A 57,671-nucleotide genomic window follows, 5' to 3' on the forward strand; every position below is an offset into this window, starting at 1 on the left:
GGCAGTTTCAGTTATATCGTCGGGGTCGGTATGTGGAATTTAACTTGGTCTATGACCGGGGCACTATTTTCGGTTTGCAAACTAATGGCCGCACGGAGTCCATTTTGATGTCCTTACCCCCTTTGGTGCGCTGGGAATATTGCTACAGCCCGGAAGCTGGTAGCCCGGAAGCGGAATTGACAGAAAAATTCTTAGTTCCCCAGGACTGGGTCAATAGTTAGTTCTCTCCATGCACTTCTGCCTTAGGTTAGGAATTGATCCCGGTCTTGGGCAGAGGAACCATAATGGGAATTAGCCATATTGCGAGGAAAAAGAGCCATGTTGCTAGCCCTAGACCGCATCAGTGTGCTTCTCGGCCAGACCTTGGTTTTGCGGGATGTGGACTGGGATGAATTTGAAGCTTTACTGGAAGAACTCGGTGAACATCGCAGTTCCCGCATTGCTTACCATGGTCAGCAACTGGAAATTATGGCTCCCCTGCCCGGACACGAAATTGATAAAGAATTAGTCGGTGACTTAGTCAAAGCATTGTTAGAGGAACTGGACACTGAATTTTATCCCTTGGGTTCAACAACTTTTAAAAATAAGTTGCTTGGATTGGGCTTAGAGCCGGATAGCTGTTTTTATATTACAAACGAAGCAAAAGTTCGGAGTTTAAAACGTTGGGATGCAGCTATTGACCTCCCGCCGGATTTAGCTCTCGAAGTGGATCTAACTTCCCGCACCCATTTGGATATTTATGCCCAATTAGGAGTGCCAGAGGTGTGGCATTTTAAACGTAGAGAATTGGAAATTCACTGGCTAGAACAAGGGGAATACCGCCAAAAGGAAGCTAGCACAATTTTTCCTGGTTTTCTTTCCTCTCAAAGAAATTATTCCTGCCTATCTGCAACGCATTGACCAGGAGGGCCGCAACAAAACCATCAAAGCTTTTCGTATTTGGGTAAAATTCCACATTGATGCTAAGAATTAGGGGTTGGCGATCGCCACAAGGAAGTTAATGATTGAGCAAATGTTTTTAGGACAATTTCAGTCCCCCGGGCCGGTGATGTTCCAGGTGGGGGGCTTTGCCCTGCGCTGGTACGGATTTTTGATTGCCAGTGCGGTCATTATTGGCTTGAACCTATGCCAATGGTTGGGCCAAAAAAGGGGCATTAATCCCGATCTATTCAACGATTTAGTTATTTGGTTGGTGGTGGCGGCTATTCCTTCCGCTCGTTTGTATTATGTTTTGTTTGAGTGGCCCCGCTACGCCCAAGATTGGCTGAATATTTTTGCCATTTGGCAGGGAGGCATTGCCATCCACGGTGCCCTTATTGGTGGCACCTTAGCCATTCTTCTTTTTACCCGTCGCCACCATTTGTCTTTTTGGAATCTACTTGATGTGCTCACCCCAGCAGTTATTCTCGGCCAGGCGATCGGGCGCTGGGGTAATTTTTTCAACTCGGAAGCTTTTGGTGCCCCCACTAATTTGCCTTGGAAGTTGTATATTCCTTTTGGTAATCGTCCCTCAGATTTAACCAGCTATGCCTATTTTCACCCTACTTTCCTATACGAATCCCTCTGGAATTTAGGTGTTTTTGCCATGTTAATGACTTTATTTTTTTATGGTTTGCGACATCCTGAAAAAATCAAAACTGGTACCGTCGCTTGTATCTATTTAATTGGCTATAGTCTTGGTCGAGTTTGGATAGAAGGTTTAAGATTAGACAGTTTAATGTTCGGTCCACTAAGGGTAGCCCAAGTAGTCAGCCTCACGTTAGTTTTATTAGGTTCCATTGGTCTTTTTTGGTTATATAGTCTGGGGAAAAATTTACCCGATTGGTCGGAGCGGAAGTTAGCAAAAAACTAATTTAGCTCCCTTAAGTAAATCAAATTAATCAAAAAATCTAGGACTAATTTCATGAAAAAAGCAATTAATTACTGGGTAGAAAAATTAGCCCTACTGCCCCATCCTGAAGGGGGATTTTACAGGGAAACTTATCGATCGCCAGTTCAGAGAAATTTTGATAGTTTCCATGGGGATAGAAACATAGTAACAGGCATTTATTTTTTATTGACTAAAGATAATTTCTCCGCTTTCCACAGGATTAAATCCGACGAAATGTGGCATTTCTATGCCGGTGACAGCTTGGAAATTTATTGGTTTTCACCTCAAGGAGAATTGGAAGTGATCAACCTAGGCTTGGACTTAGAAAAAGGAGAAGTACCCCAAGCAGTAGTTCCCCGGGATTGTTGGTTTGCTTCTAGGGTCAAAAATGGCGGAGATTATGCCCTAGTGGGTTGCACCGTGGCCCCCGGATTTGATTTTCAGGACTTTGAATTGGCCAACAGGGAAGATTTATTAAATATCTATCCCCGATCCGCTGAAATTATCAACCAACTAACTAGGCAATAGTGGCAGGACTTGAGAGCCTAATACTAATATGGATCTCCTAATTAATATCTAATCATTTGATAATGGAGCATTAAAAATATTGGAGCAGGAAAAAGAATTTGCAAAAAACATACCTGTTTTCAACTAAAATTTCTAAAATTTGTTTGAAAGATTGTCTTTGACGCCAAACAACCTAAATTTTTAGGGTAAAACTTATATACAAACACTTTTCCTACTAACCACATTTTTATTTTTCTTCTATAAAAATAAGAAAAGCTTATAATCGCCAATTAATCTATTACTTAAAATGAAAATTGTCTCTATCAAAATCAAAAATTATCGTGTGTTTGAAGATATTGAAATTAATAATATTCCTGGTTTTTGTGTGATTATTGGTGCCAATGGAACGGGAAAATCAACTCTATTTGATATTTTTGGCTTCCTTAGGGATGCTCTCAAAAATAACATTCGTCAGGCTCTTCAAATCAGAGGGGGCTTTAACGAAGTTATAACCAGGGGAAAGGAAAAAGAAGATATAGAGATAGAAATAAAATTTCGCATGGAGATACTTGGAACAGAACGTTTAGTAACTTATATTCTTATCATTGGACAGGAAAATAAAAAAGTTGTTATTAAGCGAGAAATTTTACGCTATAAACGAGGTGAATATGGTTCGCCTTACCACTTTCTCGATTTTCAAAAAGGACAAGGATATGCTATTAGAAATGAAGAAAGCTTTAAAAGTGACGAAGAATTAGAGCGAGAAGAGCAAAGGCTTGAATCTGCGGACATATTAGCAATTAAAGGATTAGGGCAGTTTCAGAGATTTAAAGCTGCTAATGCATTTCGTTCCTTAATTGAAAACTGGCATGTTTCAGATTTTCATATTAACGATGCTAGAGGTAGCAAAGATGCACTTTACGCCGAGCATCTTTCTCCCACTGGAGACAATATGGCGATCGTAGCAAAATATATTTATGACGAACACGAGGAAATATTTGAACAAATTTTAGCAAAAATGAAAGAAAGAGTTCCCGGTGTTGATCAAGTAGAAGCGGCAGAAACAGTGGATGGTCGATTAATTTTAAAGTTCCAAGACCAAGCTTTTAAAGATCCCTTTATTGATCGTTATGTTTCTGATGGCACTATGAAAATGTTTGCCTATCTGATTTTATTGTTTGATCCTAAACCTCACCCTTTACTCTGTGTCGAAGAACCTGAAAATCAATTATATCCAACTCTTTTGCAAGAACTTGCTGAAGAATTTGCCAGCTATGCCCATCGCGGTGGTCAAGTTTTTGTTTCAACTCATTCCCCTGATTTTCTAAATTCAGTACCTTTAGATAGTATTTTTTGGTTAATAAAAATTGAAGGTATTACTAAAATTGAAAAAGCAACTGACCATCAAATTCTTAAAGACTTGATTGCAGAGGGAGATCTTCCTGGTTATCTCTGGAAACAAGGATGGTTTGAAGGAGTTGCGCCCTAATGAGTTATGACTTAATTTTTCTTCTGGAAGAACCTTCTATTAAAAGTGTTTTGGAAATTCTTTTGCCTAAAATACTGCCGGAAAATTTTAGCTATAAACTGATTCCTCACGAGGGCAAACAAGACCTTGCTAGATCAATTCCTACGAAGATAAAAGCATTTCAATTTAGTCCTAGTACAAAGTTTGTAATTGTTCACGATCAAGATTCCCATAATTGTAAAAGCCTCAAAGAAGAATTATTAAAAATTTGTCGGAAATCAGGAAAAGAAGATGTGTTAATTCGTATTATTTGCCATGAACTTGAATCATGGTTTCTTGGAGATCTTGCCGCCATTGAAAAAGCCTATAATCTTAGACCTCGTGGATTAAGCCAAAAACAAAATCAACAAAAGTTTCGTGATCCTGACAAACTCAACTCCGCTAAACATGAGCTCAAAAAGTTAGTCGGTGAATATTATGCTGGAACTCATTCCAAGAAAATTGCTCCTTATTTATCACTGACAAATAACAAATCCCATAGCTTTCAGGTCTTTATAAATGGGATGAAAAAATTGGTTTAAACGGAGGCTGGGCTTAATTGTTGGCGGGCCCGCTGGAAAAATCCTTGCAATATGGCCCGACGCTGATTTTGCTCAAAGGTTTGTTTGACCACTGCGGTCAGCTTTTGCCAATCCCATTGGGGTTCACTCAGGTCAGGACTTTGACTTTCGAGGAAAGTGATCAAGCTCAAGCCAGCAATGCGAGTCAAGTAAGCGGCGCTCAGTCCTTGGAGGGCACCACCGGCCAAGTAAGTGAGGGGCTGACTTTTTAGCAAGGCCCCCAAAGCCTGGGTGGATAGTTCGACCATACCTAGTTTAATTAGGATTGCCCCCATCTCTTTGGCCACTGTTTGGGCTTGGGCCAGGGAAATTTTTTGATGGTACAGTTCCCCTAAGTCCCAGACCAGTTGACCATTGATGGCGATCGCCGTCAGCAGATCAAGATTAGGCACCGGATTAACTAAGGCAGTACCGGCGGCCAACCATTGGGCCTGTTCCACTAGGGGAAGGGCCAGGGTGCGACGATTTTCCCGCCACCGTTCTTTCGCTTCTTGGCCAATGGTCTGACATCGACGCCATTGTTGACCCAGAACCAGGGATTGCCACTGCTCTGTGGCCCGTTGTTGCAGTTGGGACACCAAATTGCCCAGGTCGGGGGGAGGAATTTCCCGGTCAGTTTCCCATTGGCCATCCGCTAGATAACGACGGATTTGGATTGGTTGAGGAGCAGCACTAATGGGGATCACCGGGTTGGGATTGCCCAATTGGTCAACCTGATGTTGCAGTTGATCCCAGAGAGTTTGGCGATCGCCGATCGGGTAAATATCCTGCTTATTAAATAACAATTGCCAATGGTGATGGTGGGCTTGCAAAAATTCCAACACCTGCCACTGAGCGCTGGTCAAATCTCCTGTGGTTAGCACTAACACCCAGTGGGATTCTGTCATGAACCGGGCCATGGCTTCCGGGGAAGTCTCCGCCGCCACTACCTGCCAATTGAGAATCAAGGGTTCTTCTCCGTCCACGGGGGTTAGTTGGGAAGGCAATAGGTGCAATAAACTGGTCTTGCCACTGCGTTTTTCCCCTAGGACAATGCCGTTTAATGCCTGGGGTTGGGGTGCCGGTTGTCGTAATGCTTGCAGTTCTTGGAGCAAATCTTCCAAGGCCAGATCCGGTGCCTGGGCCTGACGACGGGCCAGTAACTTTTCCCCATTGGCGATCGCCGTTTGCAAAATTTCTGGAGTTAACACCTGTCTCTGCTCAGGGGGAGTTTGGTGACGCCGCCGCCACCTCCAGATTACCAATCCCAGACCAGATAAAACCCATAAACCCCATTGATCCCATGGTTGTTCGGCACTGTAAGTGGCAGACCAAAGCCCCAGGATGGCTGATAGGCCAATTCCTCCCACCACCAGGGGCTTTTTCAACACAGTCTTAAACCCCGTTTTTAAACCTGGTTGCCCCATGGCTTCCTTTCCCCCTCAAGCTAATCCAAACTAGGCCGAATAACCCAGAAAACTAACCTGGATTTTGGCTGATCCCATCCTACCGGAATCAGGGGAAGAACGGTTGCTTTTGCCATAGACTTTCCCACTCCTCCACGGCGATCGGTGGACTAAATAAATAGCCTTGGCCGTAGTCACAGCCTTCCAGGCGGAGGAAATTCCATTGTGCAGGGGTCTCAATGCCCTCCGCAATCACTTCTAGCCCCAGATGGTGGGCCATAGCAATAATCGCCCTTACCAAACCGATGGTATTTTGATCATCAGGCAGTAATTCGACGAAGCAACGATCAATTTTGAGGGAACTGAAGTCAAATTTACGCAGATAATTTAAAGAGCTATAACCTGTACCAAAATCATCTAAAGAAAGGCTGATATTTTCCTCTTTTAAATCACTTAAATTCTTTAGTAGATCGCCATTTTCTTCCAAAATCAAATTTTCTGTAATTTCCAACTCTAACCACTCCGGACGCACCTGATAGCGTTGTAAAAATTCTCGCAAAATATTCACAAAATAGCCATCTTTTAACTGCCTCGGTGAAACATTAACGGACAGCCAAAAAAGCTTATCTTCCAAAGGTGTATGCCAATGGGCCACCTGGCGACAAGCATTATCCAATAACCATTCCCCCAACTCCACAATTAAACCCAACTCCTCCGCCATGGGAATAAATTGATCCGGGGGCACCGCTCCCAGCCGTCCATTGTGCCAGCGCATCAAGGCTTCGGCCCCAGCAATTTCCCCCGACTTGAGGTTGACAATGGGCTGATAAAAAATCTTAAATTCCTGACGGGCCAGGCCCTGACGCAATTCGGACTCGATAACAATCCTCTTTTGGGCCGCCTGATTCATGTGGGGGGTGAAAAAACGGAACATATTGCGGCCGGCTAGTTTGGCCGCATACATGGCCGTGTCGGCATTGCGTAGTAACGTATCTGCCTGAAAGCCATCGTCGGGAAATACCGTGATGCCAATGCTGCCATGGACAAAAAATTCCATTCCCTGCAAATTAACCGGTTGCCGCATTACCCCCAATAATCGTTGGGCTATCGCCGTTAATCTACGGCTATGGGCAACCTGGTCAAGAATAATTAAAAATTCATCCCCTCCAAGACGAGCCACGGTGTCGGTCTGGCGCAGGGCCCGCTGTAGTCTTTCTGACACCTCCACCAAGAGTTGATCCCCGGCATTGTGCCCGAGGGTATCGTTCACCTTTTTAAAATTGTCTAGATCAAGAAACATCAAACCCACCAAATGCTTATGGCGCAGGGCAGATTCGATCGCCTGTTGAAGACGATCCTTAGCCAAAATACGGTTGGGCAGTCCAGTTAAATGGTCATAGTGGGCCTGGTGAAAAAGAGCTGCCGCCTGTTGCTTCTCCCTAGTAATATCTTCTTTAACCGCCACGTAATGAGTAATAATGCCATGCTGATTACAAATGGGAGAAATGGAAGCCCTTTCCCAATACAATTCACCATTTTTTCTGCGGTTGTGAAACTCCCCATGCCAAGGGCGACCGGAAGCCAAAGCGCGCCACATTAGTTCATAATCATCTTTGGTTTTATCCCCGGATTTTAAAATTCTGGGGTTGCATCCTACCACTTCTCCCGAGCTATAACCAGAAATTTCCTCAAATTTAGGGTTTACATAGGTGATATTGCCTTCAACATCGGTAATCACAATGGAAGCTGGACTTTGTTCACAGGCTTGGGAAAGAATTTGTAACTGCTTTTCTACCTTTCTTCGTTCAGTAATGTCCCGCATAACAAACAGCAAACAATTCACCTGATTGAATTCTATGGATTCCCCTGATAGTAACATCGTCCGAATTTGTTGCTGGCAATCATAAACCTCTACTTCCGAGTTATTAAACTTAACTTCATTATTTTGTTGCCATAATAATAAGTCCCGGAGAAAACTCTGCCGTTGTTGTTCATCTACCCAGAAATTAAATTGTTGATGAATTAGACCCACCAGTTCTTGTTTGACTAAACCAAAAAAATCACAAAACTGCTGATTAACATCCATGATGCAACCACTACTACGACCATAAATAAAAATAGGGTCAGGATTTTGATTAAAAGCCACAGAAAAATTAATTTTTGATTGCATCAAGGCGGTTTGGGTACGCTCATTTTTTTGGATTTGTTCTTCTAATTGCTGATTTTTTTCCGTCAGAGTCTGACTTGCTTGGTATAGTTTAAGCTGTAGTTGCAAACGAGTCAGTATTTCTGCCTGCTGAAACGGCTTATGAATGTAATCCACCGCCCCTAATTCTAGGCCTTTAACAATACTTTCTTGGTCAGTCAAAGCAGAGAGAAAAATGACTGGAATTTTAGCGATGGTGGGGTTTTCTTTGAGACGGCGGCAGACTTCAAAGCCATCCATTCCAGGCATCATAATATCGAGGATAATGATGTCAGGCTGTACCTGAAGAATTTTCTGGATGGCCGTTGCTCCCTCTTCTGCTGTGAATACCCGCCATCCCAAACTCTCAATAAAACGGCGGAGAACTTTAAGGTTCAAAGGGCTATCGTCAATGGCAAAAACGGTGGTAGTTTGGGGGGAGGACATTGACGTCTCGGAGATAGGCTAAAAATTAATTCTGTTCAATCTGGGGACAATGCCAGTGGAGTTTCCCCTAACCCTAGACAAATTCTAGCAACTACGGTGAAGCTCTACGCTACTCTCCGGAAATATGTAGCCCTAAATTTTCCATTGAATCGATGGTTGAACTGCGCTAGGATTGGCGCTGTAACTAACTCTAATTAACCGTATTGGGGTTACCATTTCCCTTTAGTAAGTTCCATGGCCGTTGCTTCTCTGCCTTTTTTGCCCCAGCATTTTCCCCACAGCTCTAGCTGTTCCCTCAAAGATTTACCTCCCCAGCAACAAATGGCGATCGCCCAGACCTTGGCTGAGCCGGGAAATGCTCCTAGTCATTGGGTGGCTCCAGAGAGTCAGCAAGAGTTGCAATCTTTATTGCGTCAGTGTCATCAAAACAATTGGCCAATTATTCCCTGTGGCAACCAAAGTAAACTAACCTGGGGCGGTTTGGCTAAGCCGGTGCAATTACTGGTGAGTAGTGGTCGTTTGAATGGCATTGTTGACCATGCGGTGGCAGATTTAACTGTGACAGTGGAAGCGGGGGTAAAACTCAAGGATTTACAGGCTATTTTGCAATCCCATCAGCAATTTTTGCCCCTCAATCCCCTCTACCATGACCAAGCAACGGTGGGGGGCATTATGGCCACAGGTTGTGCCGGGCCTTGGCAACAGCGTTACGGTGGGGTGCGGGACCTGGTGCTGGGTTTTTCCTTTGTCCGATGGGATGGGCAACTGGCCAAAGCCGGCGGCAGGGTGGTTAAAAATGTGGCCGGTTATGACCTGATGAAACTTTTCATTGGTTCCTACGGCACGCTGGGTTTTATTTCCCAAATCACGTTTCGTCTTTATCCCTTGCCGTCCCATTCCCAAACCGTCTTTTTGACTGGTAATACGGCTCGGCTGATCGAATTCAGTCAAGCCCTCCGGCGATCGGGACTGGCCCCCACCGCGGCCTTAATTTGTTCCCAGGGTCTAGTCCGAGCATTAAACCTTGGGGAAGAATTGGGTTTACTCATCCGTTTCCAAAACCTCCAGCCGGTAGTTCAAGCCCAGGTCAGTGAGGTGGAAAAACTCGCCCAAGCCCTTACTCTAGAAAACCAAGCCTTTGAAAATCAGGGGGAAATCGAACTCTGGCAACGGTGGGAAAAAACCATGGCAGGCCAAAACATGATGGAGTCTATACTCTGCAAGTTTGGCCTGGTGCCCGCTCAGGCGGTGGATTTTTTGCAACAGTTACCGGGGCTAGGATATGTACAGTTGGGCAATGGCATTGGTTGGGGACGTTTTGGTCAGCTTGACCGGGAAGAATTAAGCCAGCACAGGCAAATTTGTCAAAATTATGGCGGTTACCTAACGGTGTTAGGAGCGGCTCCTGAATACAAAAAACACTGTGACATTTGGGGCCAGAGTGGCCATGGTTTGGCGATGATGGGCCGTCTAAAAAATCAGTTTGACCCCCACAATCTTTTTAGCCCTGGCCGCTTTGTAGGCGGTTTTTAGTCATTGAGAATAATAGTTTTATGACATTTCTGGCATATTCATAAAAAGTATCTCGGAGTTTAACTGGCACAACGAAAACCGACTAAAACTTGCCTAGTCCAAGGATGGTACCAATTGCGGAAGCTGGCCCTCAAGCCCCAACTACGGGTGGCCCAACTGCCCCCTCGCATCACTCGATGTTGCCCATCAAAATAGGTCTGGGAGTAACCCCGATAGGGATAGGGGTGAAAATTTTCGTAGGGTTCAAAATTAGAAGCCGTCCATTCCCACACATTGCCTAATAGGTCATAACAACCCCCTTGATTACGACCCTGGTCATAATAATTGACAGGGGTAGTTTGCCCATGATGATGATTAAAGTTGCACCACTCCGGGCTGGGCAAGGCTTCTCCCCAGGGATAGGTGCTGGAGTGATGCGGACTAGACCAACGGGCGGACCTTTCCCATTCCTGCTCTGTGGGTAAACGTTTACCAATAAAGTTGGCATAGGCCTCGGCTTCGTAGGCACTGACTCCGTAGACAGGGTGATTCTGGGTTGTATTTTGGGGTCGCCAATAAAGCGGTGCTGTGATGTTGGCCTTTGAGCGCCATTGCCAACCGGCCTCTGTCCAGTATTTGCTTTGTTGATAGCCGCCGGCATCGATGAATTGTTGATATTGGGCCTGGGTAACGGGGTATTTATCTAGCCAGAATTGTTCCACTTCGACCCAATGGAGCGGGCGTTCGTTGTCCTGGGCCCAAACTTGCTCACTGCCTTGGCAAACAACTCCGGCGGGAATGGCCACCATGGCCGCTTGTAAAGGTAATTTCTGGGAGTCAGTGGGGCAATGGTGTTGATTAATCCTTAGGTCAATGCCGGCCAAATGGCTTAGAAAACTGATTGTTTCGCTATGTTGGACTTCGTGCTGTAGGAGCCACCACCATAACCTTGTCTTGCCTTGATCCCACGGAGGGGGGGAGATTGCCATACCCGTTCCACAGCAGCTCTTACGTCCCCTAAATATTGCTCAATGGCGTCCCGGTTGGGCAGGGCACAACGCTGGGCTTTGGGCAAACCATCTGCCCGGAATAGCTTTTGGTAGGCTGGGCCATGGAATCGTTCCCGTTCTGACTCCGGCAATAGCCACAGAGCTTCAGTAAAAGCGATGTGACCAAAGTGCCAATCAATGGGGCTAAAATCTGGGTGCCATTGGCGATCGCCTAGGGTCGGGGGAATGCGGTGCAACAGGCGGAGGGTTTCTGTGCGGCACCGCTTCATTGTTTGTTCAATAGTCTCAATATCTTCAACCACGGTGCTGAGGGAAAGCCGACTAATCGGCCATGGTTGATGGTTGGTTAATAATTTCTACCCGGGAAGTGAGGAAACGATTCATCCAACTTTCTAGGTAAGCCCGGTTAGCCTCCTGTTCCTCGGGATTATCGGTCTCCAGGGGATGGGGGGCCAAACCACGGATGGCGGCGGTGGTGACACAAAACATTGATTTTTGAAAACTTTCACAAATTTGCACCAATAAATCCCCTTCTTGTCGTAGGGATGCCCGATAAACCCGGTGGAGATAGTCTGGTAAAAAGTGGCGCATATCCTGCATTAACAAAGTGGGGGGAATGCCAGCTCCACCAATGGGGAGGGGATCGGCGTAGAGGGCTCCATAGGCAAACAAGCTTTGGTCCGGGGGAATTTGTCCTGCCTGGGCGTTATAGGAAATGGTGCCAGGGAAGGGGGTGCCCCGGAAAAACACTGCCTCTACATAGGGCACGGCGGTTTCCATCAAAAAAGCTAAATTGGCACTGAGGGGCAAAATATCATAGCTAGTTCCTCCCAACTCCACCCGGTAAACAATGGGACGGGCGGCATCGGCCACTAAACCGTCTTGAATATGTTGCACCACAGCGGGAATGGTTTTAATTTCTCCCCGGTCATAGCGGTCAGATAAATTCAAAAAGATATCCGCCATCACCCGCCAGAATTGACCCAAGGCGGAATAGTAGGCCATCATCCGCATTTGCTCAGGCAAAAATTCGGGAAAAATTTGATTAAGCAATTGTAGAAAGGGATTACCCTTGATTTTCGCTTTAATTAATTTTTTAACGTTGGCTTTGAATTCCGCACTATCTAGGTATTCATCCAATTTCCCCCCCCCATGCCACATCATCGCTTTCATACAATATTCTGCATATTCGTAGTTAATACGATTGTGCCACCAATGTTTCAACAGGCGATCGCCGTTGATATTACCGTTGAAATATTTAAAAAAAGGAAATAACTTCAGATACTGGGTGTGGGCAATATGTTGCAGATTGATGGAATAGGCATCGAGAATAACGCCATAGCTTTTGAGAATGCCAACCACTTCCAGCGTGTTATTCGGTGAATCCGCCAACAAGGCCTGCCCCGCCTCCAGGTTTTGAATATATTCTCTGAGGGGATGACGGGATGGGGCAAGGGAGGTTTTGGTCATAACTTCAGGACTATGGTTTCGATGGAGAAGCTCATAATAGCGCCCATTATCCCAGCAATCCAGGCCAGAATGCCAGGGGACCAAGAAATTTCTTATTTCCTCACGCCTACTCCTGTCCCCTCCCAGAAGACATGGCCAACCTCCCCAAATCCATGAAAATCGACAACTAACCACCAAATAAGAGGGTTTGGATTTCCTGCAACTGGGGTTTAATCACATCCAACTGATCCTGGAGGGGTTGCAGAGCCTCCCTTAACAAGCGAGCTTGGGCTTCCAGTGCTGCTGTCTGTTTTTGTAAATCTTCCACTTCCTGGCGATCGTTTTCAAAATTATTCTTTTTCCCGTGGTACTGCTGGTCGAGGTTGGCAATCATCGTTTCAATTTCCCCTAAACCCTGCTTAGTGGACTGCAAATCCTGTTCCAACTTGGTTTTTTCCCCTTGGAGTTTATGCTTGCGCTCTTCCAATTGTTGGATCACTGGATCCAAGTCAATGTTGGGGATACTGTCGTCAATTTCCACAATGCCCTGACGGCGACGGAGAATTTTCAAGTGTTGTAACAATACTTCCTGCCGTTCCTTGAGGTTGCGTCGCTGACCAATGAGAGTTTCATCCAGCATGCGTTTCCTTTCCTGTTCTTCGTTCAACTCCTCCTCAATGGTTAGGCGACTGTACTCATCGGCGGCGTCTAGGCGGGCCTGGATGGCGTCCACTTCTTCGCACTGCAGAGTTAACTCTTCCTCTTGGTCATTAACAAAGCGGGCCAATTTTTGCATATCCGTTTGCAATGCTTTGACCGTTTCTTCCAGTTCCCCCAGGGGCAATTGCTCCAGGTGTTGCACGTCAATTTGGTGATCTTTATTAACGCTCATCGCACCGGTGGCCAGCCGATAGAGATTGGTTTGTAAGCTTTCAGCGGCTCCAATTTCAGCTTTCAACTGGGTCAAGAGTTTTTGCCCGTTAATCACCCCCTGTTGTTCCACCGTCAGTTGCACTTTAGCTTTGGCCAACTCTTGGGCAATGGCATCTAATTCCTGCCCATGGATAGCTAATAATTCTTGTTTTTGCTGGATTAATGCCTGGTTCCTACCCAATTCCTGTTCAGTGTTGGTAACCACCTGCCAATGGTCGTTAAAGATCTGTTGTTGTTGTTCGGTGCTTTGCTGGGCATTGGCTGCGGCTTTGAATAAAGCAGGAATGGCTTCGGGGTAAGCCCCTAAGCGCTGGAGAATGCCCTGTAACACTTCCCGATTTTCAGCGCTATTTTCTAACAAACTGCCAAACTGCTGTTGGAGTTCGGCCAGTTGCTCCCTTTGCCCTTCCAATTTTTGTTGGGCTAGCTCCACCTCATATTTTTGCTGTTCTACTTGGGCAAGTTGACTGGCTCGGTCTTCAACTTCCGATTCCTTGGCTTCAATTTCCATTTCCCGCTGGCTCAGTTCCTGGAACTGAAAGGTAAGGGATTCTCGCCAACGTTCAATTTCGCTCTGTTGTTCTTTGAGTTTTTCCGAGAGACGGGACAGTTTTTGCAGTTGCCGGACTAACTCCGGTGCCGCCACTTCTGGAGTTCCTTGCAGGGAGCGACTACCACTCAGGTTTAGAATCCAAAGGGTTCCTTCTTTGGCTTCTCCCATGTCGTCAGTTTGGAAGTTTTCTTCGTTAGGCAGGGCACTCCAGGTCTGATCGCTGTGCTGACAGGCCAGAAGTTTAAACTCGGTTTTATAACCGCCTAAAAAGTTTTTGGTTTGTTTCTTAATTTCAGCCAGATAGAGCACAAGTCGTTGTCCTGAGCAGTGGAGACGATTTTGTCGGGAAAGTTCTCGCTTTATTCTAATCTTAAGCTCGCCAGTGGGCAGGGCCACAGAAAAATTTTTGGGCTACCCCCGCAGTAATTGGGCAAAAATTTGACCACACTGCTTCTATTCTGCCTCCAGCCAGGCAAAAATTGTCAAAAAAAAGGAGGTGAAGGAGATTTTCCCTCGCCTGCCGTTCGTGATAAGTGTTAAAAGACTAAGCGGACGGTCCGCCAGCGGGGATTAATTACCGGTTCATAAATCAACCAGTGCCCTTAGCCAACGGACATTTTTTGCCTAGTCCCTACAGTCATCGTCCCTGTCGCCGGGGCATTTGCCGTTATAAACAACGGTATGTTCCTCGAGACTAGAAAAAGCCGCCGTTGCCGCCGTTTCCAGGCCAATGATCATCACTAGGGCGATCGCCAAGGGGCTGGCCCAAGAGCGCACCGCCCGACGGACAGATTTGTGGGGTTTGGGATGCTGTAATTTCATCAGCTTCTCTCCTTGACACGTCCTAACACACCGAGACCAAATTAGAGCTTGACTGCTCTACTACCACCATAGGTGTCCCCCCAAGGCATGTCAGTCCCATCTTTAGGGGGATGAACATGGAAAAAAGTGGAATAGGGCAAAATCACTGGTGATTTTTTTTGCTACTGTCAACCACTGATTAATGGGATTGATGGCTCCGATACTTGGGGTTAGGGTTAGGCAAGTTATCGCAGTTGTGGTGACGGAGCAAGCTGGTTTTTGAGCTATCCTTGGGAAGTGAAACCGCCTAGGCAGGGGAGTTGGATCTGGATGCTACGTCGCATGAGTCAATTGGCGATCGCCATGGTTTTAGCGTTGGGGTTAATATCCCTGGCTTTATTGACCATCCAAAATGTCACCCCTGTGGCTCTGAGCTTTTTAACCTTGCAGTCCATTGAGATGCCGGTGGGTTTGCTGTTGGTGTTTGCAGTGGCCGGAGGATTGGTGGTGGGCAGTTTGTTAGCCCCGTTTTCCGGTGGCAGTGGGCGGCGGGGTATACCTTCCCAACAACAATTAGACCGGGAATTCGATTTTGACGATCTTGTATGAATCCTTTGTTGCAATGGTTGGGGGCCATGCCAGCTTCTTTGCGATCGCCATTGGCCATTATTTTAGGAGCTATACCAGGGGCTTTGGCCCGTTACTATGCCACTATTTTTCTGGCCAGAATTTTCGGTAACGATTTACCCTATGCCACTTTTCTAATTAATTTTTCTGGTTGTGTGGGTATGGGGTTAGTGGTGACCTTGGCAACCCAGCCGGCCTTGGTATCCCCGGATTTAAGATTACTTTTAGCGGTGGGATTTTTGGGCTCTTACACCACCTTTTCCACCTATGCCTTGGAGGTAACTTCCCTCTGGCGCACGGGGCAGTTGGCCGAGGGCATACTCTACGGCCTAGGAAGTCTAGTGATCGGGGTGATCGGTGTATTGCTGGGCAGTTTGATTGCCCATCGCCTTACCATCTAGGGCTGGGCTACTCTACTGACCCATTGAAGTTTGCCCTGTGGCCAGTTGGGGTCTGCGACCCAGTAAACCAGTCATCAAACGTAGGGCCAACTTTTTCGCCGGGGGCACTAGGCGCAACACTTCTAAGCCCAACCTCCTCAAGGCGATCGCCGGTAGCCAATGACTAGAAAAGAAACGATCCAGCAGATCGGTAAAGCCGAGGATGAGCCAATTTTCTGGTTTGCGCCAACGCTCATAACGTTTGAGCACGGCTAGAGAACCCCAATCCTCCCCTTGACCATAGGCAGTGGCAATGACCTGGGCCAACGCCGCCCCATCCCGAATACCTAAATTTAAACCCTGACCTCCGACGGGATGGCAACAGTGGGCCGCATCTCCTACCAGCGCTAAACGGGGTTGCACATAGCAATCGCTCTGCATTAGTTGCACTGGAAATAAACGACGGGCATTGACCAAACGAAATTCCCCCAGGCGATCGCCAATGCGTTGGCGCAATTCCCTAATAAAGTCTGCTTCCGTTAGGTTAATTAGGCTATGGGCTTTATGGTGGGGCATAGTCCAGACAATCTGGGCCCGGTCGCCGGGTAGGGGCAAAATCCCCATGGGGCCAGTGTCACAAAAACGCTCAAAGGCGGTGTTGTTGTCGGGGGCTTGGTGCTGAATGGTGAAAGCCACACAGGATTGCCAATATTTCCAACCCTTCGTTTTAATGCCAGCCAGGGAACGGATGCGGGAACGGGCTCCATCCGCCGCTACCAACAATTTGGTTTGTAGGGTGATTTGCTTGCCTTCCTGTTGGAGGGTGACCTGTTTGTGCTTTTCTCCCTCCGTAAAACCGATTAGCTCGGCAGGACGGAACCAGGTAATGCGGGGACATTCCTCTACACAATTTTCCAACGCCTGCAGAATGACTGGATGTTCCGCCACATGGCCCAGGGCCAATTCATTGACATCTTCCTTGGCAAAGGGGACAGTGCCTTTGTAGTTATTATCAGAAATTTGGATGCGGTCGAAATGGCCGATAGAGTCCTTGATATTTCCCCAGACCCCCAGCCCCGCTAAAATTTTGCCCGACAGCAGGGAAATGGCATAGGCTTGGGGTTTAGTTAGGGCCTGCTCCTTCGGTAACGCTTCGATAATGGCAATTTTCAGCCCCGTATGGCGCAAACCCGCCGCTAATATCAGCCCCACAACGCCTCCCCCGGCGATCGCCACATCGAATTGGTTATCAGTTATGGAAGGGGCTACGGAATTCATAGAAAAAGCAGTGGGACAATTTTTACACCGTCGTCAGTGATGGTGAAACACTTCCAGGACAAGGCATTTACCGCCATGGTTGACAACTATAATTGTATCTAATTGTAACGTTGTTTCCCTTCCCTGTCCGGGGGACGGGGTGTTGACAGAAAGTTGAACAATATTGTTACCGGGATTGAGCTGGCGATCGCCACCTTCCATCAACGCTTTAGCCGATATGGACAATAACTAACTACGACCAACCCCCAGGTAACGAAAGCCGGACTGTTGCAACTTGGCTTTGTCCAGGAAATTTCGACCATCAATGATCACCGCCTGGTGCATACGGCTGGCCAGGGCCGGAAAATCTAACTTTAAAAACTCCTGCCATTCCGTCACCAAAATTAGGGCGTCACACTGGTCTGCCAACATAGCTGGGGTCGACTCAATTTGCACCCCCGACAGCCCATGGCTTACCCCAGACTGGGAAACAATCGGGTCGTAGGCTTTTACTTTCGCCCCCAAGCGATTCAGTTGCTGAATAATGTTCAGAGCCGGAGCGTCCCGCATATCATCCGTATCGGGCTTAAAGGTCAGTCCCAACAGGCCAATCACCTTACCTTTGAGGATTTTCAACTCCTGCTGTAGTTTTTCCACCACAATCAGCCGTTGTACTTGGTTTACCTCCACCACAGCATTCAAAATTGAGGTGGTGTAGCCGTAGTCCTTAGCGGTGTGGATCAACGCCGACACATCCTTAGGAAAGCAGGAGCCCCCCCAGCCGATGCCTGCGTTGAGAAATTTACTGCCGATGCGTGAATCTAAACCAATACCCTGGGCCACTTGAGTCACATCCGCCCCCACCCGGTCACAGATATTAGCCACTTCATTGATGAAACTAATTTTGGTAGCTAAAAAAGCATTGGCTGCATACTTAATCATTTCAGCGGAACTGAGGTCAGTCATCACCACTGGTACCGGCGGCAGATCAGGGTTTTCTCCCGCCCGCCTTTCAATTAGGGGAGTGTAAAGTTCCCGCATCAAGGCCAACGCCTGGGGATTATTGCCCCCCAACACAATCCTGTCCGGGTTAAACGTATCGTAAACCGCAGACCCCTCCCGCAAAAATTCCGGGTTACTGACCACGTCAAAGTTAACGGCGATCGCCTGACCCGTCTGTTTTTGATGGGCTTCATTGCCCTCGGTGACAATCATCCGCACCCAATCCCCGGAACCAATGGGCACCGTTGATTTATTGACAATCACCCGATAACGTTCATCCAAATGCTCACCAATACTGCGGGCTACCGCTTCCACATAGCGAGTATCACTGGAGCCATCCTCGAGGGCTGGGGTGCCCACGGCAATAAAAAGAATTTCACTCTCCTGAACTCCCTTGCCCAAATCTGTGGTGAACAGCAATCGGCCGCTCTCCATATTGGCCACCATCAACTCCGATAGCCCAGGCTCATAAATGGGGGACTGACCCGCTCGCATGAGCTTGACCTTTTCTTCATTGTTATCAACGCAAATCACTTGATGACCAATGTGGGCCAGGCAAACCCCGGTGACTAAACCCACATATCCCGTTCCGATAACACAAACACGCATTGATTAGTTCTATTGAATGAATTGTTGATCAATTGCTCAGGCTGACCCGGTTCACCGAGGGCAGGAAAATAAGCCTAAGCGTAGGGGATACCTCTCCCCCTGTCAATGGACTTTACCGGTCTTTAGTTTAGTTATCCTCAACATTTCTCAATCAATTCAGCAGTGAATACATGATCTACCAAGCTGGTCAATTAAGGAGAAAATATAGGGCTAGGTCAAATAAAATTTTTACGTGCAGGACAACTATAAAGTAACTATGATAACCATCTAAGCAAGTATGCATCGTTTGCAAAAAATGGGTTGAGCAATAAAAAATTGTCCGGTAGTATGGTTTAAAACCTTAACCTAATTTGAAAATATATTAAGAAATCCTCATTTAACTTGTTTTTCATTGGATAATTAAGGCAAGAGGAAAGCCAGGGGGCAGGGAAATAAGCCAAATGATAACCTAGTCCTGGTTCATTAAACCAGAGAGCCAGAACCTCCCCATTTTCTCAAATTTGCCCACAAGACAACTGTTGAGTTTCCCCAATAGGGACGGAGGTTATGATGAAATTAAATCAAATGTTACAGGATCTGGTGCAGTATTTTACCGAAGCATTTGCCAGGGTTTTTGGCCCTTCCGACGACCAATATCCTAACGTTGGTGTTCAACCTTTTGAAGGCGAAATTTTGGTTAAAAATACCGAAGAATAGTCCATTTTTGACTAACAAATATCCCCGATAATTAGCTCCGTCTATCCTATGCCCCCCTGACTTTGTGCTGTTGGGGGTATGCTTTTGGGTCAGGACAAAATTCTTCCATGGTGACTAACTGGCTCAGAGTCCTAGTTTATCTACTAGAATTTCGGCAATGCCGGGGGAATTTGCTCTATTTTCCTGCCAAACTTGGGATAATCAGCGGGATTTTTAAACACTCCCTAGGACAGTGGCGAGAGAATTTTAGGTTTTGCAGATACTTCATGAATCCTAAAAGCTGATTGTGCTAGCATCTAGGGAAAAATTCAGCGATGGCAGACCATGGCTAAGGTTTTAGTCCTCAACGCTTCCTATGAACCTTTAAACATTACCCATTGGCAACGGGCAGTGGTGTTACTGCTGAAAGACAAGGCCGAAGCTCTGGAAAATAACGGCAAGCTGATCTATGCTAATTTCCCCCTGCCATCGGTGATCCGCTTGCGCCAATATATTAAGGTTCCCTACAAAGAAATCCCCCTTACCCGTCGTAATGTGCTAGAGCGAGATCGCCATACTTGCCAGTATTGTAACTACAAGGGAGAACAACTCACCCTAGACCATATTATTCCCCGTTCCAGGGGCGGGGGCGACAGTTGGGAAAACCTGGTCACTGCCTGTGTTCGCTGTAATATCAAAAAGGGTAACCGTACCCCCAGGGAAGCACAAATGTCCCTGAATTATACTCCCCGGCGTCCTTACAGCGGTTTGCTGTTTGAAATTATTAAACATACCCGCAATGACCGCAACCATGAATGGCGAAAATATGTGATTGGTATTTAATCTCTCCAAGGGTTAAACCAACCGCAAACCTAATAAGTATAATTACTCAGTCAATCCAGGGAAGATGGTCAGCAGTGCCCCAAGAATATACAATCTATTGTAATTAGCGCTGGTTTGACCTGCCAAAATCGGCGCAGTTGGCATAATTTTCTTAGATAGTAACAATTCATTGCCTTGGTTTATAGGAGACAATTCATGAAATTTATTTCCCGCCTACTGGTCGCGTGCAGCTTATTGATTGGACTGATGGGTTTTTTGGGAGCGGATTTGGCCCAGGCCCTTACCCCCAATCCTCTGTTGGCTGAACTGAACGCTGTGGATGCTAAATTGACCACGGATTTTGGCCAAAAAATTGATTTAAATAATAGTGATATTCGGGACTTTCGTAACCTGCGGGGTTTTTATCCCAACTTGGCCAGCAAAATCATCGAAAATGCTCCCTACGATACGGTAGAGGAAGTTTTGGATATGCCTGGTTTAAGCGAAACCCAAAAAAGCCGCTTGGAAGCCAATTTGGGTAGTTTCACCGTCACTGAACCTAGCATTGAGCTGATCTCCGGCGACGACCGCATTAATCCAGGGGTTTACTAAAACTCCCACTGTTCCACTGATTGCTATCCAGCCATTGCCTAGATCCGGCTGAGATGGAACAGTTATTGACTTTTCCAACCTCCATGAATATCTACACCACTCTGAACGTTGCATTGTTTGGGGTGGTTTTTGATTTTGCCTACAGTTTTTAACTGGGCTGACTTTTCAGTTTGATCCCATGGGTCAGGTCGGGGCAGTCGGTGAATCTGGCGATCGCCGAGTGGATCGTTTCTAGACGTTGGTAAATCTGCTGGCATTCCTCCACCACCAGGTTAAAGTCATTTAAATAACGGCGGATGGGGGTATTGCCCTGTTGCTGACCAATTTCCGCAATTCTTTGGGCCTGGTAATGCTGATGATAATCTCGGATTTGTTTTAAGGTTTCCGCTATGGGGGGCAACGCTTCCGGTGGGGACTGATTTTCCAGGGAAAGGCGTAAATCGGTTAAACTTTGCTCAACTTGGGTTGTAAACAGTTCCATGGCAGGGGGAGGATTGCTGCCGGAGCTATTTTCCAAATGACTGATCAATACTCGAAAACCCCGACTTAACCGGGCTAAATAGTTAGTGGTAGTCAAGGCTGGTTCCTTTTTTTCCAGAGGAGTACTGGGGTCATTGATGAAACGGTCTAGGGCAATTTGCATGCCGGTGGCGGCCAACCTGCTCTGATTGCGGACTCTTTCTGCTTCTTGCTGATCAATGGGGCCTTGCCCCAACAGGGCCGGGGTTAACTGTTGAAAGTAAGCTTCTAAATTGACAATCATTTTGACCCCAGCTTGGGTGAAACGAAAACGTTCCGACTGCCGCAAAAAACTGAACCCCAACACCAGGGCGATTGCACTGCCAATAAGGGTACAGACCAAGCGGGACGCCAGGGCATACTCCGTGGGGACTTCGGGCACAATGGCCTTGAGAATTAAGGCAAACGCTGTGATAAAAAAGACCGCCACACTATAGTGAAATCTCAGCAGGGAAGTACCCAGGGCGATCGCCAAAATACCGAGCAAACTAAGGGTATGGGGATCTTGCACCAGTTTGAGGGCAATGGACATGACCAACACCCCCAACAGAGTGCCCACCAGACGGTTGGATAGGCGCTGGAAAGTCAAGCTAAAGTCCGGCTTGAGTACAAAAATCAGGGTTAAAACAATCCAAAAACCGTAGGGAATGCGGGTAATTTGGGCAATCAATACCCCTGCCATGCCACCGATCGCCAACCGTAAACCATGGCGAAACAGGGGAGAGTTGAGCTGAAAATTATTTTTGAGGGGTTCCCACCAAGGCGTAAAGGCTGGGGTTGAAAATCCTTCATCATCGGGCCCTTCCCCTAGGTGAAACAACCGGGGATTTTCCAGTAGTTGGGCCATTTGAATGGTTTGGGATAATTGACTGGTCAGGTTTTCTAAATGGGTAACTAGTTGGGTAACAGTGGCCAGGCTATTATAGTCAGCAAAATCTTCTGTTAGGGCCTGTTTTTGTAAGGTTTGTTGTTGTTGTAAAGCTTGCAGTAATAGTTGCAGACGGTTCGTATTGGGAAGGCACCGCTTTCCCATCACCATCTGGGCCAAATCCAAACAAATATCTCCCAGCGCACTAATGGCATCCTCCATCAAAATTTGTACTGTTTGCAATTGGGGCAAATTGTGAAAGTTGATAATTTCACTCAGTAACATCAGGGGCTTATTCAAACGTTCTGTATGTTCAATCAGTACCAGCAACAACTCCCGTAATTTACTCTGGCCCCACAGATACCGCTGGCTCTCCACTAAAGCTTGACGGGATTTGAGCAGATTTTGTCTTAGTTGCACCACCAGGGACTGGGCCTTGGGGTCATCTTGGTCAAAGCTTGATGCTGCCATAGCTTTGAGATAATTGCCCAAAATGACATAGTTATTAGCCACCATTTGCCGTAAAGGTTGATTGGGGCGGAAGGGCCAAATGACGATGGCTAACACCAAACCCCATAGGCCGCCGATCGCCAGGGAAATAAGTTCAAAAGAATCAGCACTAGCATTTTGGGAGCCCAACAGGAAAGCAAAACTGCTGACTACTCCCACCATGCCCCCCTGTTCTCCATACACCGTCAAATAACCAGAAATGAATAGTACTAAAATCGTCGCCATCAAACTGATTCCGCCATGATCCCCTACCACCATGCCCACCATCATGGCGATCGCCGCTCCAATCCAAGCTCCCAAAATAGTTTTCAAGCGAACCGAGTACAGTCCCCCCACGTCGGCCAACAGGATTAACTGAGAAGCTAAACCGACGCCTAAACCAAGCTGAGGATCACCAAAAACCAGGCCAGCCAAGTAGGGCACCGCCATGCCGCAAAAAGTCCGAATGCCCCTACCCCAATCAATGGTGCCATTGGTACGGGCTAAAAAAGCAAGGCGTTGACGGAGTTTAGCCAGCATCAGTTAAAAATTAGTTAAGAATCGAGGACAATTTTAAGAATTCTCACAATTTAGTTCCCCGTTCCAACTTTGCCTCTACAAATAAATCAGCAACCACTTTGCAGGAACAACCATGGGGGAAATTAAACGCATTGGTATTTTAACCAGTGGAGGAGACTGTGCCGGACTAAACGCCGTGATCCGCTCCGTGGTACACCATGCCATTGGCACCTATGGTTGGGAGGTTGTTGGCATTCAGGAAGCAACCCAGGGACTAATGGAAAATCCTCCCAAGGCGATCGCCCTGCACCGGGACAACATTGACCATTTGTTAATGATGGGGGGTACTTTTTTAGGCACCACTAATAAGGGTGATCCGTTCGCTTTTCCCATGGGGGACGGCACGGTAAAGGACCGCACAGAAGATATTATTGCCGGTTATCGCCAGTTGGGATTGGATGCGTTAATTGGCATTGGTGGGGATGGCAGTTTGGCCATTTTGCGCCGCATTGCCCAACAGGGGGGCATTAACCTGGTGGGAATTCCCAAAACCATTGACAACGACGTGGGGGCTACCGAAATCTCCATTGGCTTCGACACCGCCACCAACATTGCCACCGAAGCCTTGGACCGCCTCCATTTCACCGCCGCTAGCCACAACCGGGTCATGGTGCTGGAAGTGATGGGTAGGGATGCGGGGCACATTGCCCTAGCCGCTGGCATTGGGGGGGGAGCAGACATTATCCTCATTCCCGAAATTCCCTACCGCATTGAAAGTGTGTGCAACAAAATTCGCCAACGCCAAGCCCAGGGAAAAAACTTTTGCCTGGTGATGGTGTCGGAAGCGGTACGCACGGAATTAGGAGATCAGGTCAAACAAATCCAACAATTTGGCGAAGACCGCTACGGTGGCATTGGTAAATACATTGCGGAACAAATTGCCCAACGCACCGGGGCAGAAACCAGGGTGACTGTACTGGGGCATATCCAACGAGGGGGCATTCCTTCCCCCTTCGATCGCCTGTTGGGCAGTGTGTTTGGGGTGGCGGCGGTGGACCTAATTGCGGAGGGTAAATTTGACCACATGGTGGCCTGGCGTAATCGTCAAACCATTAGTGTACCCATTGAAGAAGCGATCCAAACCTATCAAACGGTGGAGTTGGATGGGGCACTGGTCAAAACCGCCCGGGGATTGGGCATTTGCCTAGGCAATGATTAATGATTAGCCCAACTAGGGGCAGTATGGGGGAATTTTTTCCAGTGAGGGGAAATAATTGTAAAGAAATATGGAGGATGTTAAAGCTTAGTTGCGAAAACCGTTGTTTTTCTCCCCTCTTCCCCAAGGGGGTGATAACTTGTAAGACGAAAATTTTTCGATAACTTTAACAAATTTAACCAATAAATAAGGGTGGGGGTTAGAGGTTATGTTTGATCGTCCCAACAAAGATTTGATTAGTGCTGGTTTAGTTTCTGCTCTGGGAGCCGGCATTGTGACTTCCTTTGCAGTTAATCAGGGGCAAGACCCTTTGGTTGCTTTGATGATCACGGCGATCGCCAGTGTTTGTGGTATGGTGTGTCACCAGTTTGATCTAATTTGATTTGCCCTCTGTGCAGTTTGACGTTCTCACCCTATTCCCTGATTTTTTCACTTCTCCCCTGCAATCTAGCCTCCTGGGTAAGGCCCTAGAAAAGGCGATCGCCAGCGTTAATTTGATTAACCCCAGGGATTTCACCACGGATAAACATCGCCGGGTGGACGATGAACCCTACGGCGGTGGCGTGGGTATGGTGATTAAGCCAGAGCCAATTTTTGCGGCGGTGGAATCGTTACCAATACTGCCAAAACGGGAAGTAATTTTGCTCACTCCCCAGGGACAACCCATGAACCAGGCTTTATTTCGGGAGTTGACGGATTATGACCAACTGGTGCTGATCTGTGGCCACTATGAAGGGGTGGATGAACGGGTTTGCCAACTGGTGACCAGGGAAGTTTCCCTCGGAGATTTTGTCCTCACCTGTGGCGAAATTCCCGCCCTCACTTTGATCAATGGTGTCACCCGTTTACTGCCCGGCACCGTGGGCAAAGAAGCCTCCCTAATCGCCGAAAGTTTTAGCACCGACCTGTTGGACTATCCCCACTACACCAGACCACCAGTATTTCGGGGCTTGGCTGTCCCCCCAGTGTTACTTTCAGGCAACCATCAGGCGATCGCCCAGTGGAGATTAGAGCAACAGGAGGAACGTACCCAACAGAGGCGGCCAGACCTATGGCAGAAGTGGCAAAATCAGTCGCCTTCCCCATGAGGGGTAAACGACAACCCAATCACAATGGTTAAGGGATAAATCAACAGAGCAGATTCTTTCCTCAACCATTGCGACTAGATCCTAGGACACTACTTCCAGCCCGCTTCGTTCATGATTTTGGTGGCGGGAGCGAGGGCTGGGCCCAACTTATCCAAATTGGTGGTGTCGGACTTAAATTCCCCAAAGGAAGCCACGGACTTGTTCAGGGGAACCCCAGCCAAAACAGGATATTCGTAGTTATTTTGGGCTAAAAAGGCCTGGGCCGGTTCACTGACCAAAAATTCAATGAATTTAACCGCCCCTTCCCGGTTAGGAGCCGTTTTCACTACCCCCACACCGCTGACATTGACGTGGGCGCCCCGCCCTTCTTGGTTGGGAAAGAATACACCGACATTTTCGGCGATCGCCTTTTTGGCCGGATCTTCGCTTTCCAGCAGTCGCCCCATGTAATAGGTATTGGCTAAGGTTAAATCCGCTTCCCCGGAGGACACCGCTTCGATTTGGGCCGTGTCATTGCCCTGGGGTTCCCTGGCAAAGTTACTGACAAAACCTTTGGCCCATTCCAAAGTGGACTGTTCCCCATCGGCCACTATCAATGACGCCACCAGGGATTGATTATATTCATTGCTGGAGGAACGGATAATCACCCGGCCTTTCCATTTCGGATCCGCCAGATCTTCGTAGGTGGACAGCTCCTCTGGTTTAACTTTGGCTTTGTTATACATAATCACCCGAGCCCGCTTGGTGAAGCCAAACCACATCCCATCTGGAGAGCGGAGATATTCCGGGATGCTGGTCTGTAAAATTTCGCTTTCCACCGGCTGAAAAATGCCATCTTCTTCCGCTCGCCATAAACGGGCCAAATCCACCGTGAGTAGCACATCCGCTGGGCTATTGGCTCCTTCGGACTTAATTCGTTCTAGCAGTTCGTCTGCCTTACCTTCAATCAGGTTAACTTTGATGCCCGTTTCTTCGGTGAATTTGGCGTAGAGTTCGTTATCGGTGTTGTAGTGCCGGGATGAATATAAATTGATCTCCTGCTGTTCCCCTGGTGTGTCGGCGATCGGGGCATCGGGGGATTGACCACAGCTACTGAGCAACTGGGAACCCACTACAACAGTGAACGCGGTTCCAATGGACAAAAACAAGCGACGGGATAATTTCTGGACCATGGTGGCTAAATCTTCTCACTCCTCTAATAAAAGTAATTCTCAATAATTTTATCAGCAGTGGAGATATATTTAGTGATTTTTCTGATTGTTTGGTTAGGCGATCGGCTAAATACTATAAATAAGTCCTATTATTTTGTCCTTAAAATCTGAGAGAAAAAATTCCTTTGACTGGGGATGGAGAGACTAAGGCTTTTATTTTGCACTACTTTCGCAGATTAGGAAGAGAAATTTAACTGATTCTAAACTTTAGCAAAGATCCTCTTTTTCCTTGGTTGTGATAGCCTGAGCTGATAGAAAGCCTTATTCACTAACAGAATTAATTATTAATAATGTAGGCAAGCAAAATCCCCCTGGTACCACAGAGGGAAAATGTAAGTGAACCGTGGTCGGTGGATCTGGACGCTAAGAATCCTAACCACCAATCAAATTTTCAGCCACCGGAGTTATGTCGGTTTAAAAACCAGCGTAGGGAACCGCCACACTGCTGAGAGCCTGTTGGAGAAACTGCAACGCAAAAATGGCCAGAATGGGGGAGAAATCAATGCCTCCCAGGGGCGGGATAAAAGAGCGGAAAATATTCAAATAGGGATCGGTCACGGGGCTGAGAAAACCCATGATATTGCCGGCCCACTCCGCAGTTTGAAACCAGGACAGCAAAATACGGACAAATAACAACACTAGGTAGATGTTGATGAAGCTGACGAGGGTAGAAAGGAGTAGGTCCATAGTGGCAATGGTGATATCGATAGCAATGAACAATTGTCTTTCATCTTAACCTGGCCCTAGAAATTTATTGCTTCACTAGCGCAAATTTGCCGGGCAATGGTGAGAGCACTGTAACTTACCCCAGCGGTGCCTTCCCCCGGATGGACGGAATCCCCCACTAACCACAAATTACGGATGGGGGTACGGGGGGCAAAGCCAAAGGGGCCAAAGGTGGTCAAACGCTGGCCGACTCCGCCCACAATGCCTTGATCTCGGGCAGTATAGCGGGCAAAGGTACGGGGAGTGGCACTTTCTTGGTGGACAATGTTGGATTCATTCAGGTTGAAATATTCTCCCAATCTGGCGATCGCCGTGGTTATGTAACTTTGCTTGTGGGCTTGATATTGTGCCGGGGAAGCATCCCACCAGGGGGCCACATCGGTGAAGGAAGAAGCAATTAGAGTTCTACAGCCCAGGGGAGCCCGGCCATCCCCCGGTTTACTGACGCTGACAAAAAGGGAATTATTTTCGCCAATGGGGCCCTGGCGATCGTACAAAAACTGTAGGTGGGGAGCACAGTCGGACGGAATGGCATCTTCTCTGACACCTAAATAAATGACAAAAGCACCGGAACTAGGGGGTAAATTAGTCACCCTTTGGTGATAACCAGGCAATGGCTGGTCCACCGCTTGGAGTAAATTCTGCACCGTTAAATTGGCCACCACTTGCTGAGCTTCCTCCCGACGTACTTCGCCGCTTTTAATGTCCCGCACCGTCACCCCCTGTACTTGCCCTTGGTCACAATGAATCTGCTCCACGCACCGGCCACAAAATACTTCCCCTCCATAGTTTTTTAAAGCTTCCACCAGGCGATCGCCTAGGGCTTGCATACTGCCCTGGAGATGCCATAAACCCTGGGGAGCTTGGGAAACACTCAAGGCGGTAGCGGCGTATAACAATGCTGTCTCATCGGCTCCCACCTGGGAATAGAGTTTCAACTGTAAATCAAGGAAAGTTTTTAGACGGTGGTCTGCCCCTAAACCCAATAGCCGGAGAGCATCCCCCACCGTGAGGGTGACAAAGGGGGTCGTGAGCAGAGTATCTGGCCGCAACGCCTGCAACAATTGCCCCAAATCCCAGGCATTACGGGGAGGTAAAACGGGATCTCGTGCCTGAAAACGCCAACTAATTTGGAAGAGGGTTTGTAGTAATTGCCAAAATCTGCCACTCCCTGGAAATTGCCGCTCCCTTTCCTTTTGCCATCGATCAGGGTTATGCCAAATGTTAATTGGTTGGCTTTCCCCCGGTAAAAAAACGGCACAGGACGGATCACAAAGGGTTGCCTCCGGTAAATCCACCTGTAACTGCCGGAAAATGCGATGGTGAATACCCCCCGGTTCTAGTCCCGCTACTTGGGTGGCCCCCACATCAAAAATGAAACCCCGTCTCCGAAAAGTGGAAGCACAGCCCCCGACCATGGTTGCCTGTTCATAAACTTTAACTTGGTAGCCCTGCTGGGCCAACAAGGCCGCCGTTGTTAGACCGCCAATGCCAGCGCCAATGACGATTACGGATTGAGATTCAGCCTTGTTCAGGGTCATGACAAAAGGGGCGTTGGGAAATTTTCTTTACATTTCTTAATGTAGCTGGTTGCAAATGTTCGTGGCCCAGACATTGTTCAGAATTCTGTCAATCGTCAATTGATTTAGTGGGATAAATACGATAGGCTCGGCTCCAACAGTGGCAGGTATTGATAAACAGTTTTCAACGCTAACAACAGCAAATTAAATCCCCCTTGAATTAGGAATTATCCATGAGTCAGCATTCTGCAGTTCTGTGGCGACGGGTTTGGGCCATTGCCTTGGTCCAGGGCTCGGTAACTTTGATGTGGATAACCTACCGCCTTTATCTGGGGAATTTGCTCAAGGGTTGGGGATTTTCACCGGAGTTTGTGGTCGGATTACTAACCTTTGAGATGGTTTTAGGGGTGGTGATGGAACCCCTATTTGGTGCTCTGAGTGATCGCCAACAGCGGACTTTAGGCACCCGATTGCCGCTGATTTCTTTGGGGGTGATTCTCGCCGCCGGTTTTTTCCTCCTAATTCCCCTGGTATTTTTCCTGCCCCTTGCCAACGTAGCCCGCTTCTTACTGCCGGCATTGGCGATCGCCTGGGCCATAGCTATGACCCTATTCCGTAGTCCCACCATGGTGCTGATTGGTCAATGTGCTCCCATCAATCAACTGCCCCTAGCTATGGGAATTCTGAGTTTGGTGGGTGGCCTATTCGCCTCATTTCGGAAACCCATGGGTCAGTGGTTATTAAGCTTGGGTAGCTTACCAGCTTTTTTACTCGGTTCAGTGGTGTTATTGGGGGCCAGTCTATTTTTAAGTCGAGTTTTACCACCGACCACTGAAAAAGCCGAAGCAAGTACTGCAAGGGTGAAAGCTTTTCCTTGGATTGCCATGGTCAACATTGCTCTCTTCGCCATTGGCACCACCTGGGGCACGAGGGTGTTAATGCTAGTTTTCACCCAACAATTGGAGGGAATTAACAATGGTTTAATGGGTTTGCAACTGCTGCTGGCATTAATGGCCCTGCCCATGGGTTGGTTGATTCGTAAAATAGGTCATCCAGTGGCATCCCTAACCACAGCCCTAGGACTTCTGGTGCTGACTTTACTATGTTTGCTCAATGGCTTTTGGCTACCGGCGATCGCCTTCTCCTGGTTATTGGGTTCTAGCATTTTAAACAATGGACTAATTCCGCTGTTACTACAAATCCTCCAGGGCAATCGAGCCGGTGTAGGTATTGGTTTGTATTTCGGCTGTGTCGGTCTGGCGGGGGATATTTTTAGCCGTTATTGGTCAACTCAACCCGGCCATATTCAAGCAGGATTGGGATTAGCAATGCTAGTCATGGCTACCTTACTTTGTGCCCAATATTGGCAACGTTCAGATTTGTAAACAAAAAAAAGGGAGTAGGAGACTCATTTCCCCCACTCCTCTCTATTTCATAAAATCACGCAGTAGTCTAAAAGTTGTCCAATTAACTCACAAGAATAAATCACTAGGGTTGAACTTTGACCGTGGCAAAGTCCGTGGTGGGAATGTGGGGAGCAGTTAATGCTGCCGCATAAACCCGGGGATTGGTTTCAGCAATTTGCACATAGGATTGGCGCACTTGGCTGTTCACCGCTACCGTGGTGGCATCGTAAACCTGGGTAGCTAATTTGGGATAAAGACCCACTCCAATAATCGGCAAGAGGAAGCAGGCGGCGATAAATACCTCCCGGGGACGGGCATCGTCATAGATGGCATTGCCGGGGAGCACACAACTGGTGCCAAAACAAACGGCTTCTTGGTCGGAATTGGGGGAAAGGCTATCCTGTTCCAGATTGCAGGAAGGGGGAATGTTGTTGCCGTAGAAAAGTTGGCGCAACATAGACAACAGGTAAATGGGGGTAAGCACCAAACCTACAGCAGCGAGGAAAACGGTCACTGTTTTGAAGGGGGTGCTGTAAATGTCGCTGGAACTTACTCCAACAAAGACAGTTAATTCGCTGACAAAACCGCTCATGCCGGGGAGGGCGAGGGATGCCATGGCGCCCATGGTGAACAGGGCAAAAACCGTCGGCATTACTTTGCCAATGTTGCCCATCTGGGCCAAGGAAAGGGTGTGGGTCCGGTCGTAGGTAACCCCCGCCAGGAAGAAGAGGACGGCGGCAATTAAACCGTGGGAGAGCATTTGCAACATGGCTCCACTGATGCCCAAGTCGGTAAAGGAAGCAATACCCAGCAACACAAAGCCCATGTGGGAAACGGAGGAGTAGGCCAAGCGGCGTTTCATGTTGTCTTGGGCAAAGGAGGAAAAACCACCGTAGATGATGTTAACCACCCCAAGGATGACTAAGATCGGCGCAAAGTAAACGTGGGCATCTTCCAACAGACCAAGGTTCAAACGAATGAGACCGTAACCGCCCATTTTCAGCAGCACCCCAGCCAAAATCATGGAAACGGGGGCAGAGGCTTCACCGTGGGCATCGGGTAACCAGGTATGGAATGGGAAAATGGCTAATTTAACGCCAAAAGCAATCAGTAAACCGGCGTATAAAAACAGTTCTAAGGCGATCGGGTAATCTTTCAGACCCAATTCAGCAATGTCAAAGGTGGTTACATCACCGTAGAAAGCTAAGCCTAGGGCGGCAACCAAAATGAATACGGAGGCGGCGGCGGTGTAGAGCAAAAACTTCATGGCTGCATACTGGCGTCTTTGACCACCCCAAATGCAAACTAGGAGGTAAACCGGCACCAATTCCAGTTCCCACATGATGAACAGTAGGAGCATGTCTTGGGCTACAAACACGCCAATCTGGGCCGCATAAAGCACCAACATTAGGAAGTAGAAGAGGCGGGGCTTATGGTCAACCTGCCAGGCGGCAAAGATGGAAAGGGTGGTAACCAATCCAGCCAGTAACACTAGGGGCATGGAGATGCCATCCACGGAAACACTCCAACTGAGCCCGAATTGGGGAATCCAGCTAAATTTTTCCTGGAGCTGAAAACCGGTATTGCTGATGTCGTAGTTAGTCCAAAAAACGTAGCTCATCAAAACAAAATCCGCTAGACCCACACCAAGGGCATACCAGCGGACTTGTTTCCCGTCTTTGTCGGGAATTAACGGAATGAAGAGGGCGGCGACTAACGGCAGGGCAATCATCGTTGTCAGCCAGGGGAAGTGTTCCAACATGGTAATGAGAATAAATACCTAGTGATCTTCCTCCGATTATATTAAACTTTGTAAACTTTTGAGAATTTTTTTTGAGATTTTCGTTATAGCAGTCAGAGATTGGGCTCTATCAATGGGAATAATTTCTTTAACTTCGGCTTTTCCCCACCTAAATTCCTTAAATTTTTGCCAATTATCTGGCGATCGCCTGGCGGATCTCTAGGAGATTACCAGTAGAATTCGGCTATGTTTGACAATCTCTGCAAATTTCTGGCTGAATCCTTTTCCGAAGACTATGCCGCCTGGTTACTGGGACGACCCATTAAATTGACTAAGCTGAGTCCGACGTAACTATCTTTGGAGCCAATTCGGGCTGACTCCCTGATTTTGGAGCAATCGGAAGACTTGGTGTTGCATCTGGAATTCCAAACGGAGCCTGACCCCACCATGGGCTTTCGGATGTTGGACTATCGGGTAAGGGTTTATCGCCGTTTCCCCCAGAAGACGATGCACCAATTTGTCATCTACTTAAAGCGTAGTAGTAATGACTTGATTTATCAGGATAGTTTTCAGTTAGGGGAGACTGTGCACCGTTATCAAGCGATTCGGCTTTGGGAACAATCATCGGAAGCATTTCTCCAAAGCCCAGGGCTATTGCCCCTAGCGGTATTGACGCAGACCTCTGACCCTACATTAAAAATTGAGGGAAGTGGCGACTGTATTGGAACAGATTGAGGATAATCGAGTTAAGGCAAATCTCATGACGGCAACCTCGGTTTTTGGAGGAATTCTGCTGGCCCCTGAGCTGATCAAGACAATTTTAAGGAGTGAAATTATGAAGGAATCTGCTATCTATCAAGAAATTTTAGAGGAAGGCAAAATTGCTGGGAAACTGGAGGGAAAATTAGAAGGCAGGCTGGAAGCAAAACTGGAAACCATACCCCTGCTGAAGAAATTGGGTCTTACAATCGCCGAAATTGCTAAGGAATTAGATATTGATGTTGAACTGGTTAATCGCTTTGTCGCTAATCAGAATAATTAAGAGTTGATAGACTTTTTGGCGATCGCCAAGCTGAATAACCCCAAAACCACGCACAAGGGGCAACTACCGTAGAGTTCACCTCAAGCAAAGTTTAGGGTTGTTATTTTGGTGTTGAGCAATGGTTTTTCCCCGTCGCCATACTGGCAAACCCTGTGGAATGGGGGAATATCAACTTTTAGACTATTACCTACTGTCATTGAATCAGTATAGTGACTATTATCTTGATAGGGATTATCAAGGTATTTTGGTGGCTATGGCTGTAATATCCTGACGTGAGGCTATAGTTTTTAACTTCTCGTTGGTTGTCCTCTGATTAATCTCCGGTAAAATAAAGTGAGGCTTGTACGATACCTAGAGAGTCAAAGTTAGCTTTTCTAATGAACTTCTTTTTGCAAAATCTTATGCCAGATTCTATTAACGAATTTAATTATAATGGCAAACCCGACTTGAAATGGATCGAGTCATATACCCGTAATGATAAGACAGTTGTAGATGGCCATTATCGAACTGAGGAAAATGAAACAATCGCAGATAATCTCAATACAGATATCGATGGTGATGGTATCTTCGGTTATTTTGATGCCGATGCTGATGGAGATGGGATTGTGGACATATCCCAAGATTTTTTCGAGAATATTGATTTTTTGGAGGACACATTTTAATTAATTTATTTGATTTTACTTAGGACTTAGAGAAATGTTTGAAAGATTGATTGGTGGAGTTGTATCTGGTATTGGTATAACATTAGGAAGGGCAATTTTTAATAAACTATCTTCAAATAGGGAATCAAGTATTACGCCAGCAATACCTACTGTTGTTGAGAAAGATTACAAATATCAAAAACTGCTTCAGCAATATGTCATTCAGCAAGAGAAAAGAGAAGCTGAATTAAAGCAGTTGGTATTTGATTCGACAAAAATGCAAGGACAACAAATTTTACAAGAAGAAAAATGGCGAGAGTTAACATATCAGCAACAACAAGAGCTAATAGATAATATAGCAAAAAGAGATGATAGAGTCTTACAGTTAAAAAAACAAGAATTACAACAGCTTCGAGAATTAGAGGAATTAAAATTAACACTGATGAAGCGGTGGCATGAAGAAAAATTTAGCTTGCAAAACAAGCAGATTTTACAACAGTGGGATTTAAGCAATTGGAATTCTAAATTAAATAGAGAAGAAACAGAAGATTTGCTTAAATATGAAACATTTCAACCTCGACTATTAGTACTTGTCTCTCGTCCAAAAGTCACTGGTAATAAAATACTTGAAGCAGAAATATTACACGAGCAAACTAAAAACACTCTTTTCGACTTAAATACATATATTTCGAGATTAGAGTTGGAGGTTTATTGTGATTACTTTAAGAACCCTATAGAAGATACTGATGTCCCTAGAGTAAGAAAGATTCTTAATAGTATCCCAACTTTAATTATTTCAACTAATATTATTCGTAATCGTGTGAATATTAATTGCTATTTTTGGAATATGGGGGATGACGAAGTAACTAAAATAAAACTGGAATCATGGGATTTAAATGAAATTGTTGATAGTACACCAGAAAATACTGAAAAAATTGAAGAGGTAGAGATAATTATTGGTTTAATCCACAAAATACTGATTATTTATTTTAAAGATTTATATTTTTTGAATCTTGATTTTTTCTATCAACCAATATTATTATCTGATTCTTTCCAAGACATATTTAACCAAAATGTTTCAAGTCTTTGCTCTTCTATTAAAGAACAAATGCAGAGAATATATTCTGAGCAAAAAATACGCATAATGTCCTTCAGGAATAAGATATTAAATACTATTTATTTATTTGAAAGTGTAACCATAAATCGACAAGGGCAGATTATCAAAAGGACATTGGATCAGGCTAGATACTATCGCGAAGAGTTGGGAAATGGAATCTATTTAGACATGGTGTATATTTCTGGTGGAAGTTTTCTGATGGGATCTGAGAATGAAAAGAATAATAGTGAAAGACCGCGGCATTACGTAAATCTGTCTAATTTTTGGATTGGTAAATATCCAGTAACTCAAGATCAATGGGAAGCTATTATGGGCTATAACCCATCAGAATTTAGAGGGGCAGATCGACCAGTGGAAAGTGTAAGTTGGGAAGAATGTCAAGATTTTTGTAGGGAACTGTCGGAATTAACTGGAAAACGATATCGTTTGCCAAGTGAAACAGAATGGGAATACGCTTGTCGAGCTGGGACTACAACTGCTTTTAGTTATGGGGAAACTATAACTACTGACTTGGCTAACTATGATGCAAGTTATACTTATGCTGAAGAAAATGAGGGCAAGTATCGGGGAGAAACGACGAAAGTAGGAAGTTTCCCTGCTAATTATTGGGGGCTTTATGATATGCATGGCAATGTGTGGGAATGGTGTAACGACTTTTGGAATGGTGATATTGAAGAACGTGTACTTCGTGGGGGCTCTTGGTTTCATAATCCTCCTACCTGTCGTTCTGATAGCCGTAGTCATAGCAATATTAAAAGGAAAAGTGATATTAACGGTTTTCGATTAGTTCTAGATTTAGATATACTTTAATTGTTCTGTTCACAATTTAAGCAGAAATGAAATGAAAAGTGTCTTCGGCGATCGCCGTTAAACCCCTACTTATTTTTTCTCCGCCAATCCCAAGAGCATTCTCCATTGCCATTAGCCCACACTCCAGCTTTCTTCGCGATCGCCAAAAAGAAATTAATCGACTTAAAGTGACAGACTCCGGTAAAGAACATTTACAGGGAAGGTTAAACCAATGCTTTTAAGTTCGACCCGATCGCCGGCCTGATAATTGAGGATTAACCAATCACCTTCATCATTTTTGTGATAAAGATCAATTTCCACGTTGGTGGAGCTGACCAAGAGATAGTCCTGCAACATAGGATTACGGGCGTAGAGCCGAAATTTGCCGCCCCGGTCATAGGCTTCGGTACTGGGGGATAAAACCTCCACAACCAGGCAGGGATAGGTAATAAATTGTGTTGACTTCCGATCCCGTGGATCACAGGTGACGCTGACATCGGGATAGGTGTAGTTTTGGGTGTTGACAATCTGAATTTTTAAATCTGAATTGCCGGTTTCGCAATCACCGCCATCCAGATGATTACAAAATAAAGTCGATAGGCGGACACTAATGACACTGTGGTTTTTGCTGCCGCCCCCCATGGCATAGATTTGGCCGTCAAGATATTCATGCTTCTCCCTCTGCCGTTCCTCCCATTGCAAATATTCCTCTGGGCTAAGTTTTGGGTATGGGGCAGATGGGGAGTGAGCAATCATGGCGGGTTATTTATTGAAAATTAATCATCAAAATGACTGACGATCGCCTGGGCAAATTCGGAACATTTCAATGGCTGATCCACCTTCGGTTCCATTAACCGGGCCAGGTCATAGGTCACTTCTCGATTGGCGATCGCCGCGCCGATGCCTTTTTTAATCAGGTCAGCGGCCTCCTGCCAGCCCATAAATTCCAACATCATGACGCCGGAGAGGATCACAGAGCCGGGGTTAATGCGGTCTAGCCCAGCGTGTTTGGGGGCAGTGCCGTGGGTGGCTTCAAAAATGGCTGCACTATCACCAATGTTAGCTCCAGGACCCATGCCCAAACCTCCTACCACAGCGGCGGCGGCATCAGAAAGATAATCCCCGTTTAAATTCATCGTCGCCAGAATGGAATACTCGTCGGGGCGGGTTTGAATTTGTTGGAAAATGCTATCGGCAATCCGGTCATTGACCATTACCTTTTCTTTCCACTGGCCATTACCATGGGATTCCCAAATGGAGTCCAAAACTTGCTCCACTTCCTCTTTAATTACCGCTTTTTTCTCTTCAGTAAGGGTATCGTAACCGGGGTCAATCATGTGGGCGTTGGCCTCAATGGTCAAATCAAGATTACTTTCTTTGTTGCCCAAAATCCAAGATTCCCGCTCCGTGACACATTCCGCCCGAAATTCTGTTGTAGCCAATTCATAGCCCCAATCCCGGAAAGCTCCTTCGGTGAATTTCATAATGTTGCCCTTATGGACCAGCGTCACCATCTGTTTTTCCTTCGGCAACCGCAGAGCATGGAGGATGGCCCGCCGCACCAGTCGTTGGGACCCGGTTTTACTAATGGGTTTGATGCCAATGCCGGAATCGAGGCGAATTTGTTTTTTGCCTAAAGCCGGGGTAGCGGGAATCAGTTCATCGTTCAGATAGGCTATTAACGTTTTAGCTCCTTCTGTACCTTCCGCCCATTCAATGCCCAGGTAAATATCCTCCGTATTTTCCCGATAAACAATGATGTCCAATTTTTCCGGGGTTTTATGGGGGGAGGGAGTGCCGGGATAATAACGACAGGGCCGCACACAGGTGTAGAGGTCAAAAATCTGTCTCAGGGCCACGTTCAAAGAACGGATGCCACCGCCCACTGGAGTAGTCAAAGGCCCTTTGATAGCCACCCCGTACTCCTTGATCGCCGTTAGGGTATCTTCCGGTAAATACTGATAGGTGCCGTATAGTTCACAGGCTTCGTCCCCGGCATAGACTTTGAACCAGTTGATTTTCCTCTCGCCGCCATAGGCCTTGGCGATCGCCGCATTGATGACTAATTCGGTGGCGGGCCAAATATCAACCCCGGTGCCGTCCCCCCGGATGTAGGGAATAATCGGATCGTTGGGCACTACGGGCTTACCTGCAACAAAGGTGATTTTTGACCCAACGCTGGGGGGCTGAAGTTTTTCGTACATAGCAAATTGTCATTGAAAAAACGGCACGGAGCAGATCATAATCCTTTCTGGAAGCTCTGATTGCATTCGGGGTTACGAAATTGTAGAACTCAGACCAGTCCATGGTAGGGACAATTTCTATGACAAAATTCAGGCATTCAGGACGAAAACACCCTATTGCGCCCTATCAGTGCTCGTTATATACATCAAGTAGAAGTACAAAAGTATAAAGAAGCCTTTACCCAAAATGAACAGTGATCAAGAAGCAGAAGACTTTTTGGAGCAGGATTTGACAGACTATTTAGTCCCAGAGAACTTTACCAAGACAACTTTTGAGTTCGCCCCTAAGGATAAAAGCATTACCCTGCGCTTGTCATCGGAACTCCTGACTGCTGTTAAAAATACCGCTAGGGCTCAAGGAATTAATTATCAAAAGTACATTAGGGAAGTTCTAGAACAATCGGTACTTCGCCCTTAACTTAAGCCCAAACTTTACATCAGTACCATGGCGAGTTAAAAAGAAATTTGACCAATCTGGAAATTGGATGAGTAAGTCCCCCTTAACCCAACCGACTCAGGAGAGCGTGCAGAAAATTTTTGCCCGCATCGCGCCCCAGTACGATGACCTCAACACATTTTTGAGCTTTGGTCAGCACCATATTTGGAAGGCCATGGCAGTGAAGTGGAGCGGCGTATTACCTGGCGATCGCCTGTTGGACGTGTGTTGTGGCAGTGGGGATTTGGCTTTCCAGGGGGCCAAGGCGGTGAGAATTACCGGGGAAGTGGTCGGAGTGGATTTTTGTGCGGAACTCTTGGCGATCGCCGCTGGCAAACATAAAAGTAAATATGCCCAATTTCCCATGCAATGGCTGCAGGGAGACGCCCTGGCCTTACCCTTCGCTGATAATGAATTTGACGGGGCCACCATGGGTTACGGCCTCCGCAATGTGGGCAATATTCCCCAAGCCCTGGGGGAGTTACAACGGGTGCTCAAACCGGGCAAAAAAGTAGCCATCCTCGATTTTCACCAACCAAGTAATGTTCTAGTGGCCAACTTTCAGCGTTGGTACCTGGCCAATGTGGTGGTGCCCATGGCCAAACAATGGCAGTTAACCGAAGAGTACGCCTATCTACAACCCAGTTTAGACCGCTTTCCCACTGGCCCTGCCCAAGTCAAACTCGCCTTAGAAGCTGGGTTTGCCAAAGCCATACACTATCCCATTGCTGCTGGTTTAATGGGGGTTTTAGTGGCGGAAAAATAGGCAAATAATCAGTTTGATTTCCCCAAATTTGGCGAACTGATCAAACAATGCCTGTAAAATTTGATGTCGATCAATTGCTGGCGATCGCCTAATCGCGCTATTGGTAGGAGATAGCGGAGGTGTAATTATGTTCAAAACCATTCTATTTCCCCTGGACCGGAGCCGAGAAGCAAGGGATGCGGCCCAAATGGTCGCGGAGTTGGTCAAAATCCACCAAAGTCATTTGGTTTTGCTATCGGTGGTGGAAAAAACTTCCCCCGGCCAAGACCACGAAGCCCACGGCATGGATTCCCCGGAAGCAGTGGCCAAATTGCTGGAGGCAGCCCAGGCTGTTTTTTCCCAACAGGGTATTGCCACCAAAACCATTGAACGGGAAGGCATGGCGTCTTTCACCATTTGTGACGTGGCCGATGAAGTAAATGCAGACCTGATCGTGATGGGCTGTCGGGGTTTAGGTCTCACCAGCGAAGGAGCAGCGGAAAGCGTCACTGCGAGGGTAATTAATCTTTCCCCCTGCCCAGTGCTGGTGGTGCCCTAGGGTTAGTCCCCAAGTTCCATGGCAGAAATCAGCAACGTTGGCGAGGGGGATTGGCTCAATCAAGCTTGGCGCGAGAACCATGATCAACCCCTATCCCTGGCCCGCCCGGACATTCTCTCTGGGTTAAAAGTCATTACCCCTGCCTGTACCGAATCCACCAACCAACTGCTGTGGGACTTACGACATCAAGGTTATCAACCGCCCCTAGCGGTGATCGCCAGGGAACAAACCGCTGGCCGGGGGCAATGGGGTCGGAGTTGGCAGTCTCCACCGGGGGGATTGTATCTATCCCTGTGGTTAGCCACTAATTTACCCATAAGCCATAGTCCCCACCTGGTTTTATGGAGTGCTTGGGGCATCGCCTACGCCCTAGTTCAGCACGGCATTCCAGTACAACTCAAATGGCCCAATGATCTGCTATTACAGGGGAAAAAATTGGCCGGGATTAAAACAGAAAGCAAAATTAGTGGGGGCATAATCACCGCCGCCATCGTTGGAGTTGGTATTAACTGGATTAACCCCGTACCGGCCAGCGGCATTGCCCTCGGTCGCTTTTGTGAAGCCCAATCAGTCCAGAGTGTGACCAACCTAACGGACTTAGCAGAAATTACCTTAGCGGGGCTTACCCTCGGCTGGCACCGTTACCAAAGCCAGGGAATTGGAGCCATTGTGGTGGATTTCCTGCAATTATTTGCCCATCGGGGTCGGGAAATTAGCTTACCCCAAGGTATGGGCATGATTGAATCCATCACCCCCCAGGGGGAATTGGTGGTACTGGTTGATCAACAACGGGAAATAATTCCCCCCGGTGCCATTAGTCTGGGCTACGATCAGGGCGAATAACGGCTAAAATACGGACAAGTTAACGCCTACGCCCCACCATGAACCGACGCAACACCGAATTGGCCAATCCCATTCCCCAGGCCGCCTTGCGGGCCTCCGTAGACTTAACCACCTGGGGTAACATCGGCTTTTGGGTGCAGATTGTCCTGGGAGCCTTTTCTGTGGTCACGTTTTTGTTTGCAGGTTTTAGTCTAAGTGGCCCCAATCGCACCACCGGCATTGAAGCGGGCATTCTTTCGGCCTTTATTTCCATTGTCCTATTGGGTTTTGGCATTTTCTTTTCTACTCGCTACCGTCGTTTAGGCCGCAACCTCAAGGACTCGGAAGCCACCAAGCATCCTCGTCGGGCAGATATTATCAAGCTGATTCGTATTGGCTTGATCATCAACTTGGTGGGCATGGGCACCGCCATCATTGGGGGAGCGGCCATGAGTGGCATTGTGTTGGGCAAAGCCCTCAGTGTGCCACCGGGAACCTTTGCCTCCGCTGCTGACCCCAACCGCTTTGTGCAATCCACGGATTTGCTGGCCATTCAAGCTAACATCAACACCATCATTGCCCACTTCACTGGTTTGTTGTCATCCCTGTGGTTGCTAGACCGTCTGAACAAGTAATTTTTAAACGTACTGTGTTATTTCCATCCTCATCCAGGGGCACTTCAATCACTTCCTGGGTTAACCCTTCAATGGCCGTCAACAGGGAACGTAGGTTGGGGGTGCTGGCTCCGGTGTCCACATAGAGGCGATCGGACAGGGTGGCTAAACGTTTCCAGGTGGTGAACAGTTTGCCCACGGACTGTTCCAATTGGGTAGCCTGTTTAAGTAAATCCGCCGCTGTGTTGAGGCAATCTAAGCGCAGGGCTTCTTCTAAGGCCAGTTCCATATCCAACGGGAAAGCTTTTAGGGTTTGTACCTTGGCTGCTGCATCCAGATACTTAGATAAATTGCGGGCGGAAGTGGTGAGATATTTAACTGTGTCCACATCGGGGGAGGCGATCGCCTCTTCCTGTAGAGCTTGTAAATGACCTTCTGGTACCTTTTCCAATTCCTTCACCAGGGGAGCCAAATGACGGGGGGACACAGTGCCGTCGGTGGCCTTTTCCTTGAGCACATCGGGCAACAGTTCCGAACTCATGGCAGTCCATTCATCAGCCAACTGCTTCACTTCCCGTCGGGTAATGCGATCGCCATTATGGGCCGCATCACTGACCAACTTTTGCACTTCTGGATCAGCTTTAGCCGTTTCCACAAAGGCCCGTTTGCTGAAATTGTTAATGGAATCGGGGTCCAATTGTCCCTCGGCAATGAGGGTATCGGCACTATTGGCCAGTTGAATGAGACCATAGGCTTGGGTTTTGGAAATTTCCCTTTGCTTGAGCCAATTTAAAAAACCAGTACCCCGGCCGTCTCCACCAATTTTTTCCCGGTCCCGCACCGCCCGGAGAATGCGCCCCCGCCAAATTTCCGTCTGGAGGTCAAAGCGCTCACACAGTTGCCAAAAATCCTCCAACTGTTGCTGAAACTCATGCTCCTGGATTTCCTCATCGGCGGGATCCGGCAGTGCAAAGTTAATGTCAGCGGGAATTTCCAATGCGGCGGTAATGGCTTCGGGGGAAGGCGCAAGCTCAACCATAGGGCTAATCTTTAATCTAGTTAATGTTTGGGAACAGCAAAGCAAGGGCTTGGGGAAAGCAATGATTGCCAAAGCTTTACCAAGCTATCACAAGGGGGAGATCTTCCTGGTCGGTCGTCCTAAAATAGAACCAAGACAGTCTCATCAGACTTTAATTTTGGGGATTCTCCACCGGGGGCAATGCCGGTTCCGTTGGCACAGGAGACTCAACCCTAGGGGCGGGGGGAGCGACGGGGGTAATGGGTAGCGGGGACGGTTGACTAAAGCTACGCCATTCCTGCAGAAAATTTTGAGCACTGTTATGGGCGGCGCTTTCGGCAGGAATTTGCTGGAGGGCACGGATGGCTTGTTGGTAGTTACCGGCCCGGGCCTGTTCCTGGGCTAGGGACAAAATTTGGTAACTCCAATTGTTGACCAACTGTAAGCGTTGTCCACCGGCATCGGTGCTGCGAGGCACTTGGCGAATTAGTTGCACCGCCTGGCCGAGGGAATCTACGGTGCGGGAAGAGGCCATTTCCTGGGCTCTCTTTAGGTTATTTTGGGCATTAATTTCTGCCTGCCACCGGCTAATTTGTAGGCGAGCTTCCCCGGACAGGGCCCGGTTCCTCTCTATCTGACGGGCGGTGCTAATGGCCGCTTCATAATTTTGGGCATTGGCTAAGGCGATCGCCTGGTCGAGGATGGGTTGGTCAGTGCGGCGCTGGATGGTGGCCTGCCATTGATTAATACTTTGGCGAGCTTCGGAATATAGTGCTCGGCCGGCACCGATGCGTTCTGCTTGTTGAATAGCCTGTTCCAGATTGCCAGCATTGGCCAACTGTCTTGCTTGCCGCAGAATGGGGCGGTCTTCGTCTATTTGGATCCGTTCTGTCCAGTTGGCAATGTCCCTGGAAGCTTCCTGGTGGCGGGGATTGTCCTTAGTAATTGATTTGGCCTGGGCGATCGCCTCATTGAGGGCACTGATGGTACCAATTTCGGCAGTGTTGCGGGCCTGGGCCAACTGTTGCAGGGCCGTTTCTTCCCGACGCCAATCCTTAACTAATTCCTGGGCAAGGTTGTAGTAGGGGCTATTGCTGTCTGTTAACTTTTCTGCCGTGGTAATGGCTAAGCCCAAACCTTCCACAGTGCCCATTTGCGCTTCTAGTCCCGCCGTGGCGAGAATTTGCCAATCATTCAAATCCTTGGCGGGGAAGTAGGACTCCGGCAAACGACTCAGGGTATTGTTCAAAGTTTGCCAGTCTTGACGCTCAATCATAGTTTCAATGGAGCCGGTCAGTTTATCCACCGCCTGGGCAATTAATTTCTGAGCCTCTTGGTAGGCGTAGCTATCCTTAGGAATTTTGGCCGCATCCTCGATCGCCTTGAGCCAATTATCAGCACCCCCACGGCGAAGAATGCGATAGGCGTTGTCTAACTTACTGCTCTCTTCCTGGGCAATTTGAATATTGCGGATAGCTTGGTCGTATTTAGTGGTGGACCAAAAGGTATTGTCCAGATTCAACAAACGCACCGCATTGCGAAAAGCACTATTCCAACGGGAGTTACGCAAATCCGCTTCCACTTCGCCATAGATAGTTTCCCCTTCCTGCCACAGTCCCCGCCAAGCGTTAATTCTTTCCTCCACTAAGTCGTAGGCCTGCACATGGTCGGGGATTTTTTCTGCAGCGGCGATCGCCTCTTCTAACAATCCTTTTTGAAAATAATCTTCTGCTAGATCTAACAAATCCGTGGCCCAGGTTTCAATATTGCGGTTAACTTCCACTGCCAAAGGGTGATCCTTGGGTAAGGCGGCCAAAAGATTAATGGCCCGCAACAGGCCGTCAACGGTTTTTTCCTCCGCTGATAACTGGGCACAGTAAAGCCGCATGGAGGCCGAAGCCACCGGCCAAAACACCCGGTTACATTGGGGGCTTTTCGGCAAAACCAACAACCAATTGGTGGAAACTAGGCCGATTCCCCCCGACATCAAAATCAGAAAAATAGCCCAAAACTGTAGGGGCAACCGTTGCAGTGGCAGACCAGATCGAAAATAGCGGGCAACGGGGAGATTAAAGGTCTTATTCATCTGCAATTACAGGGGAGAAAGCTAGTCAGCCTCGGCTATCTAGGCGATCGCCGGCTAGGCTCAAACAAAACTGAGTTACTAATGGGAGCCATATTTTTCTGGCCAATCTTAACATTAGTTGACCTGGAAGAATTCTAATCCACAGATGGCGTTAGGCTAGGGTCAGACTGCTTTCTTTTACTTAATTTTTGTGGCGGGAATCTGGTCAAAGTTAACCAGAGTCGTAAAGTCACCGATGGGGGACAGAGCCATGGTTTTCTACAAAAAAGCGTTTCTTACCATTGGCACTGTTCACTTCGCCGAGGTGGTGGCCTTTTACCAATCCATCCTGGAGCAGGAGCCCCTTCCCTACTCCCCTGGACGCTATGCCCAATTTCAGTTACTGGGCATGGTTTTAGCTATTTTCTCTCCCCATCCAGACCAAGCTCTAGAATTTTCCGCCTCTGAACGCAGTGGCTTCAGCCTCTGTTTGGAAGTAGCTGATTTACCAACGGCGATCGCCAAGATTGCTCGGTTCTATGCCCCCATCAAGGAACAAACTATTATCTATGCTAGCCATGGGCGGGAAATTTATCTCTATGACCCAGCGGGAAATCGCATCATTCTTCACGAAAGTTGCTAGATTTTATCCACCAGGTAGCTCGCAATGCACTCTAACCGGGCGATCGCCAATTTGAAAAAAGGCATCGGGCAAAACTGAGGTTACACTGTGGAGGAATGTCCATTTCCCTTCCCCTGACCCAGGCCAATGGTTCTATCTGCCGTTAATCTTAACTTGATTGAAGAACTTGTTGCCCAAGCCCTGGCCCTGGAAGACTTGACTCCCCAGCAGGGTCTGCTCCTCCTCCAATGTGATGACCCCCAAGGTTGGGAGTTAATCAGACAATACGGCGATCGCCTGCGGCAGAAATTAGTGGGGGAAACGGTCACCTATGTGGTCAATCGCAACATTAACTTCACCAATATTTGCGAGCAACATTGTAATTTTTGCGCCTTTCGTCGGGATGATGGGGAGGTGGGAGCTTACTGGTTAAATGACTCGGAAATTTTCAACAAAACTAAGGGCGCAGTGGCCCAGGGAGCAACGGAAATTTGCCTCCAGGGAGGGTTAAATCCCCAGGCAAAAATTAATGGTTCCAGCTTGACCTATTACGTCAACTTAGTCGAAACCATCAAGGGACAATTTCCCCAACTCCATCTCCACGGCTTTTCTCCCCAGGAAATTCAATTTATCGCCCGCCAGGATGGTTTGACCTATGGAAAAGTGTTAGTGGCCCTCAAATTCGCTGGGTTGGATTCCTTACCAGGCACAGCGGCAGAAGTATTGGTAGACCGGGTACGGCGTATTATTTGCCCCGAAAAAATCGACAGTCAGACTTGGTTAGAGATCATTGGTTTGGCCCATAGCCACGGTTTACCCACCACTAGTACCCTCATGGCTGGCCACATTGAAACCCCAGAGGAGATCATTACCCATCTTGATCGCCTGCGACGAAGACAGCAGACTAGTCTGGCCCGAGGTTATGCCGCCAGTATTACTGAATTTATCCTCCTGCCCTTTGTGGGGGAAAAAGCGCCCCCCAGCCTGAGGAAACGGGTCGGTAGAGACCAACCGGATTTAAATCAAGCCTTGCAAATTATGGCGATCGCCCGTTTGTATCTGGGGAAATGGATTGTCAATCACCAACCAAGCTGGGTCAAGCTAGGACTCGCGGGGGCCACCACCGCTTTGGCGTGGGGCTGTAACGATTTGGGGGGAACCCTGATGGAAGAACACATCACCACCATGGCCGGGGCCAAAGGGGGAACCTGTCTGAGCGCAACCCAACTGCAAAATGCCATCATTGCCATGGGTCGTCCCCATCAACAACGAACTACCCTCTACAAGCATCTAGAGGCGAATTGAAATAAAATTGACCTAAAATAAACTCTTCAAGCATTTAAGCAGATAATCAGTTTAAGCTCTGATTTCGTTTTCCCTTTGCTTGAGTTATAGCAAAGATTGCTAAGATTAGGACATAATGTATGGAAAGAGTTAGGAAAAAAGCGATGCCAGCCCCCTACAGTGTAGATCTAAGAGAGAAAGCGGTAAGTGCAGTAGAAAAAGGAGAGAAGAAAAGCCATGTCTGCCGAACACTGAACATTAGTCGCAACACCTTAGACCTATGGATAAAAAAGAAGAAAGAAACAGGAAGTGTAGCCGCGAAGAGAGATTATGAGCGTGGTCCACGACCGAAAATAGATGATTTGGATAAATTCAGAGAATTTGCGGAGGAGAACGGTCATTTAACGCAAAAACAAATGGCAGAAAAATGGCCAGAGCCTGTAAGTAGAATAAGAATAAGTAAGGCTCTAAAGAAAATAGGGTTTACTAGAAAAAAAAACTTATATTTACAGGGAAATAGAAGAGGAAGAGAGAAAGGCATTTGAAGATGAAATCAAGCAATATGCGGCAGAAAAACTGATTTATATGGATCAAGCCGGTCTAGATGACACTCTAGACTACCCCTATGGGTACTGTCATAAATCAGAGAGATTAAAGGCGAGCAAATTAGGACATAGAACCAAGAGAGTCAGCATAATAAGTTGTTGGTGGAATGGAACAACAATAGCTCCAATGATATTTGAAGGATACTGTAACGCTCAAGTAGTATGCACGTGGATAGAAGAAATGTTATTACCAGAGTTAATACCAGGTCAGATACTAATCATGGATAATGCAAGCTTTCATCCGAAAGAAAGAATAAAGGCATTGGTAGCAAAAGCTGGGTGTGAGGTTATATTTTTACCACCATATTCACCAGACTTGAACAAAATTGAGAAGTTCTGGGCGAGACTAAAACGTTATGTTTCCCAACTTGTTAGTAATGGAGAATCGCTGATTTCTGCATTGGATATAGCGTTGAGAGAACTGTCCTAACTATCTCGTCCTTTGCTATAACCCTCTTTCATCAATCTAGGCAGAAGAAGAATAGAATGTATTCCATGAATTTAGCAAATACTTTAATCGATCTAGCTTATCAACCTTGTTGTAAAGTTTAGTTAACTCATCCAAAACATGGGCAAATGGAAATACTTTTAACCACTTTTTGATAAGATTTATTGCATTAAATACAGAGATCACTAATCGTAGGTTGTTTAGCCATTTTTTCCACCCTTCTTCTTTATCCCATTTTTCATGCTTTTGATGATACTTTGACGTTGAATTTAGAGTCGGATTAAAATTCTCATCATAAAAACAAATCATACAATATGCACACATCACTAATTCCCACCATTTTTGAATTTGCTCATAATGAGTTACCCTAAAATCTGCCCATCCTAATTCACTTTTGCATTGCTTAAATCCATATTCTATCCATGACCTTACCCCATATATTCTGCCAACTTCTTTATATTTAATATCTGGTATTCGAGTCATTACAAACCATCCTGCTTTTTCCTCCTCTTTTTCTGTTTCTGTTTTAATTTCCCAATATCTTATTGCGTTTTTTTTGCCATAAACTATTTCTCTGATATACCTATCTTCCTGTTTTCCATCCCATCTTATATGTTCAAACCTCCTCCACTTATTTGCCCTTACTTTAGCTTCCTTTGGAAGCCAGACCCCATGATTGCTCCGGATTCCCACTGCATATTCTATTTTTAATTCCTCTACGGCACTGATAAAATTGCTATGGCTTTCTCCATATAAGCTATCTGACACTACTCTTTTTATTTTAAAACCACTTTCTTCTAGTTCTTTTATTATCTCTACTGCTAATTCCGGCTTTGTTTTATACTTATCTCCCTCTTTTAATCTTTCTTTTGGTTTAAATACTTTTGATTCTAGAGGAAACGTTACTCCATTGCAGTAACCATAGGCATTTACTGACACTATACCGCTTTCTATTTTTCCTAAATTTCCAATATATTGTCTTTTTACATAATCTGTTGTTTTCCCTTTTTTGGGGTCTCCTGTTTCATCTATTATTACTATTATTTCTCTTCCTTCTAAAACTTCTAAGATAATATTTAATCTTCTTTTTTCTAATTCTTTTAATTCCCAAGGAGAATCTGTCATGAAATGCAGTAATCCCTGTTCATTTTTCAATCCTAGTGATGATGCTATTGCAGGTAAACTCTTTCTTTTTATATCACTTAATATTCCCACAATGATATATTTAAATGACTCATAAGACCTCACTTCTGGAAATATATCTTTATACAGTTCACTATATGTGTCTACACACTGTACTGTCTTTTTCGCCTCTCTTGTCTTTGTCATTCTCCCTCCGCGCTTTTCAGCCTTTTATCTCCATTTTAATTCCCTCAGTCTGACGGAAGAGGGATAGCTACAGCGGATCTTTACTCGGATTAGCAAGATTGACATCAGTAATTTCTATGAATCTATCAAGTCCTCCTGCCCTCACTGACCGCTTTAGTGATGCTCTGGTATTAGCTAACCAATTACATGCTGAACAATACCGCAAGGGTTCCCGAGTGCCCTACGTCAGTCATTTGTTGGGGGTGACGGCCCTGGTGTTGGAAATGGGGGGCAATGAAGATGAGGCGATCGCCGCTTTACTCCATGATGCGGTGGAAGATCAGGGGGGCATGGAAACCTTGACTATGATCGAACATCAATTTGGCCAAACCGTGGCAGCCTTAATCCGGGCCTGTTCAGACAGTACCACCGTGCCCAAACCTCCCTGGGAACAACGCAAACAAGAACATTTGGCAAAAATGCGTCAGGTTTCCCTAGCGGTGCTAAAAATTTCTTTAGCAGATACCCTCCACAATGCCCGCACCATCGCCATTGATTTACGTCGCCATGGCGATGAAATTTGGCAAGAGTTTAATCGGGGTAAGTCCGGTATTCTTTGGTATTACCAATCCATCTGGAGCATTTACCAAGACCGTAATCCCAATGCTTGGTCCAATGAGTTGATTGATATCATCGATGGGTGGCGTTATGGCAAGTTGTAACGATTTTTAGCAGAGGTAATAAGAACCGCAAAAATGGCTAAATCAACCATCACTTACTGGAACCCGTTAACTTCAAACAATCAAAACGAGTGGCATCCCATCGAAGGTCTTGAAGGCATGGCCGAGGAACTAACCCTTAGTATTGATTGCGAATCGGGGGAATATACCCGTTTAACCCGCTTTTTTCCCCGGGCCGACACAACGCCATTGGGAAGTAAAAGTCATGAATATCCTGAAGAGATCTTCATCGTGAGCGGTCGCCTATATGATTGTGCTTTTCAGATGTGGTTAGAAACCGGCCATTACGCAAGCAGACCTCCCGGCGAAATTCATGGGCCCTTTAAAACAGAGGAAGGGTGTGTGGTTCTTGAAGTGTCCTTTCCAAATAAAATCAGTAATCCACCAAATACTTAGCAAAAAGTGTATTTGGGTCAACGTTACGGCAAATTCCGAATCAACTTGATGCACACAAAACAGTTGTAACGCCTATTCTGTAGAGTTTTTACTGTGCCACCCTGATACCGCCACCGCTGTATTAGACAGGAATTGCCATCGAAGCAAAGAAGTTAGACAACGATCGCCAAAGTTAAACATGGACGTAAACAGGAACGTAGATCTGCCCCTGGGATAGTAGGGATAGGTCAACGGAGCCCCCTCCCAGACCGATGTCTCCTTCACCGCCTGGTAATCATTATGGCTAGCGCTGTTCAACTAATTGAAATGCCCGCTCTGTTTGGTCAAGCAGAAGTAGTTGCTCTCCATGATCAGTTAAGAAATTGGCTCTATCAAGAAATTAACGTAGAAGCCCAACTGCAACGAGTAATTTTTGATTTCGCTAAAACTCAGGGGTTGGATAGCAGTGCCATCATTTATCTACGACGGTTAGGGCGTTGGGCCCAGGCTCGGGGCATTGAAATTATGGGTTGGAGCGTGGGGCCAAAAGTACAGACCCTTTTCCAACAGGCTGGCATTGACGAGTATTTAACCCTGCCTGCCGTCACTAACCAAGTGATTGCCCCAGAAGAAAAATTAGCCCTGGAAGTCCACCCCTCAGTCCAGTCCAAGGCAAAACGGTTTATGGATATGGTAGGGGCAGTTATGGGTTTGGGAATCACTGCTCTGTTATTTGTTCCCCTGGCGATCGCCATTAAGTTAGATAGTCCTGGCCCGGTGCTTTATTCCCAACTGCGCTGTGGCTATCGGGGCAAACAATTTCGGATTTGGAAATTCCGTTCCATGGTGGTCAATGCCGACGACCTGAAACAAAAAGTGGAAAACCAAATTGAAGGAGCATTTTTCAAAAACGAAAATGACCCCCGCATCACCAAATTGGGTCACTTTCTACGCAAAACCAGCCTGGATGAATTTCCCCAATTTTTTAATATCCTGTTGGGAGAAATGAGTTTGGTGGGTACCCGCCCCCCCACATTAGATGAAGTAGATCAGTACGAAATTCATCATGGCGAACGGCTGGAAGTCAAACCTGGCTTAACGGGGGAATGGCAGGTCAATGGTCGCTCCTCCATCAGTAATTTTGAAGAAGTGGTGGCCCTGGATTTGCAGTACCAACAAAAGTGGAGCATTTGGCATGACCTCAAGCTCCTGGTGAAAACCATCACCGTAGTATTTTCTAAACATAGTGGTGCTTGCTAGGTTGCCATTTTCCATCATTGCCCACCCTCACTAAGTTTCCCCTTCCCCATGGCTACTACCCTTTCGCCCCATCTCTCCACCACTGCCCAAGCCAACCGGTTGCCTAACTTCTTCATTGTTGGCGCAGCCAAAGCTGGCACCACCGCCCTGCACCATTACCTCCAACAACATCCCGCCATCTATATGACCCCAGGCAAAGAAACTAACTTTTTTGCCTACGAAGGACAGCAGTTAAATTTTCGGGGTCCAGGGGATGAGGCGGTGGCGGATTTTTCCATCACTAATCTGGCTGATTACCAAGCCCAATTTCAAGGAGTAACTACCGAAACGGCGATCGGGGAAGCCTGTCCTTTATACCTTTACGATTGCCAAGTAGCCCAGAGAATCCAGCACCATTGCCCCACCGCAAAAATTATTATTATCCTGCGGGAGCCAGTGGCCCGGGCCTATGCCAATTATCTCCATCTAGTGAGAGATGGCCGGGAAACAACCTTGGATTTTGCCCAGGCCCTAGCCCAGGAACCGAAGCGGACGGAAGCGAACTGGGAATGGTTTTGGCACTATCAACAGGCCGGCTACTACACCGAGCAGATACAGATATACTATAACCTTTTCCCCGCCAACCAAATTCGAGTTTACCTCTATGAAGACTTGCGGCGCGACGCCCAAGGGCTAATGCAAGATATTTTTACTTTCCTAGGAATTAATGCCCAATTCCTGCCGGATTTCAGTGAACGGCCCAATAAATCAGGAATGCCAAAAAATTCTTGGCTCCATGGCCTGTTGACCAAACCCAATGTCCTCAAAGCCCTTGTCAAGCCTCTATTACCGCAAAAACTACGGCAGTCCATCCAGCATAGTAATTTGACTACTCCTCCCCTCGATCCGGTGCTGAAGCAACAATTGCAAACCCAGTACCGAGAAGATATTCTGGCTTGTCAAGCGTTGATCAAGCGAGATCTAACCTCCTGGCTACCATGAAAACTATCTGGCATTTAATTGGCGATCGCCGGCCGGGAGGCTCAAACCACCTGGTTCGCCATTTATTGAATTCTTCCCTGGGAGAGAGTTTTGCTAGCCAAACCCTGACCCTGGAGCAAGGGCTAAAGCGAGTCAAGGGAGAGTTACCAGACGCTATCATTTTCCATTACGCTAGTGCTTGGAAATATTTACCTGCCCTGTGGCGACTGCAGACCATGGCACCGGTATATATTTGTGAGCATCACTACTGTGCTGGCTTTGAACAGCATCAAGTTAAATCTCTCCGGCGCTTCCGGCTTTTACTTAAAACTGCCTACGGATTGGCTGATGGGGTGATCAGTGTTTCCCAAGCCCAAAAACAATGGCTAATCGGCCATAAATTAGTGCATCCAGCCAAGGTAAAGGTTATTCGTCCGGCCTCTCCTCTGGCCAATTTTTTGGCTTTGCCCCTGAAACCCCCCAGCTCGACCTTAACCCTGGGGGTCTATGGACGGTTTGCGCCCCAAAAAGGCTTCGACCTCTTGTTAAAGGCGATCGCCAACCTGCCCCCGGATCTTCCAATCCGAATCAAATTGGGGGGCTACGGTGAGGATGAAGCCTTGATTAGGCAATTAACCGCTGTCCTGCCTGCAGTGCAATTGGTGGGGCCAGTGGATGATGTACCAACTTTTTTGGCCGATTGTGACGGGGTAATTATTCCCTCCCGTTGGGAACCTTGGGGTTTGGTGGCGTTGGAAGCCAAAGCGGCCGGAAAAGGTATCATCGCCACCGCCGTGGATGGACTTCCGGAACAAGTAGATGGGTTTGGTCTGCTTTGTCCCCCAGAACAGATGGAAATGTTGACTAGAGCGATCGCCAAAGTCAGTCCAGAACAATTACAACAATGGGGCCAGGAAGGAAGGATAGCCGTGGCCAATGCCTGGGAAAAATGTGTACAGGAATGGCATGACTATCTGACGGCGGCCATAGAGCCATAGAGTGGGGCCATGGGAGCTAGCTAAATGGCGGAATGTCGTTGGCAATCTCTTACAATGAAGCCTTCAAAGTCAAATCAATCCGGTATCCAGGGACGGTTAGGGGAGAAGAAACCCGGGTGAAGGAATTAATCGCCAAGCTTAAAGCCAAATTTAGCCACAAAGACGGTACTTTTGTGCGAAACCTCGGTTGGCTGGGGGGATCGGGGGCGATTATTCGGGTTTCCCGGTTGATTGCAACGGTTATCCTAGCCCGATTTTTGACCAAGGAAGATTACGGCCTGGCGGCGTTGGTGTTAACCACCAATGAGTTTGTGCGAGTTTTTACCCGTAATGGGGTGGTCATTCGCCTGATCCAAACTGAAGCAGAGCGGTTGGAAGAGTTGGCCGAATCGGCCTACTGGCTCAATTGGCTGATGTTTATTGGGTTATTTATGGTGCAATGTTTAGTGGCGTTCCCCATTGCTACTTTTTACGACAATCAACGCCTAATTTTGCCCATCTGTGCCATGGCAGTGAACCTGCTCACTATTCCCCTGGGCATTATCCAAGCGGCCCTAATTCAGAGGGAAGGACGGTTTAAAATTATTGCCCTGGCGGAGTTAAGCCAAATTTCCAGCGACAATATCCTCTCCGCCATCTTTGCCCTGTTGGGGTTTGGTCTCTGGGCGATTATTTTGCCTAAAATTTTAGTAGCCCCCATTTGGGTTTACTTTATGCGCCGCTACCATCCTTGGCGACCTTCTAAAGGGTTTCACCGTCATCACTGGGGGGATTTAATTGGTTTTGGTAAATCGGTGTTGGGGGTGGAGTTGTTAAATACCCTGCGTAGTAATTTGGATTACCTCATCATTGGCCGCTTTTTGAGCGTGGAAGCTTTGGGGGTTTACTACTTTGCTTTTAATGCTGGTCTAGGTATTAGTTTGGGCATTATCACCTCCATTAAGGCGGCTCTGCTCCCCCACCTGTGTGACGTGCGGGATAACTTGGCCCAGTTCCGGGCCCGCTATTGGCAGAGTCAAAAAACCATTGCCATGGTGATTATTCCCTTTGTGCTTCTACAAGCCAGTTTGGCGCCCTTTTATGTGCCCCTCGTTTTTGGTGATCGGTGGGCTGGAGCCATTCCTATTTTGATGTTAATTTGTCTATCGGCCATTCCTCGGCCTTTTGCCGATGCTGCTTCCCAATTATTGCTAGCGGTGGATAAGCCCCAATGGGACCTTTGGTGGAATTTAATTTTTACTACCCTTTTTGCTGGTTGTTTAATGTGGGGAGTGCAAGGGGGCAATGTGGGGGTGGCGATCGCCGTTTTGGCCACTCATTGGCTCTGTTTACCCCTATTTTCGCTTTGGGCTTCCCGCACAATATTTCGACGTTTGGCTTTGGCCGGGGAAGTATAAATGATGAGGCGTTGGTTGCTTACTTTGGGATTACTTGCACTGGGTTGGCAACAAGGGGTCTGGGCCCTACCCTTTTCCCCAGGCGATCGCCTGGAAGTTTCCATTCCCAACGAAAAATATTTTGCTGGGGTTTACGTAGTCAACCAGGTCGGGGTGATCGAAGTGCCTTTTTTGGGGCCCGTGGCTGTGGAAGGGTTAGAAAGTGCCGCAGTGGAAGAAAAACTCCATCAATTACTAACCGACCAGGGTTATTTTCCCCCGGATAAACTCCAGCTATCAGTGCAGGTGCTGCAATGGGCTCCGGTACAAGTGACGGTGGCAGGGGAGGTATTCCAGCCAGGGCGGGTACTGATTGAAAATCCTGGAGAACCCAGCAACGAAATTACGGTGCCTCCAGAAAGTCAGTCGGTGACGGGGGATTATCCTTTTTGGCGCTACGGCATTAACGCACTCCGGGCCGTGGGGGGCGTTTTACCCACAGCGGATGTAGCCAATATTGTGGTGCAACGGGGAGAGGAAGAAATTCCCCTAGACCTGTCGGGGGTATTCACCGGGGATGCGGTGGCCGATATTCCCCTCATGGCTGGCGATCGACTAGTGGTGCCCAGCACTGGCCAGGTGCAACCGGCCTTGGCACGTCCCTCCCAAATCACTCCCCCTGGTATAAAGGTATTTATTTCTAACCTCACCGTACCTGCCAATAGCAATGCCACCTCGGCAGTGGGGAACCAACAAGAAGGCATCACCTTTCCCTATGGGGCCCGCTTTAGTCAGGCAGTGGTGGCGGCCAACTGTGTGGGGGGTACTGCTAATGTCAACGCCAATCGCCGCGCTATTTTGGTGCGGGTGGACACGGCCAGTGGAGCAACCCTGGTCACCGAAAAACCGGTGGAAGAATTGGTGCGTAATTCCCACAGCAACACAGACAATCCCCTACTCATGCCAAGGGACGCCATTGCTTGTTACGATTCCGGTATGACCAACACTAGGGATATTTTCCGCTCCATCACTGATTTACTCAGTCCCCTAGACCCCTTTTTGATTTTCCGTAATCTTTTCTTCCGTTAGGGGTTTTAACTATACCGTTAGGTTAATCGCTATGGCCACCACTTCCTCCTCCCCAACTAAGGACCGGTTTCCCAACGGTAATGAATCTGAAGCCCTTAAATCCCCTGAAGATGGTGCCATGGACAATGTTGAGGTAGGGGAAATGGATGGAGAAGAGGGCATCGCAACAGTTAAACCAAGATTAAGCTTGCCTTTGGGGCGCATTGCTAAATATTTAACTTTGGCGGTGGGGGCAAATACATTACTGTGGGCGGGAACGTTAAGTTACCTGAAGCACACCGCTCCCACCTACACCAGTGAATTAGTGGTGCATGTCGCTGGTAATGCCCTGGGGGTAAACCTCAACCTCCCCGACGTGGGCCAGGCGGCCACTTCCACCACCTCCGCCTTTGGCAGTTCTTCTGACCCAAGGGAAAATTACAAATTACTAGCCCTGGGGGATACGGTGATTCAAGAAGCGGCGGCCAGTGTGAGCATAGATGTGGAAGAATTTGGTGAGCCGAAAATTATCCTCATTCCCAACACCACCACGATTCGTATTTCCCAATCGGGTCCTAGCCCCCAGATAGCCCAACGCAAAGCCCTCAGTTTGTACCAAACCCTAGAACGGCGGCTCAATACCCTGAGGCAAATTGAACAGGAAAAACGGGACGGGGCCATTACTTCCGCCCTGGAGGATTCTCAAAACAAACTTACCCAGGCCCAAGCCCAGTTATCAAACTATAAAGCCCAGTCTGGCTTGAGTTCTTCCCAACAGGTGACTAATTTGATCAGCACCATCGAGACTCTCCGCAAACAACGGGCGGAAAAGGTGGCCGAAAGTCAACAAATTGGCGATCGCCTGCAAAGTTTGACCTTAGCGGTGCAATTAACGCCGGAACAAGCTCCCACGGTGTTGGCTCTGCAAACAGACCAATATTTTCAGAAGAGTTTGCAAGAATATACCACCGCCAGCACACAGTTAAATGCTCTGTTGGAAGAGCGGGGCCCCAACTATCCAGATGTGGTGCAACTCAAACAAAAGCAAGGGGCGGCCCTGGCCACGGTGCTGGAACGGGGTCAAGCTCTTTTGGGTAAGGCCATTACCCTGGAGGAAATTGAACGGTTGAATTTGGATAATAGCAATGAGTCCGGTGTGAAGCGGGGGGAACTGTTTCAGCAACTAATTACCCTGCAGGCTGAGTATGAGGGCATTAGGGCGGAGGTGAATGCGTTAACCCAACAGGTGAGTGAGCTAGAAGCTCGGCTGAAAATTATGGTGCAAAAGGAATCGGTGCTGGAAAACTATCTCCGTAAAGTGCAGATAGCGGAGGCCATTTTTACTTCCACCCTAGCTAAGGCGGATTTGGGCAAAAGTGACCCCTTTGGTTCCTTTCCCCTGATGCAATTGGTGGAGCCCCCCACCTTGCCCGATACCCCCTCCGCACCGAAAACTAAGCTAGTGCTGGCCGGAGCGGCGATCGGTTCTGCCCTGGTTACCTTTGGGCTGACCTTACTGTGGTGGCGCAACACAATTTTAATAGTACTGACCAAAATTTCTCGCCAAATCCTCGCGTGAACGATCCCATCAAGCCTGAAAATTTTCCCGAACGGCTGGTTTGGTACAGCATGGTCTACATTTATGGTTTTTACCTCCTGGGGGCCACCTACATTGTCGGGTCGGTGTTGGGGGTAATTCTGGGACTATACGTAGGGCTGAAATGGTGGTTGCAAACGGAAGCCACCCCGGAAGCGGAAAAAATTAAAATCCATTGGCTGATCTGGGTTTGGATCATTAGCATGGCAATGATGCAGGTGGCATTAGTGATGGGACATTTAGATTTTGACCTGCCCACAAGCACCATTATCAAATCCTCCATTGGCTGGCTCAAGGGATGGGCGGCCCTAGCCCTGTATCCCCTGGCGGGCTGTTTACCCATTCGGCCCCGACTGATTTACCGAGCCGTTTGTGTGATCTGTTTGCAAACCCTGCTCATTTCTCCCCTACTAATCATTGCGCCCCTACTCCATTTCCCCGAAATTCTCTATGTTTCTCCCCTCAAAGCGGTGGGAGGCCCAGGCACAACTTTTTTTGATGTTTCTTTTTACGAAGTGGATTTTGACGGTTCCATTCGTCAGCGGTTGTTTACTCCCTGGGGGCCGGCGTTGGGCTTTGTGGCCAATATCTATTTCGTGCTCGCCCTTAAGGAAAAAAATAAAAAATGGCGTTGGTTTGGCATTATCGGTTCCCTCTACCTAGCCCAAATTTGCAAGTCCCGCCTGGCGATCGTTTCCCTGATTTTGACCCCCATTTTCACCTTTTGCCTGGCCCGTCTCAGTCGTCCCTTTACCCTCATGGTGTTGGGCATAGGGAGTACCATTACCGGCATCATGGCGCCCTGGTTATTCAACTTATTGGATACCATAATGCGAAAATTCACCGAGGCTCGGTCGGAATCTAGCCGAGTGCGCACCACCTTGAAGCAAATTGCCGGTTATCGCTGGGAAA

General features: G+C 47.3%; 57 protein-coding genes and 1 pseudogene (2 of these 58 running past the window's edge). 38 read left to right on the forward strand and 20 right to left on the reverse strand.

All coding sequences use genetic code 11. From position 1 onward, the window contains the following. The 6 genes from hemF to IQE94_RS05925 form a co-directional block, all read left to right on the forward strand. Positions 1–221: the 3' end of an oxygen-dependent coproporphyrinogen oxidase gene (gene hemF / locus IQE94_RS05900; protein ID WP_223342903.1), read on the forward strand. 802 nt of this gene lie to the left of the window's left edge; 221 of the gene's 1,023 nt are visible here — the last part of the coding sequence; its start codon lies off the left edge, out of view; it ends in the stop codon at positions 219–221. A 97-nt stretch (positions 222–318) separates the two neighbouring features. Then, on the forward strand, positions 319–900 hold the full coding sequence (locus IQE94_RS05905; RefSeq protein ID WP_249213891.1) for a Uma2 family endonuclease: 582 nt from the start codon (positions 319–321) through the stop codon (positions 898–900). A 100-nt stretch (positions 901–1,000) separates the two neighbouring features. Further along, positions 1,001–1,852, forward strand: coding sequence for a prolipoprotein diacylglyceryl transferase (gene lgt, locus IQE94_RS05910; RefSeq protein ID WP_212716784.1), 852 nt, complete (start codon positions 1,001–1,003; stop codon positions 1,850–1,852). A gap of 51 nt (positions 1,853–1,903) precedes the next feature. Continuing rightward, complete coding sequence (locus IQE94_RS05915) at positions 1,904–2,398, forward strand: cupin domain-containing protein (protein WP_212716786.1); 495 nt, start codon at positions 1,904–1,906, stop codon at positions 2,396–2,398. A 286-nt stretch (positions 2,399–2,684) separates the two neighbouring features. Then, entirely contained in the window at positions 2,685–3,866 is a 1,182-nt protein-coding gene (locus IQE94_RS05920; RefSeq protein ID WP_194019547.1) for an AAA family ATPase, read from the forward strand. After that, positions 3,866–4,426: a DUF4276 family protein gene (locus IQE94_RS05925; RefSeq protein ID WP_212716788.1), complete on the forward strand. Its 561-nt coding sequence runs from the start codon at positions 3,866–3,868 to the stop codon at positions 4,424–4,426. The genes IQE94_RS05920 and IQE94_RS05925 overlap by 1 nt, the downstream gene beginning before the upstream one ends. Here IQE94_RS05925 and IQE94_RS05930 read toward each other — a convergent pair. Together IQE94_RS05930 and IQE94_RS05935 are read right to left on the reverse strand one after the other, a co-directional pair. Beyond that, positions 4,423–5,871 (reverse strand): DUF697 domain-containing protein, encoded by a 1,449-nt coding sequence (locus IQE94_RS05930; RefSeq protein WP_212716790.1) that lies wholly within the window; start codon positions 5,869–5,871, stop codon positions 4,423–4,425. The genes IQE94_RS05925 and IQE94_RS05930 overlap by 4 nt on opposite strands. A gap of 88 nt (positions 5,872–5,959) precedes the next feature. After that, positions 5,960–8,482, reverse strand: a complete 2,523-nt coding sequence (locus tag IQE94_RS05935) for an EAL domain-containing protein (RefSeq protein ID WP_223342904.1) — start codon at positions 8,480–8,482, stop codon at positions 5,960–5,962. Between the two features lie 234 nt (positions 8,483–8,716). Between IQE94_RS05935 and IQE94_RS05940 the strand changes: the two genes are divergently transcribed. Further along, a complete protein-coding gene (locus IQE94_RS05940) occupies positions 8,717–10,015 on the forward strand; it encodes an FAD-binding oxidoreductase (protein ID WP_212716794.1) in 1,299 nt (432 codons plus the stop codon). Positions 10,016–10,074: 59 nt separating this feature from the next. Here the strand turns inward: IQE94_RS05940 and IQE94_RS05945 are convergent, their stop codons facing one another. The 5 genes from IQE94_RS05945 to IQE94_RS05965 all read right to left on the reverse strand — a co-directional run bounded on the left by IQE94_RS05945 (position 10,075) and on the right by IQE94_RS05965 (position 14,761). Further along, positions 10,075–10,878: an SUMF1/EgtB/PvdO family nonheme iron enzyme gene (locus IQE94_RS05945; RefSeq protein WP_223342905.1), complete on the reverse strand. Its 804-nt coding sequence runs from the start codon at positions 10,876–10,878 to the stop codon at positions 10,075–10,077. 5 nt (positions 10,879–10,883) lie between these two features. Next, entirely contained in the window at positions 10,884–11,306 is a 423-nt protein-coding gene (locus tag IQE94_RS05950; RefSeq protein WP_223342906.1) for a DinB family protein, read from the reverse strand. Positions 11,307–11,325: 19 nt separating this feature from the next. Next, the gene (locus IQE94_RS05955) at positions 11,326–12,474 is read right to left on the reverse strand and encodes a CO2 hydration protein (protein ID WP_223342907.1); all 1,149 of its coding nucleotides are present in this window, start codon (positions 12,472–12,474) and stop codon (positions 11,326–11,328) included. A gap of 166 nt (positions 12,475–12,640) precedes the next feature. After that, positions 12,641–14,335: a pilus motility taxis protein HmpF gene (gene hmpF, locus IQE94_RS05960; protein ID WP_223342908.1), complete on the reverse strand. Its 1,695-nt coding sequence runs from the start codon at positions 14,333–14,335 to the stop codon at positions 12,641–12,643. A gap of 228 nt (positions 14,336–14,563) precedes the next feature. Next, positions 14,564–14,761 (reverse strand): hypothetical protein, encoded by a 198-nt coding sequence (locus IQE94_RS05965; protein WP_194016647.1) that lies wholly within the window; start codon positions 14,759–14,761, stop codon positions 14,564–14,566. Between the two features lie 309 nt (positions 14,762–15,070). Between IQE94_RS05965 and IQE94_RS05970 the strand changes: the two genes are divergently transcribed. Continuing rightward, on the forward strand, positions 15,071–15,349 hold the full coding sequence (locus IQE94_RS05970) for a LapA family protein (protein ID WP_223342909.1): 279 nt from the start codon (positions 15,071–15,073) through the stop codon (positions 15,347–15,349). Then, positions 15,346–15,768, forward strand: coding sequence for a fluoride efflux transporter CrcB (crcB, locus tag IQE94_RS05975; protein ID WP_212716802.1), 423 nt, complete (start codon positions 15,346–15,348; stop codon positions 15,766–15,768). The genes IQE94_RS05970 and crcB overlap by 4 nt, the downstream gene beginning before the upstream one ends. Positions 15,769–15,780: 12 nt before the next feature. Here the strand turns inward: crcB and IQE94_RS05980 are convergent, their stop codons facing one another. From IQE94_RS05980 to IQE94_RS05990, 3 genes are read right to left on the reverse strand one after another with little or no spacing between them, the layout of a single operon-like run. Continuing rightward, on the reverse strand, positions 15,781–17,025 hold the full coding sequence (locus IQE94_RS05980; RefSeq protein WP_223342910.1) for an FAD-dependent hydroxylase: 1,245 nt from the start codon (positions 17,023–17,025) through the stop codon (positions 15,781–15,783). Between the two features lie 33 nt (positions 17,026–17,058). Beyond that, the gene (locus IQE94_RS05985; protein WP_223342911.1) at positions 17,059–17,250 is read right to left on the reverse strand and encodes a hypothetical protein; all 192 of its coding nucleotides are present in this window, start codon (positions 17,248–17,250) and stop codon (positions 17,059–17,061) included. A gap of 3 nt (positions 17,251–17,253) precedes the next feature. Then, entirely contained in the window at positions 17,254–18,615 is a 1,362-nt protein-coding gene (locus IQE94_RS05990) for a UDP-glucose/GDP-mannose dehydrogenase family protein (RefSeq protein ID WP_223342912.1), read from the reverse strand. Positions 18,616–19,161: 546 nt separating this feature from the next. Here IQE94_RS05990 and IQE94_RS05995 point away from each other — a divergent pair. The 3 genes from IQE94_RS05995 to psbU all read left to right on the forward strand — a co-directional run bounded on the left by IQE94_RS05995 (position 19,162) and on the right by psbU (position 20,724). Further along, a complete protein-coding gene (locus tag IQE94_RS05995) occupies positions 19,162–19,311 on the forward strand; it encodes a hypothetical protein (RefSeq protein WP_212716809.1) in 150 nt (49 codons plus the stop codon). Positions 19,312–19,635: 324 nt separating this feature from the next. Beyond that, entirely contained in the window at positions 19,636–20,133 is a 498-nt protein-coding gene (locus IQE94_RS06000) for an HNH endonuclease (protein WP_212716810.1), read from the forward strand. 195 nt (positions 20,134–20,328) lie between these two features. After that, positions 20,329–20,724, forward strand: a complete 396-nt coding sequence (gene psbU, locus IQE94_RS06005) for a photosystem II complex extrinsic protein PsbU (RefSeq protein WP_194020818.1) — start codon at positions 20,329–20,331, stop codon at positions 20,722–20,724. A 148-nt stretch (positions 20,725–20,872) separates the two neighbouring features. On the opposite strand, the gene IQE94_RS06010 is transcribed toward psbU, so the two are convergent. After that, positions 20,873–23,140, reverse strand: a complete 2,268-nt coding sequence (locus tag IQE94_RS06010) for an FUSC family protein (protein WP_223342913.1) — start codon at positions 23,138–23,140, stop codon at positions 20,873–20,875. Positions 23,141–23,252: 112 nt separating this feature from the next. On the opposite strand from IQE94_RS06010, the gene IQE94_RS06015 reads away from it, so the two are divergent. The 3 genes from IQE94_RS06015 to trmD all read left to right on the forward strand — a co-directional run bounded on the left by IQE94_RS06015 (position 23,253) and on the right by trmD (position 25,423). Next, positions 23,253–24,338 carry an ATP-dependent 6-phosphofructokinase gene (locus IQE94_RS06015; RefSeq protein WP_194016659.1) on the forward strand — a complete coding sequence of 362 codons (1,086 nt, stop codon included), beginning with the start codon at positions 23,253–23,255 and terminating at the stop codon, positions 24,336–24,338. 205 nt (positions 24,339–24,543) lie between these two features. Next, a complete protein-coding gene (locus IQE94_RS06020) occupies positions 24,544–24,717 on the forward strand; it encodes a hypothetical protein (RefSeq protein WP_190598209.1) in 174 nt (57 codons plus the stop codon). Positions 24,718–24,727: 10 nt separating this feature from the next. Continuing rightward, positions 24,728–25,423 carry a tRNA (guanosine(37)-N1)-methyltransferase TrmD gene (gene trmD / locus IQE94_RS06025; protein WP_223342914.1) on the forward strand — a complete coding sequence of 232 codons (696 nt, stop codon included), beginning with the start codon at positions 24,728–24,730 and terminating at the stop codon, positions 25,421–25,423. Between the two features lie 89 nt (positions 25,424–25,512). On the opposite strand, the gene IQE94_RS06030 is transcribed toward trmD, so the two are convergent. From IQE94_RS06030 to crtD, 3 genes are all read right to left on the reverse strand, one after another. Then, complete coding sequence (locus tag IQE94_RS06030; protein WP_223342915.1) at positions 25,513–26,595, reverse strand: Fe(3+) ABC transporter substrate-binding protein; 1,083 nt, start codon at positions 26,593–26,595, stop codon at positions 25,513–25,515. 453 nt (positions 26,596–27,048) lie between these two features. Continuing rightward, positions 27,049–27,321, reverse strand: coding sequence for a YggT family protein (locus IQE94_RS06035; protein WP_194016668.1), 273 nt, complete (start codon positions 27,319–27,321; stop codon positions 27,049–27,051). A gap of 56 nt (positions 27,322–27,377) precedes the next feature. After that, positions 27,378–28,901: a C-3',4' desaturase CrtD gene (gene crtD, locus IQE94_RS06040; protein ID WP_212716815.1), complete on the reverse strand. Its 1,524-nt coding sequence runs from the start codon at positions 28,899–28,901 to the stop codon at positions 27,378–27,380. A 212-nt stretch (positions 28,902–29,113) separates the two neighbouring features. Between crtD and IQE94_RS06045 the strand changes: the two genes are divergently transcribed. After that, positions 29,114–30,265 (forward strand): MFS transporter, encoded by a 1,152-nt coding sequence (locus IQE94_RS06045; protein WP_212716816.1) that lies wholly within the window; start codon positions 29,114–29,116, stop codon positions 30,263–30,265. 103 nt (positions 30,266–30,368) lie between these two features. On the opposite strand, the gene IQE94_RS06050 is transcribed toward IQE94_RS06045, so the two are convergent. After that, positions 30,369–32,048, reverse strand: coding sequence for an NAD(P)H-quinone oxidoreductase subunit 4 (locus tag IQE94_RS06050; RefSeq protein ID WP_194016670.1), 1,680 nt, complete (start codon positions 32,046–32,048; stop codon positions 30,369–30,371). Between the two features lie 225 nt (positions 32,049–32,273). Between IQE94_RS06050 and IQE94_RS06055 the strand changes: the two are divergent. From IQE94_RS06055 to IQE94_RS06070, 4 genes and pseudogenes are all read left to right on the forward strand, one after another. Next, positions 32,274–33,069, forward strand: a pseudogene (locus tag IQE94_RS06055) (Rpn family recombination-promoting nuclease/putative transposase). Between the two features lie 118 nt (positions 33,070–33,187). After that, positions 33,188–33,340 carry a hypothetical protein gene (locus IQE94_RS06060; protein WP_223342916.1) on the forward strand — a complete coding sequence of 51 codons (153 nt, stop codon included), beginning with the start codon at positions 33,188–33,190 and terminating at the stop codon, positions 33,338–33,340. A 130-nt stretch (positions 33,341–33,470) separates the two neighbouring features. Beyond that, positions 33,471–33,731: a hypothetical protein gene (locus tag IQE94_RS06065; RefSeq protein ID WP_223342917.1), complete on the forward strand. Its 261-nt coding sequence runs from the start codon at positions 33,471–33,473 to the stop codon at positions 33,729–33,731. 34 nt (positions 33,732–33,765) lie between these two features. Then, positions 33,766–35,637: a formylglycine-generating enzyme family protein gene (locus tag IQE94_RS06070; protein WP_223342918.1), complete on the forward strand. Its 1,872-nt coding sequence runs from the start codon at positions 33,766–33,768 to the stop codon at positions 35,635–35,637. 162 nt (positions 35,638–35,799) lie between these two features. Here IQE94_RS06070 and IQE94_RS06075 read toward each other — a convergent pair whose 3' ends face one another. After that, positions 35,800–36,372, reverse strand: a complete 573-nt coding sequence (locus IQE94_RS06075) for a Uma2 family endonuclease (RefSeq protein ID WP_223342919.1) — start codon at positions 36,370–36,372, stop codon at positions 35,800–35,802. A gap of 20 nt (positions 36,373–36,392) precedes the next feature. Next, complete coding sequence (locus tag IQE94_RS06080) at positions 36,393–37,820, reverse strand: NADP-dependent isocitrate dehydrogenase (protein ID WP_212716823.1); 1,428 nt, start codon at positions 37,818–37,820, stop codon at positions 36,393–36,395. A gap of 205 nt (positions 37,821–38,025) precedes the next feature. On the opposite strand from IQE94_RS06080, the gene IQE94_RS06085 reads away from it, so the two are divergent. From IQE94_RS06085 to IQE94_RS06105, 5 genes are all read left to right on the forward strand, one after another. Beyond that, on the forward strand, positions 38,026–38,277 hold the full coding sequence (locus IQE94_RS06085) for a CopG family antitoxin (RefSeq protein WP_255611399.1): 252 nt from the start codon (positions 38,026–38,028) through the stop codon (positions 38,275–38,277). Positions 38,278–38,344: 67 nt separating this feature from the next. Then, entirely contained in the window at positions 38,345–39,061 is a 717-nt protein-coding gene (gene ubiE, locus IQE94_RS06090) for a bifunctional demethylmenaquinone methyltransferase/2-methoxy-6-polyprenyl-1,4-benzoquinol methylase UbiE (protein ID WP_223342921.1), read from the forward strand. Between the two features lie 127 nt (positions 39,062–39,188). Then, on the forward strand, positions 39,189–39,599 hold the full coding sequence (locus IQE94_RS06095) for a universal stress protein (RefSeq protein ID WP_212716825.1): 411 nt from the start codon (positions 39,189–39,191) through the stop codon (positions 39,597–39,599). An 18-nt stretch (positions 39,600–39,617) separates the two neighbouring features. Further along, positions 39,618–40,442, forward strand: coding sequence for a biotin--[acetyl-CoA-carboxylase] ligase (locus IQE94_RS06100; protein ID WP_212716826.1), 825 nt, complete (start codon positions 39,618–39,620; stop codon positions 40,440–40,442). A 38-nt stretch (positions 40,443–40,480) separates the two neighbouring features. Continuing rightward, positions 40,481–41,056 carry a DUF3611 family protein gene (locus IQE94_RS06105; protein WP_194016191.1) on the forward strand — a complete coding sequence of 192 codons (576 nt, stop codon included), beginning with the start codon at positions 40,481–40,483 and terminating at the stop codon, positions 41,054–41,056. On the opposite strand, the gene IQE94_RS06110 is transcribed toward IQE94_RS06105, so the two are convergent. Next, positions 41,007–42,074, reverse strand: coding sequence for a hypothetical protein (locus tag IQE94_RS06110; RefSeq protein WP_212716827.1), 1,068 nt, complete (start codon positions 42,072–42,074; stop codon positions 41,007–41,009). The two genes, IQE94_RS06105 and IQE94_RS06110, sit on opposite strands and share 50 nt — an antisense overlap. 151 nt (positions 42,075–42,225) lie before the next feature. After that, positions 42,226–44,139 (reverse strand): chromosome segregation ATPase, encoded by a 1,914-nt coding sequence (locus IQE94_RS06115; RefSeq protein WP_223342922.1) that lies wholly within the window; start codon positions 44,137–44,139, stop codon positions 42,226–42,228. Between the two features lie 250 nt (positions 44,140–44,389). Between IQE94_RS06115 and IQE94_RS06120 the strand changes: the two genes are divergently transcribed. The 4 genes from IQE94_RS06120 (at position 44,390) to IQE94_RS06135 (ending at position 47,059) form a co-directional block, all read left to right on the forward strand. Next, a complete protein-coding gene (locus IQE94_RS06120) occupies positions 44,390–44,761 on the forward strand; it encodes a VOC family protein (RefSeq protein WP_223342923.1) in 372 nt (123 codons plus the stop codon). A gap of 126 nt (positions 44,762–44,887) precedes the next feature. Beyond that, positions 44,888–46,045: a 7,8-didemethyl-8-hydroxy-5-deazariboflavin synthase subunit CofH gene (cofH, locus tag IQE94_RS06125; protein ID WP_212716829.1), complete on the forward strand. Its 1,158-nt coding sequence runs from the start codon at positions 44,888–44,890 to the stop codon at positions 46,043–46,045. Positions 46,046–46,164: 119 nt separating this feature from the next. Continuing rightward, on the forward strand, positions 46,165–46,569 hold the full coding sequence (locus tag IQE94_RS06130) for an IS630 transposase-related protein (RefSeq protein WP_223341982.1): 405 nt from the start codon (positions 46,165–46,167) through the stop codon (positions 46,567–46,569). 7 nt (positions 46,570–46,576) lie between these two features. Continuing rightward, positions 46,577–47,059, forward strand: coding sequence for an IS630 family transposase (locus IQE94_RS06135; protein ID WP_249214025.1), 483 nt, complete (start codon positions 46,577–46,579; stop codon positions 47,057–47,059). Positions 47,060–47,095: 36 nt separating this feature from the next. On the opposite strand, the gene IQE94_RS06140 is transcribed toward IQE94_RS06135, so the two are convergent. Further along, positions 47,096–48,406, reverse strand: a complete 1,311-nt coding sequence (locus tag IQE94_RS06140; RefSeq protein ID WP_223341782.1) for an IS701 family transposase — start codon at positions 48,404–48,406, stop codon at positions 47,096–47,098. Between the two features lie 116 nt (positions 48,407–48,522). Between IQE94_RS06140 and IQE94_RS06145 the strand changes: the two genes are divergently transcribed. The 9 genes from IQE94_RS06145 to IQE94_RS06185 all read left to right on the forward strand — a co-directional run. Continuing rightward, complete coding sequence (locus IQE94_RS06145) at positions 48,523–49,107, forward strand: HD domain-containing protein (protein ID WP_212716830.1); 585 nt, start codon at positions 48,523–48,525, stop codon at positions 49,105–49,107. 33 nt (positions 49,108–49,140) lie between these two features. Next, positions 49,141–49,521: a cupin domain-containing protein gene (locus tag IQE94_RS06150; protein ID WP_212716831.1), complete on the forward strand. Its 381-nt coding sequence runs from the start codon at positions 49,141–49,143 to the stop codon at positions 49,519–49,521. 279 nt (positions 49,522–49,800) lie between these two features. Continuing rightward, the gene (locus IQE94_RS06155) at positions 49,801–50,760 is read left to right on the forward strand and encodes a sugar transferase (protein WP_212716833.1); all 960 of its coding nucleotides are present in this window, start codon (positions 49,801–49,803) and stop codon (positions 50,758–50,760) included. A 48-nt stretch (positions 50,761–50,808) separates the two neighbouring features. Next, a complete protein-coding gene (locus IQE94_RS06160; protein WP_223342924.1) occupies positions 50,809–51,741 on the forward strand; it encodes a sulfotransferase in 933 nt (310 codons plus the stop codon). Next, entirely contained in the window at positions 51,738–52,718 is a 981-nt protein-coding gene (locus IQE94_RS06165; protein ID WP_223342925.1) for a glycosyltransferase family 4 protein, read from the forward strand. Before IQE94_RS06160 ends, IQE94_RS06165 begins: the two co-directional genes overlap by 4 nt. Positions 52,719–52,756: 38 nt before the next feature. Beyond that, positions 52,757–54,115 carry a lipopolysaccharide biosynthesis protein gene (locus IQE94_RS06170; protein WP_223342926.1) on the forward strand — a complete coding sequence of 453 codons (1,359 nt, stop codon included), beginning with the start codon at positions 52,757–52,759 and terminating at the stop codon, positions 54,113–54,115. Then, a complete protein-coding gene (locus IQE94_RS06175) occupies positions 54,116–55,183 on the forward strand; it encodes a polysaccharide biosynthesis/export family protein (RefSeq protein ID WP_223342927.1) in 1,068 nt (355 codons plus the stop codon). Between the two features lie 31 nt (positions 55,184–55,214). Then, positions 55,215–56,741 (forward strand): hypothetical protein, encoded by a 1,527-nt coding sequence (locus tag IQE94_RS06180; RefSeq protein WP_212716841.1) that lies wholly within the window; start codon positions 55,215–55,217, stop codon positions 56,739–56,741. Next, positions 56,738–57,671, forward strand: the 5' portion of a protein-coding gene (locus tag IQE94_RS06185) for an O-antigen ligase domain-containing protein (protein WP_212716842.1). Its footprint extends 338 nt past the window's final position; the window shows 934 of its 1,272 coding nt (coding positions 1–934); the start codon lies at positions 56,738–56,740; its stop codon lies beyond the right edge, outside the window. The genes IQE94_RS06180 and IQE94_RS06185 overlap by 4 nt, the downstream gene beginning before the upstream one ends.

Source organism: Synechocystis sp. PCC 7339, from assembly GCF_019924095.1.
Taxonomy (GTDB): Bacteria; Cyanobacteriota; Cyanobacteriia; order Cyanobacteriales; family Microcystaceae; genus Synechocystis.

Excerpts from the sequence above, each read along its gene's own strand:
- IQE94_RS05935 (WP_223342904.1), bottom strand. The coding sequence starts at position 8,482 with ATGTCCTCCCCCCAAACTACCACCGTTTTTGCCATTGACGATAGCCCT.
- lgt (WP_212716784.1), top strand. The coding sequence starts at position 1,001 with ATGATTGAGCAAATGTTTTTAGGACAATTTCAGTCCCCCGGGCCGGTG.
- IQE94_RS06130 (WP_223341982.1), top strand. The coding sequence starts at position 46,165 with ATGGAAAGAGTTAGGAAAAAAGCGATGCCAGCCCCCTACAGTGTAGAT.
- IQE94_RS06080 (WP_212716823.1), bottom strand. The coding sequence starts at position 37,820 with ATGTACGAAAAACTTCAGCCCCCCAGCGTTGGGTCAAAAATCACCTTT.
- crtD (WP_212716815.1), bottom strand. The coding sequence starts at position 28,901 with ATGACCCTGAACAAGGCTGAATCTCAATCCGTAATCGTCATTGGCGCT.
- IQE94_RS06175 (WP_223342927.1), top strand. The coding sequence starts at position 54,116 with ATGATGAGGCGTTGGTTGCTTACTTTGGGATTACTTGCACTGGGTTGG.
- IQE94_RS06015 (WP_194016659.1), top strand. The coding sequence starts at position 23,253 with ATGGGGGAAATTAAACGCATTGGTATTTTAACCAGTGGAGGAGACTGT.
- ubiE (WP_223342921.1), top strand. The coding sequence starts at position 38,345 with ATGAGTAAGTCCCCCTTAACCCAACCGACTCAGGAGAGCGTGCAGAAA.
- IQE94_RS06165 (WP_223342925.1), top strand. The coding sequence starts at position 51,738 with ATGAAAACTATCTGGCATTTAATTGGCGATCGCCGGCCGGGAGGCTCA.
- IQE94_RS05920 (WP_194019547.1), top strand. The coding sequence starts at position 2,685 with ATGAAAATTGTCTCTATCAAAATCAAAAATTATCGTGTGTTTGAAGAT.
- IQE94_RS06140 (WP_223341782.1), bottom strand. The coding sequence starts at position 48,406 with ATGACAAAGACAAGAGAGGCGAAAAAGACAGTACAGTGTGTAGACACA.
- IQE94_RS06105 (WP_194016191.1), top strand. The coding sequence starts at position 40,481 with ATGAACCGACGCAACACCGAATTGGCCAATCCCATTCCCCAGGCCGCC.
- IQE94_RS06030 (WP_223342915.1), bottom strand. The coding sequence starts at position 26,595 with ATGGTCCAGAAATTATCCCGTCGCTTGTTTTTGTCCATTGGAACCGCG.
- IQE94_RS06065 (WP_223342917.1), top strand. The coding sequence starts at position 33,471 with ATGCCAGATTCTATTAACGAATTTAATTATAATGGCAAACCCGACTTG.
- IQE94_RS05925 (WP_212716788.1), top strand. The coding sequence starts at position 3,866 with ATGAGTTATGACTTAATTTTTCTTCTGGAAGAACCTTCTATTAAAAGT.
- IQE94_RS05930 (WP_212716790.1), bottom strand. The coding sequence starts at position 5,871 with ATGGGGCAACCAGGTTTAAAAACGGGGTTTAAGACTGTGTTGAAAAAG.
- IQE94_RS06145 (WP_212716830.1), top strand. The coding sequence starts at position 48,523 with ATGAATCTATCAAGTCCTCCTGCCCTCACTGACCGCTTTAGTGATGCT.
- cofH (WP_212716829.1), top strand. The coding sequence starts at position 44,888 with ATGGTTCTATCTGCCGTTAATCTTAACTTGATTGAAGAACTTGTTGCC.
- IQE94_RS06115 (WP_223342922.1), bottom strand. The coding sequence starts at position 44,139 with ATGAATAAGACCTTTAATCTCCCCGTTGCCCGCTATTTTCGATCTGGT.
- crcB (WP_212716802.1), top strand. The coding sequence starts at position 15,346 with ATGAATCCTTTGTTGCAATGGTTGGGGGCCATGCCAGCTTCTTTGCGA.
- IQE94_RS06120 (WP_223342923.1), top strand. The coding sequence starts at position 44,390 with ATGGTTTTCTACAAAAAAGCGTTTCTTACCATTGGCACTGTTCACTTC.
- IQE94_RS05940 (WP_212716794.1), top strand. The coding sequence starts at position 8,717 with ATGGCCGTTGCTTCTCTGCCTTTTTTGCCCCAGCATTTTCCCCACAGC.
- IQE94_RS05980 (WP_223342910.1), bottom strand. The coding sequence starts at position 17,025 with ATGAATTCCGTAGCCCCTTCCATAACTGATAACCAATTCGATGTGGCG.
- IQE94_RS06095 (WP_212716825.1), top strand. The coding sequence starts at position 39,189 with ATGTTCAAAACCATTCTATTTCCCCTGGACCGGAGCCGAGAAGCAAGG.
- IQE94_RS06060 (WP_223342916.1), top strand. The coding sequence starts at position 33,188 with ATGGTTTTTCCCCGTCGCCATACTGGCAAACCCTGTGGAATGGGGGAA.
- IQE94_RS05990 (WP_223342912.1), bottom strand. The coding sequence starts at position 18,615 with ATGCGTGTTTGTGTTATCGGAACGGGATATGTGGGTTTAGTCACCGGG.
- IQE94_RS06180 (WP_212716841.1), top strand. The coding sequence starts at position 55,215 with ATGGCCACCACTTCCTCCTCCCCAACTAAGGACCGGTTTCCCAACGGT.
- IQE94_RS06150 (WP_212716831.1), top strand. The coding sequence starts at position 49,141 with ATGGCTAAATCAACCATCACTTACTGGAACCCGTTAACTTCAAACAAT.
- IQE94_RS06075 (WP_223342919.1), bottom strand. The coding sequence starts at position 36,372 with ATGATTGCTCACTCCCCATCTGCCCCATACCCAAAACTTAGCCCAGAG.
- IQE94_RS05965 (WP_194016647.1), bottom strand. The coding sequence starts at position 14,761 with ATGAAATTACAGCATCCCAAACCCCACAAATCTGTCCGTCGGGCGGTG.
- IQE94_RS06010 (WP_223342913.1), bottom strand. The coding sequence starts at position 23,140 with ATGCTGGCTAAACTCCGTCAACGCCTTGCTTTTTTAGCCCGTACCAAT.
- IQE94_RS05970 (WP_223342909.1), top strand. The coding sequence starts at position 15,071 with ATGCTACGTCGCATGAGTCAATTGGCGATCGCCATGGTTTTAGCGTTG.
- IQE94_RS05915 (WP_212716786.1), top strand. The coding sequence starts at position 1,904 with ATGAAAAAAGCAATTAATTACTGGGTAGAAAAATTAGCCCTACTGCCC.
- IQE94_RS06100 (WP_212716826.1), top strand. The coding sequence starts at position 39,618 with ATGGCAGAAATCAGCAACGTTGGCGAGGGGGATTGGCTCAATCAAGCT.
- IQE94_RS05995 (WP_212716809.1), top strand. The coding sequence starts at position 19,162 with ATGATGAAATTAAATCAAATGTTACAGGATCTGGTGCAGTATTTTACC.
- IQE94_RS06110 (WP_212716827.1), bottom strand. The coding sequence starts at position 42,074 with ATGGTTGAGCTTGCGCCTTCCCCCGAAGCCATTACCGCCGCATTGGAA.
- IQE94_RS06020 (WP_190598209.1), top strand. The coding sequence starts at position 24,544 with ATGTTTGATCGTCCCAACAAAGATTTGATTAGTGCTGGTTTAGTTTCT.
- psbU (WP_194020818.1), top strand. The coding sequence starts at position 20,329 with ATGAAATTTATTTCCCGCCTACTGGTCGCGTGCAGCTTATTGATTGGA.
- IQE94_RS06045 (WP_212716816.1), top strand. The coding sequence starts at position 29,114 with ATGAGTCAGCATTCTGCAGTTCTGTGGCGACGGGTTTGGGCCATTGCC.
- IQE94_RS06160 (WP_223342924.1), top strand. The coding sequence starts at position 50,809 with ATGGCTACTACCCTTTCGCCCCATCTCTCCACCACTGCCCAAGCCAAC.
- IQE94_RS05905 (WP_249213891.1), top strand. The coding sequence starts at position 319 with ATGTTGCTAGCCCTAGACCGCATCAGTGTGCTTCTCGGCCAGACCTTG.
- IQE94_RS06035 (WP_194016668.1), bottom strand. The coding sequence starts at position 27,321 with ATGGACCTACTCCTTTCTACCCTCGTCAGCTTCATCAACATCTACCTA.
- IQE94_RS06070 (WP_223342918.1), top strand. The coding sequence starts at position 33,766 with ATGTTTGAAAGATTGATTGGTGGAGTTGTATCTGGTATTGGTATAACA.
- IQE94_RS05955 (WP_223342907.1), bottom strand. The coding sequence starts at position 12,474 with ATGACCAAAACCTCCCTTGCCCCATCCCGTCATCCCCTCAGAGAATAT.
- IQE94_RS06000 (WP_212716810.1), top strand. The coding sequence starts at position 19,636 with ATGGCTAAGGTTTTAGTCCTCAACGCTTCCTATGAACCTTTAAACATT.
- IQE94_RS06050 (WP_194016670.1), bottom strand. The coding sequence starts at position 32,048 with ATGTTGGAACACTTCCCCTGGCTGACAACGATGATTGCCCTGCCGTTA.
- IQE94_RS06155 (WP_212716833.1), top strand. The coding sequence starts at position 49,801 with ATGGCTAGCGCTGTTCAACTAATTGAAATGCCCGCTCTGTTTGGTCAA.